Here is a 57,020-nt window from a genome sequence, read left to right on the forward strand (position 1 = left end):
CTGAGCAGAACAGCCAGCCGTGGCAGCTCGGGTACGCGGCGATGGTGATCTCGTGTCCGAGCGCCTGCGCGCTGAGCGATATCTACGCCTATAACGAAGCGAGCGAGCCGACGAGCTATGGATCGGTGCAGTCGGGGGGAGTGGTGCCGGCGCACTTCGATGGGAGCTTCGATCAGTTGTACCTGTTCGCCGGCAACTCCACCTATGCCAATGGCAACCGCCCGTGGCTAGGTGTGAGGGCGAACGACCCGTCTGGCGCGTATGTGCAGGTTCCCTACAGCGACATGCATTTCGATTACATCTACTACGAGTTGCCGCCGCCAACGAAGCTGACTTCGCCGGCAGATGGCAGCGTGATCGCTACGACCACGCCGCTGCTGAAAACCAACGTGACCGACAGGCAGATCTGTGCGTCCATCGGCAGCGGAACCACCTGCGATGAGCCATACAACGTCAACTACGACTTCACGATCAGCACCGCGCCGCACGGGCAGGCGGGCGCGACAGTGGTGGACTCCGGATGGCTCGAGGGGCCATATACCGAGGCCCAGAATGGCGACTTCACCCTGGGAACGCCGCAGTGGCGTGTCCCTCCGGGGTCGCTGGTCGACGGGGCCACCTACTACGCGTGGGTGGCGATCACGAACAATCTGATCCTCTATCCCAGTGACGCCGTCGATGGTCGCATCCTGATCACGCCGCCTTACATCGGGGAGGTCTCATTCAAGGTCAAGCTCAGACTGGGCGCCGGTGGGCCCTCGCCGACCGACACGGTCGGCTCGCTGCCGGGTAGTAGCCCTGCGCCCAGTTCGGGCATGCCTTCTCCGGGTAGCTCAGCGTCGAGTGAGACGGTGAACATGGCGACCGGCGATCTGGCAGCGTCGGTGGGAACGCCCCAGATGGAGGCGGTCGGCGGCCAGGCGGGTATCAAGCTCCACTATGACTCGATCCAGTCCTCGACGTCCGGCACCGCAGCTGCTGGCGGGTCCAACTATGGGTTAAGGGGCGAGTACTACCACGACGATGGCAGCCACGACTTCCCTGCGAGCAGCCCGGCCGGTACGCGGATCGACCCGATGATCAACTTCCTCGGCGGATATGGGACGACCCCGATCGGCGGGATCGCGCCCGATTGGGGTACTGCGGGTGCGGGCTACATGGTTCGGTGGGTCGGCCGGCTGAGCCTGCCTACGACCTCGGCGGCGGTCCCGTCGGGGACCACCGTCAACATCGGCGGCACGACCACCGGCGGGATGCGGATCAAGTTTGGTGGCGCGACGGTGTACGACGACTGGGACGGCACTTCTGCGCCCAGCGGAAGCCGTGGGTTCGGGACCGGTGCATTCTCCCCGGGGACCGCGGCTGCTGCGGAGGTGGACTTGTGGGATCCCAACGATGCTTCAGTGACCAGGAGCAAGTTGTGGGTCAACGAGAAGTTCCCCGACGGGACGCACGCCGAGTTCCTGATCCCGTCAGCATGGCTCACAACGTCTGCGCTCGGTCTCCCGCCCGGTTGGAGCCTGTCGAGTGACGCCTCAATCTGGACCAGCGCGTCCGACCTGGGCGCGCAGGTCGTGCTACATGCGGTGACCGGGGCAACGGCTACGTTCACCCGCACCGACGACGGCGGCGGCTACCTCGCTCCTCCAGGTGACGACGACTCCCTGACCTCTGGTGATGGCACGCTCCAATTGTCGACGGCCACGGGTTACGTCTACGTGTTCAATAGCGATGGCGCGCTCCAATCGGTGACCTCGGCCGACGATGACCGCCACCCGGCAGCCCTCAAGTATGGATACGGTCCGGCGACGTCGGCCGACGGCAGCCCGGTCGTGCTTCAGACCATCACCGACCCGGTCTCGAGCCGGCAGATCGACCTCCGCTACGGCGGCGATGGCGCATGCCCCTCTGCCAACGCTGCACCCGATGGGATGCTCTGCGAAGTCGACTTCTGGGATGGCACGTCGACCGAGATTCTCTACAACGCGAACCAGCAGCTCTCCGAAGTGCTCAACCCGGGAGGCGCCGCTACCCTGTTCGCCTACACGAGCGCCAACCAACTCGACGCGATCCGCGACAGCCTGGCCAACGACTACATCACAGCGGGGCAACCGGGAAGCTCCGCGTGCACACCGTCCACCAGCGCCACCACCTGTCCATTCGACACGGTGATCGATTATGACAGCTCCGGTCGGGTCAAGTCGGTCGCTCAGCCAGCACCCGAGCCCATCAATGGCCCTCCGACCCCGACTCGCACTTACACCTATCAGCCCTCGACGTCGACACCGGGCGCGGGCACCACCTTCCTGACAATCGCAGGGTTCGACCCCAGCGGGAACAGCAGCATCCCCGCCGGTTATGCCTCCAGCGAAACCTATGACAGCCAGTCCCGAGTGACTAGGAAGACCTCCTCTGACGGGCTGTCATCGAGGACGGTCTGGGACGACCAGGACCGTCCGATCATTCAAGTCGATGCGAGCGGCGAGCAAACCAGCACGGTCTACGACGTCAACTCCAACGCCACCGACACCTACGGGCCGGCGCCGTCGGCCTGCTTCGCCGCCGGGTCGGCGAACCCATGGCCGACCGATACGTCCTATGCGAGCCCACCCGCCCCGATCGAGGGCTATCTTCCGGTCTCGGACCCACAGAACGCCGCCGGGTGCCAGACCACGGTGCCACACCGGCACACGACCTTCGATGGCGGCATCACAGGGTTGGGCGTCGTCTATTGGGCAAATGGCAGCTTCGCGGGCTCGCCGGCGAAGCATGGCACCGGAAACGGGATCGGGAACGACTCCGGCGCGTCCTGCATCGATGCCAACTCCGGCACGAGCAACGACTCGCTATGTGCGAGTTGGCCAGCCGGCACAAGTCCGGGCAGTACCGACGCACAAGGCAATTGGAGTATGAAGCTCACCGGAGATCTCTCGATACCTTCATCGGGAACCTATGAGTTCGACGGCGCCGACAACCAGGCGATGAGCCTTCTCATCGACGGCGCCCCGGCGGGGACCAACGTTGTCTACAGCCCCACCGGCGCCGTGCAGAGCGTCAAGGCCACATTCAGCCAGCAGGTGAGCCTGGACGCAGGCGAACACACGATCGAACTCGACATCCTCGGGGACAGCGGCCAGCAGACCGCATACACGCTCAGCGACTTCAAGACCGGCGGATCTGAGGCTGCCGCGCCGATCGCCCTGAGCAACACCGATCCGAACTATGCGCTGGCTACCAGTGTCACCGACCCCGACGGCAAGGTCAGCACCACCGGGTACACGGCCAGCAACGGCATCGACGCCATGTATGACCTGCCGACAGTGAAAACGGCCGGGGTGGGGGGCCCGAACCCGCTACCGACCACGACGAGCTACGAGACTCCGGGCGCGGACACCTACCTGCGACGCATCTCCACCACGCTCCCTGACGGCGGCAAGACCACCTACGGCTACTGGGGTGCCTCACAGGCCCTGGCCAACGCGATCTGCAATGTTCCTGCGGGCACGAACGAGGGCGGTCTGCTCCAGTCGATGACCGACCCCGCTCCGACCCCGCAGGACGCCGCTCGCGAGCAGTACTTCGTCTATGACGCCGCCGGCCGCAAGGCGGCACGGTGGGTCGGCCCGGCAGGCACTGCGCTATCGAATATCCCCAGCTCACAGTGGCAGTGCACCACCCGTGACAGCCGTGGCCGGCTGCTCACCCAGACCTGGCCGGCTTTCGGAAGTGCTCCTGCGCGCACCGTGACCTACAGCTACGGCGTGAATGGAGATCCGCTCGCCTCGCGGGTATCTGACACCGCGGCAAACGGCGCGTCGATTTCAACTGTCGTCGATCTACGCGGCCGGCTCAGCCAGTACGCCGACTCCTTCTCCCAGGTCACGGTTGTCGCCTACGACCAGGCCGGTCAGGTGGTCACCGTCAATGGACCAAACGGCACCATCACCAAGGCATACGATCCCGACACCGGCAATCTTTCCAAGGTCAGCGTCGCGGGCGAGTTGCTCGCCACCGCCCATTACTCAGGGAGCACCGGCCAGTTGACCGCGGTGAACTACACCAACGGCACCAAGGCGACCATCGGCTATGACGCCAACGGCCGCAAGGACAGCTTGGTCTACACCAAGGCCAGTGACGGCTCGCTGGTGACCGGCGATCAGGTGACCGACTCCCCAGCAGGACGGATCACCAGTGAGCTGGAGAACATCGGCGGCTCACTGGCCAATCCCAACCCTGCAGGAGCGGACGCCACCGATTACACCTATGACGCGGCCGGCCGGCTCACCAAGGCGTACCTGCCAGGTTCGGTGGCCGACTACGGATACGGGGTCAGCCCGGGCTCGGATGGTTGTCAGCAGCCCGACGCCGGCGCGAACACGAACCGGACGACGGTGACGGTCACACCCCACGGTGGGACGCCGATCGCCACGGACAGCTGCTATAACGACGCCGATCAACTGACTGCCGCATATGCGCGCCACGACATCGCGCTCGTCGGGACGAGTCAAGCCGGCCAAAACCCCGGCCTGCTCGCGCAGAACACGCCGATCTCACTGGACTACCCATCCGGGACCGACGACGGCGATCTGGCGCTGCTCGCGGTCACCGTCCCCAAGGGCACAACCATCACGACCCCGACCGGCTACTCAGTCGTCGGCTCCTACACCACCAGCAAACTGCTCGGCACGAACGCCACGGTGGAACTGCTCCGCCACACCTTCACGACACCCGAGTCGAGCGTCAGCGTCGCCTTCAGCCAAAAGGCGCCCGAGACGGCCATCCTTGCCGTGTATCGGGGCACGGACCCATCGGATCCGATCGACGCGCTTTCCAACGGCATCACCAACTCCGGCACGAGCGTTACCGCACCAAGTGTGACCACGACGCTGCCCAACGACCGTCTCGTCGTCTTCGACGGAGCGGCCGGGAGCAGCGCCAGCACCTGGACCGCCCCGCCCGGCACAGACCTGCGATCGTCGGCTGCCAGCGGCGGCTCGGTCACCTCGATCTCCGCAGATGCCACCCAGGCCGACGCCGGGCCCACTCCTGCCGAAACCTCGACCGCCTCGGCAACCGGTGCTCTGGTGAGCGTCCTGGTGGCACTGAAGCCGGAAGTCGACACCTCGACGTCTGCCTACGACGCTCACGGCAATCAGACCAAGGACGGAGACACGACCTACACCTATGACGCGTCCGACCGGCTCGCCTCGACAACGATCGACGCAACCACCACCACGTACACATACGACGCTGTGGGCCGACTCGTGGTCCGCAGTAGCGGTGGCACGGCGACCACCTACGGCTACGGGGCCTTCAATTCCGCGCCCATCGACACCCGCAGCGGCGCCGTCATCGAACAACTGGTGTCGCTCCCCGGCGGCGTCACCGACACTATCCAGACTGCTGGTGCCTACCGGCCGGTGACCGCCTCCCGGATCTTGGACACGGCCACGGGCACGGGCGTCGCCCAGGGCAAGGTCGCGGCGCACGGGACCGTTGAGCTTCAGGTCGCGGGAGTTGCCGGCGTGGCGACAGCCAACCTCAGCGCGGTAGCGATCAATCTTGCCGCAGTAGACCCTGCTACCAGCGGGCAGCTGGTCGCCTACGCCGACGGGACAGCGCAAACCGGCACACCCAACGTGTCGTTCGCGGCCGGCCAGACGGTGGGCAACCTAGCCATCGTGCCTGTCGGTGCGGATGGGAAGATCGCGGTGTACAACGACTCCAGTGGGTCCACCGATCTGCTGGGCGATGTCGAGGGCTTCTACGAGTCGGGGACTGCGCTCAACGCCGGGTCCTTCGTCCCGGTGGACGCGGCGCCTGTGCTGGACACGGCCAGTGGGACCGGTGTTCCCCAGGGAGCGGCAGCGCCGGGGAGCACTACTGATCTGACGATCTCGGGGGTGGGTGGAGTTCCCACGTCCAACGTCTCGGCGGTTGTGATGACCGTGACCGCGTCGAGTTCCACCAGCCCGGGCACTATTACCGTCTACCCCGACGGCTCGAGTCGCCCGGCAACCTCGAACCTGGACTACAGCAGCGGCCAGGCGATCGCCAACACGGTGATCGTGCCCGTAGACAGCACCGGACAGGTCGACTTCTACAACGACTCAACCGGATCCGCGCAGCTCGCTGCGTACATCGTCGGCTATTACCGGTCCGGGCCCTCCGGCAGCAACTCCGGGTCCTATCATCCGCTTGCTCCTACACAGATCCTCGACACCTCGAGCGGGACCGGTGCGCCCCAGGGAGCCGTTGCGGCTGACGGGAGTCTTGGGTTGCAGGTCGATGGGGTGGCCGGGGTGCCTTCTTCGTGTGTCTCGGCGGTTGCGTTGAACTTGACCGCGAGCTCGGGCACGTCTTCGGGGAGCCTGGTCGCCTATCCTGCTGGATCGGCTGAGCCAGACACCGCGAACTTGGACTATGCAAGCGGTCAACCCATTGCGGGCTTGGCGATCGTGGCGGTTTCGGCCGGCGGCAAGGTCGACATTGCCAACAGGTCGAGCGGCACGGTCCAGATCGCTGCGGATGTGGTCGGATACACCGAGTGCGATGCCGGGGCCGACCACGATGATCTGTGGTCGTATGCCGACCTGCACGGCAACACCACCGCCACCGCTGACGACGCTGGCGACCGGGTCGGCCAGGTCATCAACTACGACCCCTGGGGCACACCCATGGCCAACCCGGTCAGCGCCGGGAACGCCGCAGTCACCGCGAACTTCACCAGCTTCGGCGCCGACGCCAAGATCACCGACCCCGACAGCGGGATCACCATCATGGGCGCCCGCGCCTACAACCCCGCCGAGGCCCGCTTCACCAGCGTCGACCCGATGCAGGGCGGATGCGCAAACGGCTACGTCTACTCCTTCGGCGACCCATACACCCAACCCGACCTCACCGGAAACAACTGTGGCAACATTTTGAAGGCTAGCGGACTGCTCGCGGGCACCGCAGCTACGGGGATTGGCGCGGCGATTCTAATGGCTCCAGAAGAATCAGTGGCTCTTGAAACGGCGGGTTTGTTCCTAGGGATTTATGCCGCTGGCGCTGATCTCGTTGGATGCGTCCATGACCGGGACGCAGCGGCATGCGTGGGCGCTGGAATTGGGATTGCTGCTGCCGGTTCGGGAATTGGCTCCATTATTGCGGCGGCACACAGCAGTACGATTAAGTCCCTCTACGACGCCCTAGGTGCGAACCTGGGCCTTGGTGGCTTTGTTTCAGATTTTGTGACGAGTGCAGAGTCAGTAGGTTGCGGGATCAAGAACTTGTTCACGTGAGTTCAATGTCAGACATAGCAGCCCGCGAACTCTCCGCATCCGCCGGTTAGGTTAGCAATGTCTCCCTCCGAAAGGCGAGGCTAATGATCGCAGATGGTGAGCCAAATAAAGTTGCGCCCGAACTGTACGCGAAACTGAGACACTCCGAGCAACTTCAGGTGGATCAGGCATTCCGGCGTCGTCTCGCCATCGAGGGCCGCGGGTTGCGTCGATACCCCGACAACGAGTCGCCAACGTCGGTGGCACGCAGGGCATTTCAACTCGGTGTGTACCTGGCCCATTTGGTGTGGGCAGCGTCGTTCGCACTGATTGGTGCAATCGGGCTCGGATTGATTTATGGTGGCCTCGCCGATCGCATCTTTCCCTGGGCGCTTTTCGGCCTTGGAGGAGCGGGATTTGTTGTCTCGGTAGTTGCAGGCGTCGCTAGGTGGGTTGAGGTTCGAGGCTACTTCACGGGTCTTGAGTCGAACGAATTTCGCCACCCATAGGGAGTAAGTCAGAAATTCGGTGGAGTGAATCTCCGATTGGCTGTGTCAATCCGAAGTGGCCCACAACGCAGCGGCGTGCGGAGTCGCGCATACTATTGGCGGTGCAATTGGTTCGATATTCCACTGATCGGTTGGTGAACCGCATGATTGGCGACGGCAATCCTGCAACTTATGCGCCAGCGCTATATGGCCGTTTGGCGCGCTGGCCAGAGCGTACGGCGGTGAACAGGATGTTTCGTGCCCGGCTCAGAATGAAGGGGCGCGGCGATAGCCGATATCCGGACGACGAGCCTCCTGAATCGGTCGCGAAAAGAACCTTACGGATCGGCACGACGTATGCCTGGATGATGACGGGTGGAACCCCGGGGCTGGTTTGTGTTGGCGCGCTGTCGGAGATTACTGGCGGTGACGCAGGAAGGGTGGCTTGGATCATATTCGCGTGTGGAGGAACGTTAGTCATTGGCTGCGGGGCAATGGTTGCACTCAGCCTTTGGCAAATCCGACGATATTTTCCGGGCGACAGCGCGAGGGCCTCGGCTTAGATGCTGCACGCGGTGTACAACGACTCCAGTGGGTCCACCGATCTGCTGGGCGATGTCGAGGGCTTCTACGAGTCGGGGACTGCGCTCAACGCCGGGTCCTTCGTCCCGGTGGACGCGGCGCCTGTGCTGGACACGGCCAGTGGGACCGGTGTTCCCCAGGGAGCGGCAGCGCCGGGGAGCACTACTGATCTGACGATCTCGGGGGTGGGTGGAGTTCCCACGTCCAACGTCTCGGCGGTTGTGATGACCGTGACCGCGTCGAGTTCCACCAGCCCGGGCACTATTACCGTCTACCCCGACGGCTCGAGTCGCCCGGCAACCTCGAACCTGGACTACAGCAGCGGCCAGGCGATCGCCAACACGGTGATCGTGCCCGTAGACAGCACCGGACAGGTCGACTTCTACAACGACTCAACCGGATCCGCGCAGCTCGCTGCGTACATCGTCGGCTATTACCGGTCCGGGCCCTCCGGCAGCAACTCCGGGTCCTATCATCCGCTTGCTCCTACACAGATCCTCGACACCTCGAGCGGGACCGGTGCGCCCCAGGGAGCCGTTGCGGCTGACGGGAGTCTTGGGTTGCAGGTCGATGGGGTGGCCGGGGTGCCTTCTTCGTGTGTCTCGGCGGTTGCGTTGAACTTGACCGCGAGCTCGGGCACGTCTTCGGGGAGCCTGGTCGCCTATCCTGCTGGATCGGCTGAGCCAGACACCGCGAACTTGGACTATGCAAGCGGTCAACCCATTGCGGGCTTGGCGATCGTGGCGGTTTCGGCCGGCGGCAAGGTCGACATTGCCAACAGGTCGAGCGGCACGGTCCAGATCGCTGCGGATGTGGTCGGATACACCGAGTGCGATGCCGGGGCCGACCACGATGATCTGTGGTCGTATGCCGACCTGCACGGCAACACCACCGCCACCGCTGACGACGCTGGCGACCGGGTCGGCCAGGTCATCAACTACGACCCCTGGGGCACACCCATGGCCAACCCGGTCAGCGCCGGGAACGCCGCAGTCACCGCGAACTTCACCAGCTTCGGCGCCGACGCCAAGATCACCGACCCCGACAGCGGGATCACCATCATGGGCGCCCGCGCCTACAACCCCGCCGAGGCCCGCTTCACCAGCGTCGACCCGATGCAGGGCGGATGCGCAAACGGCTACGTTTATGTATTCGGGGATCCGCTGAGCCAGCGAGATCTATCGGGAACCGAAAGTGCATGCCATTGGCAGGACTTTCTGGGCCTCTGGGCAGGTGCGGCGGCGACCATCGCTGGTGGCGCCGAGCTTGCAGGAGTCGGAGTCGCTGAGGGCGGACTTGCTGGGGGTGCCACGGTCGGGTTAGGGGTCATTGCGACTGGGACCGACGCGAATGCATGCTTCCGAGGGGCGGATAAGAGCGCGTGCGTTGGATTTGGGCTCGGTGTCCTGTCCACCGTCCTTGGCGTGGGAGGTTTGCGGAGCGGCGCGGGGACAATCGCGAAGGGAATGTTTGATTCGCATGCTTTCGCGAGCGCCTCAGGGGGCTTGTTTGCTGATGTATTCTCAAGCGCTGACGGTGTCGCCGATTGTGGTTCCCAGGTTGAGTCGTGGATTTGGCACAAGTTGTTCTAATCCGATTGGGTCACTTAGATAGGTAGCGGCGATGTTGAGCGACGGCAATCCCGAGGTATTGACGCCTGACTTGTTTTCCAAAATGCGACGCGGAGAGCAGAAACAAGTCATGAATTATTTTCAGCGTCGACTGGGGGAAGAGGGCAAGGGGTTCTCGAATCGACCTGACGACGAAGCGCCAGCAGTTGTTGCGCGCCGTGCCTATATGCAGGGCACGTTCGTTGTATACCTTACCTTCGCAACGCCGTTTGTACTGGGCGGAGCATTCACGGCGTCCTTTGTGGGTGGTGGACTTCGCACGCCGTGGACCGTCGGCGGGCTTGCTTTTTGCGTGGTGGTTGTTCTGACGCTTCTGGGAGTATGGGCGCGGAAGGCGGTTCGCATCAATCGGTATTTCGTTGAATTCACGACGAAGTCGGCGTCGCCGAGCAACGCCTGGACCAGGGTTTTCGATCCCTGCCGGTGACCGTGATCCCGAGGCTGCGGAGGTGCGTGTTTCGAGCCAGCCTACTGGCCCCCCGGTTCGCGGCTGGCCCAGCCTGGAGCGGGGACGGCTCATTGGGGCGGTGACGTCGATACTCGTCATGTGGATCCTCTGGGTGGTCATCGGTTTCGACGTAGCGATTCCGATAGGGGTATCGGTTGTCATGACACTGGTCGCCCTCTTGCTGGTCCGCCGCTGGGCGCGGCGGAGAGGGCATCGGGCGTGAACGTGGTTCGGGAAGAATCGAGCGCATTGGCGTCGGATCGGTGGCGTGCCCCGGCAACGCTTGAGGACGGGGACCCCGGAACCTGCGTGCTAGGGCTGTACGAACGACTGACCCTGGCAACGAGGTGACAGTGAAGTTCGGGTACCCGCCGCGGTGCTCCATCACCAGACGTACCGCCCTGACCTTCACCTCCGAATCGATCTTCCTCGGCATGCTGGTCGTCCTCATGGGCCCAAACAGGAGCGGCATCAAACCTGGGGCGCTTCAATGAGCTGGTCGAGCTGACCGGCTGGCACCGGGACTACGCCCGGGCAGCGCTGCGTGATGGACTCGGGGCCAAGCTGATGCGGCGGCGGGCGCCACGGGCCCCGACCTACGGGCCGCGGGTGATGGTGGCGCTGATCAAGTGCTGGGCGGTGCTGCGCGCCCCGGCGGGCAAGCGGCTGGCGCCGATGCTCCCGGTCTTGGTGCCGATGCTGAGCGGCGACGGTGAGCTCGACCTGACCGATGCCGAGGCCGAGTTGTTGTCCAAGATGAGTGCAGCGACCATCGATCGGCGGCTCGGTGAGCGGGCCCGGCTGATGCCTCGGGGCCGGTCGCACACCAAGCCGGGCAGCCTGTTGAAGTCCCAGATCCCGATCCCGCACTGGTCACGCTCCGCGTGACGATCGTCGAACGGCTGGATTGTGGTCCTCGCCAGTCTTGGTCCGATGTCGGGGAGTGACAGCGATGGAGCGATGGAGCCTCGATCGGACCCCTTCGACTTCAAAGGAGTTCGAGACGCCTACGACACCGTTTCTCAGGACTACGCCGAGCACCTGCCAGACACGCGCGCTGAGGCCAGGCTGGACGTCGCCATGGTCGACGAATTCGCGCACGCTTTGGCCGCCAGTTCCGCGGCGATCAGTGGCCGTACTTCGGCCAGGTGCATCTTGGTCCGCTGGTAGTTGCCGGTGAAGCCATGCTGGTCGACCAGTCGCTCGTGGATCACCGCGCCCTTCAAGGCGATGTCGGCACGAAGCCATACATCGATCACGCCGATGAACGGGGTGATGACCTTCGGCTGGGTGCCGGCACGCGGCGGTGCGGTCGGTGGGACCGAGCCCGAGTCCTCGCTCAGGTACTTCCGAACGGTGCGCCAATCACAACCGCACTCACGGGCGATCTCGGCATAGGTAGCGCCCGCGGCATGCAGGGCACGGAAACGACGAACGTTCATCCAGGACTCCGAATCAAGGATCATGAACAGGGTCACCCTTCGGTTACGTCTACTTGGCGGTGGACGAACCGAAGGGTGACCCAGCTCAGGGCGAGGAGGGACTCAACTCGCCGAGACCGACCTACACGTCAGGTCGTACGGAGAACGACACGTGAGGTCGTACGCGGACAAGGACCGCATCTTTTTTTGAGAGGCCGCTCGGGTCCTCCGCCCGGGCGGATATCTCCTGATTGGTTCCAGTCCGGCGACGGCATCCGCGATCTCGCCCCGGCCTACCCCGCTCCGGTCACGAGATCGAGCTCGTCCGCTACCTCTACAACGCCGACTAGAGCGTGTCTGCTAATGATTTGGCTGTCGGTCCGCGAGTGTGGGAGACATGCTGCGAACCGATGTCATCAGCGATGAGCTGTGGGCCGTTCTCGAGCCCCTGATGCCGTCCTCGCGCCGGCCTGGTCGACCTTGGAATGACCACCGGTTGACGATGGAGGGCATCGTGTGGCGTTTCCGGACCGGCTCGCCGTGGCGAGATCTTCCCGAGCGCTTCGGTGCTTGGCAGTCGGTCGCGGAACGGCATCTGCGCTGGTCCAAGGACGGCACCTATGCCCGGATGCTGCATGCGGTCCAGGCCGAGACCGGCGGGGTCGAGGAGGATCTGGCCGCGTTGTTGAGCGTGGACTCCACCAGCGTCCGAGCCCATCAGCACGCCGCAGGAGCGCGAACCGGCCAGGCAGTCCTGGCCAGCACAGGGGGCTGAATCGAGTTACAGGTTTTCGCCCGATGAGCCCGAGGATCATGCGATCGGACGCTCGCGCGGCGGCCTGACCACCAAGATCCACGCCCTCACCGACACCACCTGCTCGCCGGTCACCTTGTTGCTGACCCCCGGCCAGGCGGGGGACAACCCGCAACTGTGGCCGCTGCTGGAACAACACCGGGCGGCCTCGAAGTCCGGGTTCCGACTGCTGGCGGACAAGGCGTACTCCCACAACTCCACGCGCGCCAGGTTGCGGACGATGAAGATCGCGCACACCATCCCCGAGAAGAGCGACCAGATCGCGTACCGCAAGGCCAAGGGCGCCTCGGGTGGTCGACCGCCGGCCTTCGACCCTGTGCTCTACAGCGAACGCAACACCGTCGAGCGAGGCTTCAACCGACTCAAGCAGTGGCGCGGCATCGCGACCAGGTATGACAAGTACGCGCTGACCTACCTCGGTGGCGTCACCCTCGCAGCCTTGGTGATCCACCACCGCGTCCGCCATTAGCAGACACGCTCTAGTACTACAGCCGCACTTATTTTGGCCGTGATCGGTGTGTCGCCTGTGTGAGACTGGTGTTCGCCGGCATGTTGCTGGTGTGACTGGTGAGGTTTGTGTGTCTGAGGTCGAGGAGTGGGCGGCGGGGCTTGCGGAGGTGCATGCCCGGATCGCGCCGCGGTTCGCGCGCTCGGAGCCGCGTGAGCGGGTGTTGGCCTATGTGCGGGGGTTGTTGGCGCCGTTGGAGAAGAAGAACTCCTGGACGCTGGCCGAGTCTGCAGGTGAGGCGATCCCCGACGGGATGCAGCGATTGTTGGCCTATGCCGATTGGGACGCCGACGCGGTGCGCGACGATGTGCGTGACTACGTGGTCGAGCACCTCGCCCCTGCGCCTGGCGACCCTGCTGGGGTGCTGGTGGTTGATGAGACTGGCTTCTTGAAGAAGGGCACGAAGTCCGCGGGGGTGGCGCGGATGTACTCCGGCACTGCGGGACGAATCGAGAACTGCCAGATCGGCGTCTTCCTCGGCTATGCCACTGGTCCTGGCCAGGGATCCGCACGGACGTTCTTGGACCGTGAGCTCTACCTGCCCAAGGCCTGGGCCGAGGATGCTGCCCGACGCGCTGAGGCGCATATCGGGGACGAGGTGGAGTTCGCGACCAAGCCGGAGCTGGCGATGCGGATGATCGGGCGCGCGATCGACGCCGGGGTGCCGGCTGGGTGGGTCACCGGCGATGAGGTCTATGGCCAGCACTACCGATTGCGCGCGATGCTTGAAGAACGTCAGATGCCTTACGTGATGGCGGTTCCGGTGAACCAGCGCGTCATCGCCGCCGTCGACGACGGTGACGGACCGAAAGTGCGTGAACTGCGCGCCGATGCGCTGGCCGCGATGCTTCCCGCCCAGGCGTGGAAGAAGATCTCCGCCGGGCGCGGCGCCAAGGGTCCGCGCCTGTATCACTGGGCCCGGGCGCCGATCCGCCCCCTGGAGGACAGCCCCAGCTACTGGTTGCTGGCCCGCCGCAGCCTGACCGACCCCGATGATGTCGCCTACTACCTGTGCTTCGGGCCCGAACGCACCCCATTGCGTGAACTGGTCCGGGTGGCCGGTGCCCGCTGGGCGATCGAGGAGACGTTCCAAACAGCCAAGGGCCAAGTCGGCCTCGACCAGTACCAGGTACGCCGCTACGACTCCTGGTATCGGCACATCACCTTGGCGATGCTCGCGCACGCCTTCTTGACCATCACCACCGCCCAGACCAACACCGCCGCCGGCGGCGGAAAAAGGGGGACCTCCGGCCGGTCGAGGAACTGATCCCCCTCACCGTGCCCGAAGTCAGACGGCTCCTCGCTGCCCTGATCTGGCAGCGCCAGCCAGACACCACCGTCGTCCTGGACTGGTCACGCTGGCGACGCCGCCACCAAGCCCGCGCCCGACGATGCCACTACGCCAGGCGCAGCGCTGTTCCCTAAGTGCGGCTGTAGTACTAGAAGGCTTGGTCCGGCGGAGCCGGAATTTCGGGTCAAGTCTCAGGCTGCGAGTCCAGATTCCTTCGTGAGTTGGTCGAGGGCGTGCTGGTAGGTGCGGCTCGCGGCCTGTAGGGGGTGGGGTTCGGGTCCGGCGAGTTGGGCCATGCCGGTGCGCAGCAGTCGGTCATGGGCGCGGGTGAGGAACAGGGCGTGCTCGATTCCGGTGTCGGTGACTTGGTAGTGGTTGCTGTGCGCACGACGGACGATGAGTCCGTGGACGCGGAGTCTGCGCAGGTCGTAGGTCATTTGCCCTGCCGACATGACGGTGCCGAGCAGTTGCCCAACGAGGTCGCGCAGGTCGCGGTTGGTGAACCCGTCGGGTAGCAGCCGGAATACCAGGAGGGCGTGCAGCAACGCCATCGCGCGGGTATCGGCGAACTTCAGCCCGGCGACCCGGGCCCCGGTCTCGGTGGTGACCGGGTCGTTGAGCGTGGTGAAGACCTGTTGTCCTCGGGCCGGGTCGTGGCTGAGTCGTTGGACGTCGAGCAGACGCCTGTTGGCGGTGAAGCCGATCTCGCACAGGGCGGGCAGATTGGTCAGTCGTTTCCGGATGTCGAAGTCGTAGGTGTTGTTGATCGTGGTCTCGGTGCGCAGCGCTCTCCCTTCCTTGTGGTACTGCTTGATGGTGGTCGCCTTGTAGTCCACGTGCAGGCTGGGAGTCACGCCTTGGGTGATCACTCGAGTCCGGAACCGTCCTGGCGTCTGGTGCTTCTTCCCGGCGTGGATGCGGCGGTTGAAGACCAACCCGACCTGGTCGGGGCGGCCCAGGTCGAGGTTGTCGCGGATGACTTGTTCGAAGAAGATCCGCCCGCTCACGGGCCGGTCCAGCATCTGGGTCAGCGAGAACTCCGCCTGCAGGATCGAGATGTCGTAGCGGTAGCCGGCCGCCCGGTCCGCCTTCGAGTAGGGGTGTGGCACCTTGGCCAGCCACTTGCGCAGCAGCGCATCGATCTGGTCGGGGCCCAGACTGGCGCAGATTGCCTGAACGGTGGCGACATCGGCGGGGTCATCGAAGGAGGCAAACGCGTTGTCCAACGCGGTGAACCCGATCCCCGCCTTCGCGGCCTGTCGCTTGGCCCACTCGTTGCCGTTGATGCACAACCGGGCGTTGTAGGGAAAGTAGGAACAGAACTTGAGGAAGAACGGCCCGAAGTCGGCATCGACGGCGTAGACGTAGAAGTGGTTGACCATCCCGGTGGTCTTCACGATCCACGGATACGCCCGCCCCTCGACGTTGCGGCGCTTCTCGGTGCGAAACAGCGACGTCTTCTCCTGCGCACGGCCGATGAACAACACTCCCTCGGTGTGCCCGGCTGCTTCGAACCGCGCCAGACGCTCGTGCATGATGTCGTCCTTGCGTTGGCCCTTGACGAAGTCGACCCACGGCACGCCCTGGTCCACCGCGAAGCGGCGCATCTGTTTGCTGAACGCATCGGTGATCTTGCTCAGCGGCGCGGTCGAGGCGACCGGAAGCCCGAGCTGGCGCTGCACATAGCCCACCAGTCCGGCCGCGTACTGCAACTGCGGAACGTAGACGTTGAGATACATCCGATCGATGCACTCGACCTCAAAGACGGTGTGCTCGGAAACGACATCGGACACGGTGCGCGGTAGCGTCATGAGAAGGCTCCGGTCAGGCGGGACGGCTCACCTTGAGCCAACCACCGCCAAGCAGGCGGTCACAACACGGGCCCCCGGGCACCGTCAACCCGCCGACCGGAGCCGCCAGCACCACCCCGGGACACCACGCACGGCTCGTCGGGCTGGGGCGATGCCCCGTTAGTACTACAGCCGCACTTATTTTGGCCGTGATCGGTGTGTCGCCTGTGTGAGACTGGTGTTCGCCGGCATGTTGCTGGTGTGACTGGTGAGGTTTGTGTGTCTGAGGTCGAGGAGTGGGCGGCGGGGCTTGCGGAGGTGCATGCCCGGATCGCGCCGCGGTTCGCGCGCTCGGAGCCGCGTGAGCGGGTGTTGGCCTATGTGCGGGGGTTGTTGGCGCCGTTGGAGAAGAAGAACTCCTGGACGCTGGCCGAGTCTGCAGGTGAGGCGATCCCCGACGGGATGCAGCGATTGTTGGCCTATGCCGATTGGGACGCCGACGCGGTGCGCGACGATGTGCGTGACTACGTGGTCGAGCACCTCGCCCCTGCGCCTGGCGACCCTGCTGGGGTGCTGGTGGTTGATGAGACTGGCTTCTTGAAGAAGGGCACGAAGTCCGCGGGGGTGGCGCGGATGTACTCCGGCACTGCGGGACGAATCGAGAACTGCCAGATCGGCGTCTTCCTCGGCTATGCCACTGGTCCTGGCCAGGGATCCGCACGGACGTTCTTGGACCGTGAGCTCTACCTGCCCAAGGCCTGGGCCGAGGATGCTGCCCGACGCGCTGAGGCGCATATCGGGGACGAGGTGGAGTTCGCGACCAAGCCGGAGCTGGCGATGCGGATGATCGGGCGCGCGATCGACGCCGGGGTGCCGGCTGGGTGGGTCACCGGCGATGAGGTCTATGGCCAGCACTACCGATTGCGCGCGATGCTTGAAGAACGTCAGATGCCTTACGTGATGGCGGTTCCGGTGAACCAGCGCGTCATCGCCGCCGTCGACGACGGTGACGGACCGAAAGTGCGTGAACTGCGCGCCGATGCGCTGGCCGCGATGCTTCCCGCCCAGGCGTGGAAGAAGATCTCCGCCGGGCGCGGCGCCAAGGGTCCGCGCCTGTATCACTGGGCCCGGGCGCCGATCCGCCCCCTGGAGGACAGCCCCAGCTACTGGTTGCTGGCCCGCCGCAGCCTGACCGACCCCGATGATGTCGCCTACTACCTGTGCTTCGGGCCCGAACGCACCCCATTGCGTGAACTGGTCCGGGTGGCCGGTGCCCGCTGGGCGATCGAGGAGACGTTCCAAACAGCCAAGGGCCAAGTCGGCCTCGACCAGTACCAGGTACGCCGCTACGACTCCTGGTATCGGCACATCACCTTGGCGATGCTCGCGCACGCCTTCTTGACCATCACCACCGCCCAGACCAACACCGCCGCCGGCGGCGGAAAAAGGGGGACCTCCGGCCGGTCGAGGAACTGATCCCCCTCACCGTGCCCGAAGTCAGACGGCTCCTCGCTGCCCTGATCTGGCAGCGCCAGCCAGACACCACCGTCGTCCTGGACTGGTCACGCTGGCGACGCCGCCACCAAGCCCGCGCCCGACGATGCCACTACGCCAGGCGCAGCGCTGTTCCCTAAGTGCGGCTGTAGTACTAGATGGTCGCGCGAATTGAGGCCGCAGGCCTGAAAGAAGCCGTCCGGCTGGTGAGGCGAGCCAACGGCGGCGAGCGAGACGCACAAGCCATCGTGCTGGCCCAGGCGCCTTGAACGCCGGCAGGTCTCAGCTGGGCCGTCCGGTCCCGCTCGTGCTGATCCAGGCCCGTCACCCATCACCCGACCGCTGAAGGGGACCGCCCGGCGGCCCGATCTGGGTCGGTGGATCACGCCCCTACGATCGGCGCGTGATCACGGTTCCGGACTACGACCCGGCCTGGCCCGAGCGCTTCAAGACTCTGCGCGATGAGTACCTGGAAGCAATGGTCGGTGCGGGCGTCCCTGTCGTTGCCATCGAGCACGTTGGAAGCACCTCGGTTCCCGGCCTCGCGGCCAAGCCCATCATTGATTGCCACATCGTCGTACAGCGAGATGACGTCGATGCCGCTTCTGATGTGCTGATCAGTTTGGGCTTCACGCCTCTGGGCGAGTTGAGTATCCCCGAGCGGTGGGCGTTCAAGGAGCCGGAGTGACTCGCAGGCGCCAACACCTATGTGGTCGTGGACGGGTCCCTGTCGCTCCGTAATCACTTGGCCCTGACGAACACGCTCCGAGCCGATGACGAGCTTCGTGATGAGTACGGCGCGGTCAAGAAGCGCGCCGGAGCGGTCGCTGCAAACATCGATGTCTATGGGAGGCAAAATCGCCGGTGGTCCAGAAGATCCTCAGGGCGGCTGGGCTCGCTCAGGACGAGCGCAGCTCGATTTCTGGCAACCAGGTGCCATCGCACGACGAACTTCCCCGGTAGGCGATCGGGCTGTGGACGACTACGCAGGTCGCGTCGTGGTCGTCGCCAAATCGCTAGGAACGCTGGCCGCCCCTGTCGCCGCCGCAAGAGGCTACGACGCCGCGTGGCTCACGCCGCTCCTCACCGAGCCTGATGCCGCCGAGCCGCTCTTGTCCACCCGGCTGCACAGTTCGTCGTCATCGGCTCCAGCGACCCCTACTTCAGTCAGGAAGTGTTAGACGCGCTACCAGGTATGCACCTGGTCGTGGCGGGTGACCACATATTGAGAGTCCCGGAAGACGCAGTAGCCATAGTCTCCAGTCACGACCGCTTCGTCCGGTCGTTCGACCAGTGGCTGATCGCGAGGCGACCGTAGGAACTGGCAGAGTGCGGGGAACGGGTCGATTCCGGCCGCCTTGGCGCCTGTTTCGTAGTTGATGGTCACGCGGAGTGCGCCGGTGCGGGATCCGGAGCGCAACTATGTATCGGTCTGGGGCCACCTCGGCGTGTCCCTCGACTCGCAAATGCCGAAGTTGGAGCTGGGAACCGTCTCCAGCGGCTCCGCGACATCATCCCGCCCGATGCGGACGACGGCGAGAGGTCTTGCGGTGAACTCGTGCATTGCTGTAGATCTGTCCTGTGTCGTCACTCGGTCGGCACACGATGAAGAGGGTGATCGCGATGAGCAAGTTTTTGCGATTGGCGGAGGGCTTGGTTGGCAAGCTCATCGGAGAGGCTGAGGCTGGGGCGTGTGTGCCGCAGAACGGCATGTGCTGCTACGAACCCAACCGGATACATAACTGCTACGGCAACTGCGTGACATTCTCGGGTTGCTGATGCCACTGGCCGGCGCTCATCTGTGCTGAGCGCCGGCCGCTATTCATGCATTTGACCCGGGGAGAATATGGCCACCCTTGCTGCTGCCACCGCGTTGGCGTTGGTCTTCGCCGTCTCTGCCGTGCTCAAGGCGCGTACCACCGATGAGTTCGCCCTCTTTGTCGCGTCGCTGCGAGACTACGGCCTGAGGAGCTTTCGGGTGCGCCGAGTCATTGCCGCCGGTGCCATCACCGCGGAGGCAGCGGCGGCATTGATCCTCGCCGTCCCAGTCTCGACGTTGGTACGTCGTGTGATGGTCGTCGTCAGCCTCCTATTGGTCCTGACTCTGGTGAACATAATTCGCGCGGCTTTGGGCGGCGAGAAGAGAGCTTGTCACTGCTTCGGTTCTAAGGATACGGCCCCGCTGTGGCTGCACATCACCGGAAACTGCGTTCTACTGACTCTTGGTGCCATTGGCGTGCTGGGTATTGGTGCAGGGACAGCTACGCCAGGTGATGCACTCTTCGGGGCCGGTCTGGGACTGATCCTTGGTGCTGCCGTCGTCGGTAGCGGCTTCCTTTACGCAAGTCTCGCGCCGGCTCAGCTGGCAGTTGCCGAGGCCTCGCCGCGAGCGAAATTGTGAGCGTCATGGTTGCGTGGTCAGCGCTGTTGACGATCGCGGTTAGCCTCGAAATAGTCCTCACCATCTTCATTCTGCGCGTCCTACGCCGTCGTGGACCTAGCTCAGGGCCGACCCGTGTTGCGCGGCCCGTTCCAGGGACGCGCCTCTCGGTGGCAGATGAATGGGATTGGTCCTTAAGTATGAGGACGCAACTCTCGCAAGGCAGCGCGTTGGTGGCATTCGTTGTGCCTGGTTGCTTGGGATGTCAAGTCCTGCGCGGCGAGTTCGACCGCCTGCATTTCTCGTCGGCGCCGCTGGTCGTTATTGCCGATCAAGAGCGTGGTGGCCTCGCCTCCCGCGAATATCTGGCTGTAACCTGGGCGAATGCGCTCATGACGGCCATTGCGCCGGCACCTTTGGAGACCCTTGAAGAGTTTGGGCGCGCCGGACGAGCTTCCTGCGATTGCACTCGTCCGGGACGGCATGGTCATCGCTTCCGCGCACCGCCTAGAACATTTGATTCAATCCCTGAGACCGAGTGACTGGGATGCAGGATCCTTTGTCGGCGAGGGGTGATTCGGGATGCGGACCCTCGTCGCTGCAGTTCAGATAGTTGCTCGCAGCGGTCCTCGCGAGTTCGGGCTCGTTCTGATTGCCGGAGCAATCGCGGGCACCGTATCCGTGCCATCCGCATGGTTAACCAAGCACTTGGTAGATCGTCTCAGTTCCGGGTCCGCCGATCAGTTCGAGGCCGCGGGTCTGGCGGTGCTTGCAGCGCTGCTTACCATGGCAGCCACTCAAGTCACCTATCTCTCGGCCATCGCAGGAGCAGTCCTCGAGGCGAAGGGCAAGATCGCCACCGAAACGTCCTTGGCGGCTGCAACGGTTCGCCACTTGGGGACCGAGTTCCTAGACGACGCCGAGCAACACGACAGACTGAATCTAGCCCGTCGCGGCGCGGAGGTGGTTCCGACGGTTGTCCCCAGTGCGATCGTAGAGGTAGTCAGTGCAGCCTTTGCGTTGGTCTGTTATGGAGTCCTGCTTTGGGAAACCTGGCCGCTGATGGTGGTCGCAATGGTGGCGGTCGCGGGCCCTACTGCGTACGTCCAGGTCTCCGTCAATCGCAGAGCGAGCGGCATTGTTGAGCGAAATTCTGGTGCACATCGCTGGCATGAGTATTTCTTCGGGCTCTTCGTGACGGGCGCCACGGCGCGGGACATGAGAATTCATGGGGTCGAGGGCTTCCTGCAACACAAATTGGCGGAGGCTCTGGGCGAAGCCCAGGAAGCCGAGATCCGTGCAGTGAAGAGGTCCACCATCGCTCAACTGGGATTGGTCACGATCCACGGTCTCCTAGGGGCCCTCGGAGCAGGGCTCGTAGCCTCTGCCGTATCCCGTGGGGCGGTAAGCATAGGGGATTTCGTGCTGTTTAGCGCGGCTGTGCTGGCGATCGAGACGCGCGCAGCGTCTTTGCTGAATCTGCATGGACGGATGAGTGTGACCCTCCGCTTGTTTGGCCATTTCACGGACTTCGTGTCATCCTCTCGCTCGGGGGTCGACGCCTTGAAATACTGCGTGGAAACGCCGCCACTGCGCGGAGAGATCCGGTTCGACGATGTTTGGTTCCGCTACTCCGATGACGTTGAGTGGGTATTGCGAGGGGTCAGCCTGAGCCTTCCGGTTGGCAAATCCGTCGGTCTGGTGGGCCTGAACGGGGAAGGCAAGACGACCATGGTGCGCCTGTTGACGAGGCTGAACACCCCGAACCGCGGTCGCATCTTGTGGGACGGTGTCGACATCGCCACCTTCGACCCCGCGTCATATCGCTGCCGGGTCACTGGGGTTCTTCAGGATCGACCGCGATACGAGATGACCTTGCATGACAATGTGGCTATGGGCCGTGGCCATGGAGCCGATCAGCGGACGTGCGTCGAGCGAGCATTGAAGGAAACCTCCGCCGACGCGATCGCTCGTCGCTTACCCCAGCAGACGGACACACTTTTGAGTACGCAGCGTCGCGGAGACGACGGAACCAACGGGACGACGCTTTCTGGCGGGCAGTGGGACAGAGTGGCTTTGGCGCGCGCCGCATTCCAGACCCTCGACAGGCCACCACTGGACCTGGTTGTTCTAGACGAGCCCAACGCCGGACTCGATCCGCGCAGCGAGGCGCAACTCCTCGGCGATCTCGAACATTTTGGTGCTCGGGCCACCCGTCTCTTGATTTCACATCGACTTGCGATGCTGCGTACTGCGGACTATATCGCGGTACTGGAATCTGGACGCATCAGCGAATTCGGTCCTCACGACGAGCTGATGAGCGCTCATGGGGCTTATTACGATCTCTTCGCGACTCAATCCGCGGCATATCTCTCACGAGGCCGACATCGTGCTGCAGATTAGACTCCTGCTCCCGCTGGCGACCTGCGCCGCGGCCGCTATCGTGGCGCGGCGGTCGTTCGCAACGGCGAGGGTTGTGGGGCACAGTATGGAACCGGCTCTATGCGACGGGGACCGCGTCTGGTTGGTGCGCCCAGGAGCCAATCATCGCTTCCACGTCGGCGATGTCATTGTGTTTGGGCATCCCCGCGGGCACGGGAGCCCACCGCTACTGATTAAGCGGATTGCGGAAGCGCCGTTGGACGAGCCGCCGCTGCCGCTTGGCAGTTTGTGGGTCCTCGGAGATGGCGAGTCTGCACTCGACTCTCGGCATCTCGGTCCTATTTCTGGCGATGCGGTGCTCGGTGTTGCCCTCATGAGGGGGCGCTGATGTTGGCGATGGCGTGGCACCGATTGTGGCGTCAGGGGGTTCGGACGGTTGTGCTGGGGTTCGCGATCGTGCTGGCGGCCACGGGATTCACGGTCCTCACGGCCTCCTCGAACGCTGCTCGACTCGAGACCATCGGAGTGGTCAGGAAGAGTGCCGGAGCCACCTACGACATCCTGGTGCGTCCCAAGGGTTCGCGGTCTGAGTTGGAGAAGTCCGGGGGGTTCGTGCAACCCGGATTCTTGACAGGAATCTATGGCGGGATCACCTTGCAGCAGTGGCATCAGATTCAGAAGATCGACTATGTCCAGATAGCTGCCCCGATCGCCATGCTCGGATACGCCTACCCGTCGTTGGAGATCCCGGTTGACACAACCGGGGCGTGGTCGAGGACAGGGACTTCTGTTGCGCGGGTCGATGTGACTTGGAAAGGCGACAACGGGCTCACGAGGACTCAGCAGAGTCCGGATTTCGCGGCCATTACCGACCAGGTGCTGAAGTTCAACAATGGAGCCTCAGCTAATCAAGGAATATGGCTGTACCGGGGCAGGGCCGGGTCAGAGCATGACGTGTGCCCGCAGCCAATCGGTGATGACGAGCGTCCCGAGCGCCGTGTCTCACAACTGTTGTGCTTCTCGCGCAACGGGGGCGGGATGGGCACCCGGGACGTCGGGGAGGATTACCGTCGCGCTGGTTTGCGTGGGGTGTTGGTGAGGTTCCCGCTCTCCTATGTGGTCGCGGCGGTCGATCCCGCCAGCGAGGACGCGTTGGTCGGACTCGACAAGGCGGTCACGTCCGGGCGATCCTTGAGTGGCGCGACGCTCAAGTATCCAGGCTCGATCGACGGTAAGGGTGTGCCGGTCCTCGTCTCCGACCGGGTCGGTGTCCGTGAGACGGCCACGATCACCGTGTCGTCCTTGGCGGGATCTGCTGGCCGCGCAGTGCTCGAAGGCAAGGGAGCCGCGGCACTCAAGCGAGTCTCATCGAGGCGTTCGTCTCGGTTCGTTGTCACCGCTAAGGACGCCCAGCAGCAGTTGCTCCGGGCGTTTCGGACGACCAAGCCCGTCTATGCCCAACAGCGACCTACCAAGTTCCTGCCCGGTGAGATCACTACGCTCGGGCAGGTAGGCCCGCCAGCCATCGCACGGGGGGCCAACGGGCTGCGGGTCAAGTTGCATCCTTCGCCTGCGACGGGTCGCTCCTATGACGTGGTGAGTCAAGCGCCAGCCAGCGACGAGCCGATGGCCAGGGACGTGACGAGTTCGGAGAAGGAGGCCGATGAGGGCGAACTTCCAACACCGACAACACTGCGCCTGCGGGGCGTGTTCGATCCTTCGAAGCTGACGAGCATCAGCGATCTGACCGACCAGGCCCTGGCGGGCTACGCAACAGCGCCGACCGAGGGAGCCAACGCCACAAGCAGGAGGTCGCTCGGGAACAGCCCGCTAAAGGCCTCGACCAATCTGGGCGGCTTCGTCCAGCCTCCACCAACCATGATCACTACCCTGGGTGCGATCCCTCAGTTGACCCAAGGATGGAGCCACTCGACAGAGGCGGCGCCGATATCAGCGATCCGAGTGCGCGTAACCGGGGCAAGCGTGTATGACGAGACCTCCCGGGAACGTATCCGCCTGACTGCACAGCGAATCCAGCAACAGACAGGGCTAGCCGTCGACATCACCACCGGATCGTCGGCTGGGAAGAAGGCGATTGCCCTGCCCGCCGGCAAGCACGGGCGGCCTGAACTAGCCTTATCCCAGTGGTGGGTAAAGAAGGGGGTGGCAACCCAGATCCTGTCTGCGGTCGATAAGAAATCCGTTGCCCTCTTCTGCCTCGTCCTCTTAGTTGCAGCTCTGTCCGTGGCCAACGCGGCGGTTGCGGCCGTTCGTACCAGACGCACCGAACTCGGTGTTCTGGCCAGCCTCGGGTGGCAGCGCGCCGATCTGTTTCGATCCGTTCTCTACGAACTCGGCTTGGTGGCCCTGGTTTCCGGACTGCTCAGCGTCGGGTTGGCTCTTGGACTCGGTTGGGCGCTCGGTTCCCATGTGGGACTTCTGCGCGCCATCTTGGCGTTGCCCGCAGCGTTCGCCGTCGCCGTGGTTGCGGGTGCCGTTCCAGCGATGCTCGCCGCACGCGCCGACCCGATGGACGCCATTCGCCCAGTCGTCAACGAGCCCGCAAAACCGCGTCATCCGCGAGGTTCGGTTGGCTTGGCCGCGCTCAACCTGGCCTTATCGAGAACGCGCACCGCCTTGGCCGCGCTCGGACTATTGATCGCCGTAGCAACTACTGCGATGTTGCTTGCGATCGTCCTCGGCTTCCAAGGGGCGGTCGTAGGAACGATCCTGGGCGACACAGTCTCGGTACAAACCCGCGGCGCCGACTACGCGGCGACGATAGCCACGCTGCTCTTGGCCTGTCTGGGTGTCACGAACGTGATGTACCTCAACATTCGCGACCGTGGTGCCGAGTTGGCGACCCTGCGAGCCGTCGGCTGGCGTGAGCACGACCTCGACTGGTTGATCACCGTTGAAGGCACTTTGCTTGCGCTTGTGGGCACTGTCCCCGGCGCCCTGCTTGGGTTAGCGGGAGCGTGGCTCTTAGTCGGTGGCTTCGCCCCCGCCATGGTCCTCGGTGCGCTTATCGCCTGGGCGGTGGCTACGGTGCTGGCGGGGATGTCAGCCTACGCTGCCACCGTCTTCGTCAGACGCCTTCCTACATCCGACCTGCTTACGGAGTGACGGCCATGACCATTCAAGGATCGATACCAGAGGTCGCTGACCCAGTGATCCACGTCAGCGAACTGCGGAAGACCTTTCACACTCTTGATGCCGAAGTCATCGCCGCTGATGGGATCGACCTCGCCGTTGGTCGAGGTACCGTAACGGCCCTCACCGGGCCGTCAGGTTCGGGCAAGTCCACCCTCCTTCATCTCATCGGGGCCTTGGACAGCCCGGACTCTGGCACCATCAGGGTCGGGGATGTCACGATCACCGAGATTTCCGCCCGAAGGCTTGCCGACTACCGCGCCAGCATTGGGTTTGTCTTCCAGAGCTTCCATCTGTTGGCGACCCTCTCGGTGCTCGACAACGTCACCGTCCCCCTCCTGCCGCGCCGCGGCGGCCGCAGGGACGCGGCTAGGACGAGAGACAAAGCTCGCGAGCTGCTGGCTGCCGTCGGACTTGCCGGACGAGAGAACTCCCCAGCGACCAAGCTCTCAGGAGGGCAGCAACAGCGCGTCGCGATCGCCCGCGCGCTTATCAATGAGCCGAGCGTCGTGCTAGCAGACGAACCCACCGGTAATCTCGACACCCACACGGGCGAAGAGATCATCCGGCTCTTGTTCGACCTCCGTGACACCTACCGCACAACCCTCGTGATCGCCACCCACGACTTTGACCTTGCCAAGCGATGCGACAACGTCGTCCACCTCCGTGACGGTCGACTCACCACTGAAGCGCCGCAGGTTTGATGGCTCTTCACAGATGAGCATCTCGGCGCCGCCTTCGGGGCGCACCGTGGTGCGCGAAGATTCGGCGCGGTGGCCCGTTGCGGATCGCGGGGTCGGGGCTGGACCTGGTGCCCACGCCCGCGGTTTAGGAACGCACTCTATGCCGCATGGAGGGCGGGTGGTGTCGGCGCAGTCGCGGGCTGCTGTCCTGCGAGCCCACACGCGACTCAGGCGACCTTGTTCGCGTATCGCTGTCGTGCCGCCTCGCCTGAGGTGCCCAGGAAGCTCCCAATCGCGGACCAGGAGATGCCCGCTTCGCGGGCGGCGCGCACCGCGTCGATGACGTGCCGTTCGGCCGCGGAGCGCTGGGTGACCGCCTCGCGGAGGAGGGCGACGGCATTCGCGTCGAGCTCATGCGCGGGGTCGGGTTCATAGTTCTCGAACTTGGCGGCGAGCTGGTCGGCGTGGGCAAGGATTTCGTCTACAGATCGGGGCATGGTCATCACCGGAGGAACTTCTCGCGGGCCAGCATCGCGTGCACGATGACGTGCACCTGCTCGCCCTGGACGTAACCGACTTCGAGGAAGATCGCGGCCTGATTGGGGCCGAGGATCATGGTGAACCCGTCACCGAGGTCCCAGACTCGGACCGGGTTGCGGTAGGCGTGGATGATCTCGTCCTCACCGAGCCCATGCTTGAGCGCGGAAGGAGCGATGATCGGGTCATCCACGCACTCCAAGATAACTTGTCACACCTGGGAGGGCAACGCGCGGCAGCGAAAGGCCGAATTGCCTCGCCCGCGCCCTCCTATTGACGCTGCGTCAGTCCGCAGATAGTCCGCAAGAAGTTCAAAAACGACCAACCCTCGCCAGCGACGTCAAGCCGCGTTTCCGCAGGTCAGAGGCACAATTCCAGCATTGGCCGATCCTCGCCAACCACGCGGGGCCGATTCCCGGCCATCACGCCCAAAGTGCAGGCACTTCAACCTGCTTCCCGAGACCCTGGCGTGAACTACGCATCCGGCAGCAGGATCGGTGTCACGTCGGCACCTTCGCCTGTACCCGACCTGCTTGGGCTCTGGTGGAAGTTCGCCCTCCTGAAGGTCGGAGTGGAGACCGCTGGGCAACACTGGGGCAACACCAGGGCCGAAAACAGTCCTCGACGACCAACGGCGATCCAGACCGCAAACCCCGTCTGACCTGCGCATTCATCAATTTTCATCATCGTCCGGTAGGGCCTCGGGCGCACTCTCAAGGCGGTAGCGCCGGTTCGAATCCGGTCGGGGGTACGCACGTGAATGGCTCTCTGACGTCAGCAAAGCTGGTCAGGGAGCCATCGTTGTCTGCCCTTCCCGGCGGTCCGGCTGCGGGGATGATCGGTGCGCATGGATACCGTGACTTGGGTGACGGTGTGGACCGCCCTGGGGACGCTTGCGGCGGGGCTGGTGGTGCTGTGGCTGGTCCTGGTCCTGGCGCTGTGGCGGGTTGCGCGCCGTGACGCCAGGACCGTCGAGCTGGGAGAGATGGTCCGGCTGGTCCCGGATCTCGTGCGACTCGTCTCGCGGTTGGCACGTGACTCGAGCCTGCCGCGTGGGGTGCGGATCCGGCTCGCGGCGCTGCTTGTCTACCTGGCCTCGCCGCTCGACCTGGTCCCCGACTTCGTACCGATCCTGGGCTATGCCGATGACGTCGTGGTGCTCGCACTCGTGCTGAGGTCGGTGGTCAGGCGCGCGGGCCCCGAGGCCATCGAGCGGCTGTGGCCCGGCACCGAGGCCGGCCTAGCCGCTGTGATGACACTCGCCGGAGCGAGCCGGCCGCGCGAGTCCTGAGGGCGCCGTACGGACCTTTCGGCGTGGTGGGGCTGGCGCCGACACGGGGGCGTATGTAAGGTGTGCCTTACCTAATTACTGCGGAGGTGTGAGAGGTGCTGGCGAACTTCCTGATCGGCCTGCGTGAGGGTCTCGAGGCGGCCCTGGTCGTGTCGATCCTGATCGCCTATCTGGTCCGCACCGGGCGTCGAGATCGGGTGCGCGATGTGTGGTGGGGCGCCGCGGCCGCGGTCGCGCTCAGTGTCGGCTTCGGGGCGCTGCTCACGTTCACCAGCTCAGAGATGTCGTTCCGGGCCCAGGAGGCGTTCGGCGGACTGATGTCGATCCTCGCGGTGGGCCTGGTCACCTGGATGATCTTCTGGATGCGCCGTACCGCGCGATTCCTCAAGCGCGAGCTCGAGGGCAAGGTGGCCGCGGCGCTGGCGATCGGCCCGCTCGCACTGGTCGTGATCGCGTTCGTGTCGGTCGCCCGAGAGGGGATCGAGACCTCCCTGTTCATCTGGTCGACCACGCAGGCGACCAGTGGAACTCAGCCCTTCCTCGGTGCGCTGCTGGGCCTGCTCACTGCAGTGGCGCTGGGCTATTTGCTCTATCGCAGTGCAGTTCAGATCAACCTGGCCACGTTCTTCAGATACACCGGCATCGGGCTGGTCGTGGTCGCCGCCGGAGTGCTGGCCTACGGGTTGCACGACCTGCAGGAGGCAGGCTGGCTGCCCGGCCTGACCAGCACCGTGTTCGACGTCAGCGCCCAGGTGCCGCTGTCGTCCTGGTACGGCGCGCTGCTCAAGGGTGCCTTCAACTGGAACCCTGCGCCGACCCACCTCGAGCTCACCGCGTGGGCGGCCTACCTGGTGGTCGTGATGACTGCGTTCCTGTGGCCGGCACGCAGCACGGCACCCCGGCGGGTGGCCTCCTCGGCCCGGGTCTGACCCACCGACGTCAGACCCTCCTGCTCTACCGACCTCTTCTCGTGTGAACCCGACCCCTCTGAAAGGCATGCCCCATGACTTCTGTGCGAACCCGCTCTCTCCTCGGTGGCTTCCTCGCCGCTCCCGCCCTGCTCGGCACCCTGACCGCATGCGGCAGCGGTGACGCGACCGAGGCCATCTCCCACGACGTCGAGGCCGGCGACCGCACCTGCACGGTCGACGACACCGCGTTGGCCGCCGGCCGGCACGCCTTCCGGATCCAGAACGTCGGCTCCGACGTCACCGAGGTCTACGTCTACGGCAAGAACGGCGAGAAGTTCTCCAAGATCATCGGCGAGAGGGAGAACATCGGGCCCGGCACGACCCAGACCCTCGAGCTGGACCTCGCGGCCGGCGACTACCAGCTGGCCTGCAAGCCCGGGATGGTCGGCGACGGCATCCGCACGGCGCTGAGTGTCACCGGAGCCGGCGGACACACCGAGGCGGCCGAGGGCTACGACCGCGAGCTGGAGTTCGTGGTCACCAGGAACGGCACCGTGCGCTCGCCTGCGGACCTCGGTGGCTCCCGTGGTGAGCGGATCGAGTTCAAGCTCGAGAACCGCTCGGCAGCCGAGCACTACCTCGAGCTGCTCGGTCCCGACGGCACCGAGCTCGGCGAGGGTGAAGCCCACGCGGGCGACGACGCCGAGTTCATCGCCCCGCTCACCGACGCCGGTGCCTACCAGGTGAAGGTCTTCCGCGACGGCCATGAGGACGCCGCCACCACGCTGCCGTTCAAGGTCGGGAAGTAGCGGGTCGCCGTCACCTCGGTCATGCGACGAGCTGATTGCGGGACGCCCGCGGAGCCCGGGCAGTGCCTGCGAGGAGGGCGGCGAGCGCAGTGGTGAAGGGCACCGTCAGGACCAGCCCGATCGAGCTGGTCAGGGTGCGCAGCACCTCTTCGGCGATGTCCTCGGAGTTGAGCACCGACGAGGCCGGCATGGCGTAGAGCTGCACCAGCAGCAGGGTCGCCATCGCGGTGCCGACGTAGGCGAACACGAGGGTGTAGATGGTCGAGGCCAGGTGGTCCCGCCCGATCCGCATACCCGCGGAGAACAGGCTGCGCAGGGAGGCTTCCGGGGCCGCGGCGCGCAGCTCCCAGACCGCGGAGACCTGAGTGATGGTGACATCGTTGAGGACTCCGAGTGCGGCAACGATCGTCATGCACATGAACAGGCCCTGGAAGTTCAGGTGGACCTGACCGCTGAGCAGGCCCGAGGCGTCGTCGCCCACTCCCGAGAGTCGGCCGCCGCGTACGGCGTACCAGCCGATCACGGTGGTCAGACCGATGCCCAGGAGCGTGCCGGCGAGCGCGGTGCTGGTGCGCAGCGAGATCCCGTGCGTCAGGTAGAGCACCACGAACATGATCACCGTGCTGCCCGACAGCGCCACTCCGACCCCCGAGTGTCCCTGGAGCAGCGCAGGGAGCATGAACTCCAGCACCACCGCACCGCCCACACTCAGGCTGACCACCGCTAGCAGCCCGCGCAGGCGCGCGACGGCGACCACCACCAGCAGGAACAAGACCCCCAGCGCCCACATCGCGTTGTGTCGAACCACCCCGAAGAACGCGAAGGAGTCAGCCGCCCCGTTGGAGCCCGGCGTACGGATCAGCTCGACCCGGTCACCGGCGCGCAGGCCCGAGCTCGCGTCCGCCGCGGACAGCTGGACCGTGACGCTCTCGCCGCGCGCGACCCCTTCGCTCACCCGGACTCGGATCTGCGCGCATCCTCCCGTCGACGTCTGGTGGTTGCCCGGGCAGCTGTGCTGCACCTGGATCACCGTGGCCTCCGGATACGTGGTCCCCGGAGCGCTGTAGGCGAGGTGGGGCTGTTCCGCAGCACCGGAGTGGGGAAACAGCACGACCATCCCCACCAGCGCCGCGATCGCGCATCCGGCCAGGAAGGTGAGCAGCAGCCACCGTGACCTGGTGCCCAGCGGCAACGGGTCCGGGGTGTGGCCGTGTCCGTGGCCACGTCCGGCCTCCGTCGTGGGTGCCCCCGATGCGGTGCTTGCTGATCGCGGCTCGCGCGTGTGTCGACCTGGCATCGAGGCTCAGCGGAGGCGATCCGAGCGGGTGCCGCAGACTTCGGCCGAGTAGGCGGCTCGCTCAGGTCGGCGGATCATCGACACTCCTGTCCTTCGGCGGACACTCACGACGTCCGGATCCGGGCGCCGTGTGCGGCCGTTGTGGCCATGCCCGTGCACGTGCCTGAGCGTAGCGACACGCTGCGCCCTTCGTCGGTCAGGCCGCGGACGACGACTGCGCCTTGAATCTGCGCAGCCTGAGGCTGTTGGACACGACGAAGACCGAGGAGAAGGCCATGGCCGCACCGGCGAGCATCGGGTTGAGGAGCCCGGCGGCCGCCAGCGGGATCGCGGCGACGTTGTAGGCGAAGGCCCAGAACAGGTTGCCCTTGATCGTCGCCAGGGTGCGGCGGGAGAGCCGGATGGCATCGGCAGCCACGCGGAGGTCGCCACGGACCAGGGTGAGGTCACCGGCCTCGATGGCCACGTCGGTGCCGGTGCCCATGGCCAGGCCGAGGTCTGCCTGGGCCAGCGCGGCCGCGTCGTTGACGCCGTCGCCGACCATCGCGACCACGCGACCCTCGGCCTGCAGGCGCTTGACGACCGCCACCTTCTCGGCCGGAAGGACCTCGGCGATGACGTCGTCATCGGCGATGCCCACCTCGGCGGCCACAGCGCGGGCGACGCTCTCGTTGTCCCCGGTGAGCAGCACGGGCCGCAGCCCGAGCTGCCGGAGCTCGCGGATGGCGGCCGCGGAGGTCTCCTTGACCGCGTCGGCCACCACGACGATGCCGCGGGCCTTGCCGTCCCAGCCAACGGCGATCGCCGTGCCGCCGGTCGCTTGGGCGTCTCGCATCGAGCCTCGGAGGTCGTCGTCCAGGTGTTGGGACCACTCAGCGAGAAGGCGTGGCCGGCCGACCAGGACCGCGTGGCTGGACTGTCCGTCGAGTACGACGCCCTGGACGCCGAGCCCCTCCACGTTGGCGAACTCCTCGACACCGGGCAGGGATCCGAATCGGGCACGAGCAGCGTCGGCGACAGCGCGGGCGATCGGGTGCTCGGAGGCGTCCTCGAGCGCGCCGGCGTACCGCAGCACCTCGGCCTCCTGCTCACCCGCAGCGGGGATCACGTCGCGCAGGGTCATCCGGCCGGTGGTGACCGTGCCGGTCTTGTCGAGTACGACGGTGTCCACCGACCGTGTCGACTCCAGCACCTCCGGGCCCTTGATCAAGATGCCCAGCTGAGCACCACGGCCGGTGCCCACCATGAGTGCGGTCGGTGTGGCGAGGCCGAGCGCGCACGGGCAGGCGATGATCAGCACGGCGACTGCCGCGGTGAACGCGGCGGCAAGGCCGTTGCCGGTGCCCAGCCAGAAGCCGAGCGTCGCGACGGACAGCATGATGACGATCGGCACGAAGATGCCCGAGATCCGGTCGGCCAGGCGCTGCACCTGGGCCTTGCCGTTCTGTGCGTCCTCCACGAGCCGTGCCATCTGCGCGAGCTGGGTGTCCGCGCCGACGCGGGTCGCGCGCACGACCAGCCGGCCGCCGGCGTTCACGGTCCCGCCGACGACCGCGTCGCCCTCGCGCACCTCGACCGGGACCGACTCGCCGGTCAGCATCGAGGCGTCGACCGCGGAGGTGCCGCCCTCGACGACACCGTCGGTCGCGACCTTCTCGCCCGGACGGACGACGAAGAGGTCGCCCTCCGACAGGTTGGCCACCGGGACACTCGTTTCGGTCACACCGTCGGGCCCCAGGACCGAGACCTCCTTCGCTCCCAGGTTGAGGAGCGCCCGCAGTGCTGCGCCCGCCCGCCGCTTCGACCGTTGCTCGAAGTAGCGACCAGCCAGGATGAATGTGGTCACGCCTGCTGCGGCTTCGAGGTAGATGTTGCCCGCACCATCGCTGCGCTCGACGGTGAGCTCGAAGGGGTGCCGCATCCCGGTCACGCCGGCCGTGCCCCAGAACAGGGCGTACACCGACCAGCCCAGTGCCGCGAGCGTGCCGACCGAGATCAGGGTGTCCATCGTGGAGGCGCCATGGCGGAGGTTCGTCCAGGCGGCCTTGTGGAAGGGCCAGGCCCCCCAGGCCACGACGGGTGCGGCCAGGGTGAGCGAGAGCCACTGCCAGTTGTCGAACTGAAGCGCCGGCATCATCGCCATCGCCACCACCGGGACGCTCAGCACGGCCGAAATGACCAACCGCTGCCGTAGTGAGTCGACGGGGTCCGGTCCGCCGGGAGCGGATCCCGAGCCGGACTCCGACTGCGGAGGCTGCGCGAGCAGCGCGCCGTACCCGGCGGACTCGACGGCGGAGACCAGGTCGGCGGGCGTGACGCGTTCGTCGAAGGTCACCTTCGCCTTCTCCGTGGCGTAGTTGACCGTAGCGGTCACGCCGTCGAGCCTGTTGAGCTTGCGCTCCACACGGTTGGCGCACGATGCGCAGGTCATCCCGGTGATGGCGAGCTCGATGCCGCCGGGAGCACCGGCTGCGCTCGACGTGGCCGTGCGTGACGCACTCGGTGCGCCTTGCTGAGCCTGCCTGGTCATCAGACCTCCTCGGAAACGGTTCGGCCGGCTCGGTGGGCGGAGTCGCCGGTGCTCATGCCAGCGCGTAGCCCGCCTCGCGGACCGCCGCTTCGACGGCCTCGGGCGGGACGGGCTGGTCGGATCGGAAGGTCAACCTGCCGGTGGACAGGTCGACGACCACGTCACGGACGCCATCGATCGCCTGCACCTCCTCGGTGACCGAGGCGACGCAGTGGCCGCAGGTCATGCCGCTCACCGTGTACGACGCGGTGCCGGCCTCGGAGATCGCGCCGCTCGTCGTGTCGATGTCGGCCTTGGCGGTGTCATCGCTGCACATGTTCGGTGTTCCTCTCGGGTGTCTTCGTGTGTGCGGGTCTGGCTCAGCTGCGGACGAGTCGTGCGATGGCGTCGGAGGCCTCCTTGAGCTTCACCTCGGCCTCGCCACCGCCCTGGGCGACGGCGTTGACCACGCAGTGCGCCATGTGCTCGTCGAGCAGCGCGAGCGCCACCGACTCGAGCGCCTTCGTCATCGCCGAGATCTGCGTGAGGATGTCGATGCAGTACTTCTCCTCCTCGACCATCCGCTGCAGGCCGCGAGCCTGGCCCTCGATCCGTCGGAGCCGCTTGAGGTAGTCGTCCTTCGTCCCGTTCGCGACATAGCTGTACTGCGGAGCCGACGGCTCGCTCGTGATGGGATCGCTCTGCGTCATGGATCCGTCCTCTGTCCGGTTTCGTACTGCGGCAGCCACATACCCCCATGGGGTATTCCTAGGATGCCTGCAGCATACCCCCATGGGGTATCGCGATTCAAACGTGTGGCCGGTTCCGGTCGGAGTCAGCTGCTCTGCTGGGCCACGAGGTGGAAGACGCGGCTCAGCTGTCGGTAGGGGTCGCGTCGACTCGCCTCCAGCTCGACCTCGGCGATCCGGGTCAGCTCGTCCTCGCCGTCATCGAGCGCCATCCAGTCGGTGAACAGCCAGACGCCGTACCAGCCCAGCGTGCGGACGCCGTGCCGGGCGAACGCGCGGCCGAGGTCCTCGACGGTATCCGCGCGGGTGGGCAGTCCGAGCACACCGCGCTCCTCTCGGGAGCCGAAGGCGACCCTCGCGTCGTCCCAGCGGTGCTCCAGGGCGGGACGCACGGCCATGGCCGCTGCGTTGAGCCCCAGCACCGAGACGATGCCGCCGGTCGCGGTGCACGCGGACAGCGCGCTGATCATCGGGGCCGGGTCGGGCAGGTACATGAGCACTCCGTGGCACAGGACCGCGGCGAACGTACGCTGTTCGAGCAGGTCGGGAGCGTCCTCGCCTCGGCCCCGGACCAGCCGGACCCGGTCCCGGACCTCCGGCGGCTCACCGGCCAGGCGCTGCTCCGCCGCGGCGAGCATGGCGTCCGACGAGTCGAGGAGGACGACGTGGTAGCCGAGGCGGGCCAGCGGGAACGACTGGTGTCCGGCGCCGCCACCGACGTCGAGGATCGTGGCCGGCGGAGGCGGCAGGTGCTCCCTGAGGTGATGATGCAGGACGTAGGTGCGCACTCTGCCCTTCACGCTGGCGTAGGCGCCCTCGATGAACCGGTCGGTCAGCTCCGCCCAGGGATCCTCGGTCATGACGCCATCCTGCCTGCGCCTGCGCTCACCCGCTCGGTGTCCAGTGCGGTCGGGCCATGGTGATGGCCGATTTCCGCTAGAACTACCCGGGGCGCTCCCGCAGACTGGACCCATGAGCACGGCGATGTACCTCGACATCGAGGCCTGCTACCGAGCGGTGAAGAGCAAGGATCGGCGCTTCGACGGGATGTTCTACACGGCTGTGCGTACCACCGGCATCTACTGCCGGCCGAGCTGCCCGGCGATCACCCCGAAGCTCGCGAACGTCACCTTCCACCCGACGGCAGCCGCTGCCCAGCAGGCCGGCTACCGTGCCTGCAAGCGCTGCCTGCCGGACGCCACTCCTGGGTCCCCGGACTGGGACGTCACCGCCGACATCGCGGGACGGGCGATGCGCCTGATCGCGGATGGGACGATCGAGCGTGAGGGCGTCGACGGGTTGGCGACCAAGCTGGGCTACTCGACCCGGCAGCTGAACAGGGTGGTCACCCGCACGTTCGGCGCCGGTCCGCTGGCGCTCGCGCGGGCGCGACGGGCCCAGACGGCACGCGTCCTGGTCGAGACAACCGATCTGGCGCTCGCCGAGATCGCCTTCGCCTCGGGCTTCTCGAGCATCCGTCAGTTCAACGACACGGTCCGTGAGGTCTACGCGAGCACGCCCAGCGAGCTCCGCGGCCGGCGGGGGAGTACGACGGCCTCGGGCGCGATCGCCACCAGGATCGGCGTGCGAGAGCCCTTCGATGCGGCGAGCCTGCTGGGCTTCCTGGCCCTCCGCGCCGTTCCGGGCGTCGAGGTGGTCGAGGCCGGCTGCTACGAGCGCTCGCTCCGGCTGCCGCACGGACCGGGTGTGGTGCGCATCGACCTGACCGGCCGTCCCGCGGGGTCGGTGCCGTGCCGGTTCACGCTCGCCGACACACGCGACCTCGCGCCAGCGCTGGAGCGGACCAGGCGGCTGCTCGACGCCGACTGTGACCCCGTCGCGGTCGACGACCAGCTCGGTGCGGACCCACGGCTGGCGCCCCTGGTGCGTCGTCGCCTGGGCCTTCGGGTGCCGGGCCATGTCGACGGGGCCGAGCTCGCCGCCCGCGCCGTACTCGGACAGCAGGTCAGCGTGGCCGGAGCCCGCACTCTGGCGGCTCGGCTGGTGGCCGCCCATGGGGAGCCGCTCGATCTCGCCGGAGACCACGCCGTCACCCACCTCTTCCCGACCGCTGACCGGCTCGCGGCAGTCGATCCGGAGGAGATCGCGATGCCACGAGCGCGCGGCATCGCCCTGAGAGCCGTGTCCGCTGCACTCGCCGACGGCACGGTGCGCCTGGACCGCAGTGCCGATCGCAGGGAGGTGCGCGCCGGCCTGCTCGCCCTGCCGGGCATCGGACCGTGGACCGCGGACTACGTCGTGATGCGCGCCCTCGCCGATCCCGACGCGTTCCTGCCCACTGACGTGGGCGTCCGGCACGCCGCAGAACGACGCGGGATCACCGACGTCGTCGCCGCCGCGGAGGAGTGGCGACCCTGGCGGTCCTACGCACTCATGCACCTGTGGTCGGCACTCGCCGACCGCGCTGACGAAGGAGACATAAGGTGACCACGACACTGGAGACGAAGGCGCACACGATGTGGACCACGATGGACTCGCCGGTCGGCGAGCTGCGCATCATCGCGCGTGACGACGCCCTGGCGGCCATCGAGTTCAGCCCCTTCCGGGGTCTCTCGGACGGTCGTCCCATCGGGGAACGGGCCGACCACGATCCACTGCTGGCGCGGGCGGTAGCCCAGCTCTCGGCGTACTTCGCGCGCGAGCTGAAGGAGTTCGACCTGCCGCTGGCGCCGGCCGGGTCGACGTTCCAGAAGTCGGTGTGGGCCCAGCTGCTGGAGATCGGCTACGGGCAGACCGCGTCGTACGGCGAGATCGCGCGCCGCCTCGGCCACACCAACGCCGCTTCGCGCGCCGTGGGGCTCGCCAACGGGCGCAACCCGATCCCGATCGTCATCCCGTGCCACCGGGTCATCGGAGCCAACGGCAGCCTGACCGGGTATGCCGGCGGCCTCGAGCGCAAGCAGATCCTGCTCGGCCTCGAGCAGGATGCCCTGTTCTGAGGCTTCCCAGTGAGGGCGGCCCGGGTGAGGGCCGCTCGGTGAGGGCGCTGCTGGTTCGCCGTACTTCACCCCAGAAGGTCCTCCTTCACACACCGACTCTCCTGGGTGAAGGTGACGCTTGGGTTCCTCACCTGGGAAAGTCACTCGGCGGCGGCGCGGCGCAGCGACTCGGAGAGGCGCTCGGCGGCGGCGAGAACGGCGGGAGCGTGCATCCTTCCGGGCTGACGGGTCAGTCGCTCGAGCGGTCCCGAGACCGACACGGCAGCGAGGATCTTTCCGCTGGGGGAGCGGACCGGCGCCGAGACCGAGGCCACGCCCTGCTCGCGCTCACCGACGGACTGGGCCCAGCCGCGGCGGCGGATCCCGGCCAGCGCGGTCGCCGAGAACGCGGCGTTCTGCAGGCCGCGATGCATCCGCTCGGGGTCCTCCCAGGCGAGCAGCACCTGTGCGGCCGACCCGGCGCGCATGGTCAGCTGGGAGCCGACCGGGATGGTGTCACGTAGGCCGGAGGGACGCTCCGCGGCCGCGACACAGACGCGGAACTCGCCTTGACGACGCCACAGCTGGGCGGACTCGCCGGTGATGTCGCGCAACCGGGCCAGCACCGGACCGGCCGCAGCGAGCAGCCGATCCTCGCCGGCGGCGGCGGAGAGCTCGGCCAGCCGCGGTCCGAGCACGAACCGACCCTGCATGTCTCGGGCGACCAGGCGGTGGTGTTCGAGGGCGACCGCGAGACGGTGCGCGGTCGGCCGAGCCAGGCCGGTGCCGGCGACCAGGCCGGCCAGGGTGGCCGGGCCGGACTCGAGGGCGGCAAGCACGAGGGCGGCCTTGTCGAGTACGCCGACCCCGCTAGAGTTGTCCATATGGCAATATTGCCGTCTCAGATCATGGGATGCAAGTGCTAGCCTCGCCGACGTGACCAAGGCCGCAGGCCGGCAGGTCGACCACAGGGGTCACGCAGACCCGATGAGACTCGAAGTGCCTGGAGGGGCGATGGGTAAGACGCTGGCGGAGAAGGTGTGGGACGAGCACGTCGTCCGATCGGCCGACGGGGAGCCGGACCTGCTCTACGTCGACCTCCACCTCATCCACGAGGTGACCTCGCCGCAGGCCTTCGACGGGCTGCGGCTCGCGGGCCGCACGGTACGGCGACCCGACCTGACCCTGGCCACCGAGGACCACAACGTCCCCACCATCGACTGGGACAAGCCGATCGCCGACCCGATCAGCCGCACCCAGGTCGAGACGCTGCGTCGCAACGCCGCCGAGTTCGGCGTCCGGCTGCACCCGCTCGGTGATATCGAGCAGGGCATCGTGCACGTCGTCGGTCCGCAGCTCGGCCTGACCCAGCCCGGCATGACGATCGTGTGCGGCGACAGCCATACCTCCACCCACGGTGCCTTCGGCGCGATCGCGTTCGGGATCGGCACCTCGGAGGTCGAGCACGTGCTCGCCACGCAGACATTGATGCAGGCGAAGCCGCGGACGATGGCGGTCACCGTCAACGGCTCGCTGCCCAAGGGCGTCACCGCCAAGGACCTGGTGCTCACCCTGATCGCGCACACCGGCACCGGCGGCGGCCAGGGCTACATCGTCGAGTACCGCGGATCGGCCATCGAGGAGCTCTCGATGGAGGCGCGGATGACGATCTGCAACATGAGCATCGAGTGGGGGGCGAAAGCCGGGCTGATCGCTCCCGACCAGACCACCTTCGACTACATCGAGGGCCGCACCCGCGCGCCCGAGGGCGCCGACTGGGACGCGGCGGTGCAGCACTGGAAGAGCCTGCGTACCGACGACGACGCCGAGTTCGACAAGGAGATCGTGCTCGACGCCAGCACCATGACTCCCTTCGTCACCTGGGGGACCAACCCCGGGCAAGGCGTCCCGCTCGGTGCGAGCGTCCCCGGCCCGCAGGACTTCGACGACGAGCAGGACCGGGTCGCAGCCGAGAAGGCTCTGGTCTACATGGGCCTCGCGCCCGGGACACCCATGCGGGACATCAAGATCGACACCGTGTTCGTGGGCTCGTGCACCAACGGCCGGATCGAGGACCTGCGCGCCGCGGCCGAGGTGATCAAGGGCCGCTCGGTCGCCGACGGGACCCGGCTGCTCGTGGTGCCCGGCTCGGTGCGGGTGCGGCTCCAGGCCGAGGACGAGGGTCTCGACGTCGTCTTCAAGGAGGCGGGCGCGGAGTGGCGTGGCGCCGGGTGCTCGATGTGCCTGGGCATGAACCCCGACCAGCTCGCCCCGCAGGAGCGCAGTGCCTCGACCTCCAACCGCAACTTCGAGGGGCGGCAGGGCAAGGGTGGTCGCACCCACCTGGTCTCGCCATTGGTGGCCGCCGCGACCGCCGTACGCGGAACGCTGTCCTCGCCCGCAGACCTCGACTGACCCCTCAGGAGCTCGCCATGGAGAAGTTCACCACCCACACCGGCGTCGCGATGCCGCTGAAGCGCAGCAACGTCGACACCGACCAGATCATCCCGGCCGTCTACCTCAAGCGGGTCACCCGAACGGGCTTCGAGGACGGGCTGTTCGCCGCGTGGCGCAACGACCCCGAGTTCGTGCTGAACAGACCGGCGTACGCCGAGGCCTCGGTGCTCGTCGCGGGACCGGACTTCGGCACCGGCTCGTCGCGCGAGCACGCGGTCTGGGCGCTGCAGAACTATGGATTCAAGGCCGTCATCTCGTCGCGGTTCGGCGACATCTTCCGCGGCAACTCCGGCAAGGCCGGGCTGCTGGCCGCCCAGGTGGACGAGAAGGTCGTGCAGCGTCTGTGGGACCATCTCGAGGAGCATCCCGGTGCTGTCGTCACCGTCGATCTCGAGTCGCGCACCATCAAGGCGGGCGAGGGCCCCGAGGCGATCAACGAGTCCTTCGGCATCGACGACTACACCCGGTGGCGTCTCCTCGAGGGTCTCGACGACATCGGCATCACGCTGGGCCACGCCGAGGACATCACGTCCTACGAGTCGACACGCCCAGCCTGGAAGCCCGTCACCGTCTGAGATCGGGCTGCCCTTTCGTCTGCTCTGGTTCTGGTCGGGTACGGCGTTCTCTCGGCCTCATCGTGCCGGCTGCGCGGACCTGTGCATCGCACCCTGCGCGTGCGGCGACTCTCGAGACGGTCGCCCTGCGGTGGGCTTCCTGTGCGCGGTGCGGTCACGGATCCGGAAAAGATGCCCTGGCCGAGGTCGGACTGGCTGGTCGATGGTTTCGTGACCTCGAGCGGCGTGTTTCCCCTTGTTTTGTTGGGGAAAGTCCGTAGCCCTATTGCATCCGTCAGCCGAGGAGCGCGGTCGCCGCGTCGGGACGGCGATAATTCCCCTCTGCGACACGCTAAGCCAAGCATTGTGGCGCCTCTCACTTTTCCTTAGCGTGCAAGGGAAAAGTCGGGCATGGCGCTCGATGCGAGACGTTCACGAAAGGGAAGCTTGTGAACAAGAGTCAGTTGATCGACGCTCTTGCGGCCCGATACGAGGGCAACCGCAAGGCGGCGGCGCACGCGCTGGAGTCGGTGCTCGACACCATCACCCGCGAGGTCGCCAAGGGCGAGAAGGTGGCCATCACCGGTTTCGGCTCCTTCGAGAAGCGGGTCCGTGAGGCACGCATGGTCCGCAACCCGCGCACCGGGGAGCGGATCCGGGCCAAGAAGAAGGCGGTGCCGAAGTTCAGCCCCGGCGCTGACCTCAAGGCAGTCGTGTCGGGGGCCAAGAAGCTCCCCAAGCTGAGCCTGGAGAAGGCCAAGGCGCAGCCGGCGGCAGCCAAGAAGACTGCGGCTGCGGCCAAGAAGACGGCCACCAGCGCAGCGGCTTCGGCGAAGAAGGCGGCGACGAAGAAGGCGCCGGCCAAGAAGGCGCCGGCCAAGAAGGCACCGGCCAAGAAGGCACCCGCTAAGAAGGCACCGGCCAAGAAGGCACCGGCCAAGAAGGCGCCCGCCAAGAAGGCACCGGCTAAGAAGGCACCCGCCAAGAAGGCACCCGCCAAGAAGGCACCCGCCAAGAAGGCACCCGCCAAGAAGGCAGCCAAGAAGGCCTGACCTCGCGTTCTCGATCGGTGGCGACGACCAGTGGGTCGTCGCCACCGATCCGTCTGGGGAGCCTTCGGGTGCGGCGGACGTCAGCGTCCGCGACGCAGCGCCGCCGCGGTGTGCGCCCCCACTCCGAGGCGCACTGCCCGCGCGAGGTCGTCGGCGGTGTCGACATCGAGCCGCAGGCCCGGCAGGTCGAGGGCCACGGGGGTCGCCCCGCCGGCCAGGTGCCGGGCCGCGGAACCCTCGCCGAACTGCGGATCGAGGGCTACCTCCGAACTCGCGACCAGCAGCGTCGTACCCGTGCCCTGGCTGTCCGCGACGTACCGCCGGGCGGCGCCACCGCTCTCGAGCGCCGCGGTGAGCTCGGAGGCGCGCAGGCACGGCAGGTCCGCGAGCAGGACCGCGACCCCCAGCGCCGCATCGTGCGTGCGTACGTGCGCCTCCGCAGCCCGCAGCGCCGCGTTGAGGTCACCCGCTCCGCGATCGGGCAGCAGCACGGTCCCCGGCGGATGGAAGCCGGGCTGGTCGGTGACCACCCAGGTACTGGCGACGAGCGGGCATGCGACCGCAGCCGCGACGGCGTCGAGCGCGAAGGCCGCCGGCAGTTCGTCTGCGCGGGTGGGCGAGCGGCGCAACCGGGTCTTGGCGCGGTCCCACGCCTTCACGGGCACCAGCAGCGCGTAGGTCGGGGACTCGGACATGACGTCGTCGATCCTGCCAGCAGCCGGTGCACAGGCTGACGTGGGCTCGGCGGTCCGGGGCGGGAGCCATCGGGGGCAGTAGTCTCTGCTGGACGGTACGACGGGCTGGACGCGCACGTTCAGGGGCAGGAGGGCGACGTGGGGAAGGGCCGCAGGCTCCGCCAGAGGCGTGGTTGGGCCTATGCGACGGCGATCACCCTGATCCGTCCGCCACTGCTGGCGTTGACCTCGCGGGACTGGCGGGACGGCGACAAGATCCCGGCAACGGGCGGCTGTGTGATCGCGGTGAACCACGTCTCGCACCTCGATCCGATCACCTTGGCGCACTTCCTGCTCCACCAGGGGAGACTGGCGCGGTATCTCGCCAAGGAGGCGTTGTTCCACACGCCCTTCATCGGCGCTGTTGTCCGCAATGCCAAGCAGATCCCGGTGAGGCGGATGAGCGCTACCGCGGTGACGGCGTTCGACGCGGCCGTCCAGGCGGTGCACGACGGCGAGTGTGTCGTGGTCTATGTCGAGGGCACGATCACCCGGGACCCCGACGGCTGGCCGATGCGCGGCAAGACCGGTGCGGCGCGGATCGGCCTGGCCACCGGCTGTCCGGTGATCCCGGTCGGTCAGTGGGGTGCGCAGGACATCCTTCCCGCCTACACCGCGCGCCCGCACCTCTTCCCGCGTCGGACGACGGCGTACAAGGTCGGCGACCCGGTGGATCTGGAGGATCTGCGGGGCAAGCCGCCGACCAACGAGGTGTTGCACGAAGCCACCGACCGGATCATGGCGGCGATCACCGCCCAGGTCGCCGAGCTCCGCGGAGAGGAGCCGCCCGCCGAGCGCTTCGATCCTAAGAAGCACGGCGTCCCCGAGGTCGGTAACTTCCGCAAGGATGAGCGCAGGAGGACGTCGTGAGCGGAAGCAGGGTCGCCGTGTTCGGGGCCGGGTCGTGGGGTACGGCGTTCAGCATCGTGCTCGCCGACGCCGGGAACGACGTGACGATCTGGGGTCGGCGGCCCGAGCTCTGCGAGGCGATCAACGCCAAGCACGAGAACGTCGAGTACTTCCCCGGGATCGAGCTGCCCGCCCACATCTCGGCCACCCACGACCCGGCCGAGGCCGTCCGGGGCGCCGAGTTCGTCGTCCTCTCCGTGCCGTCGCAGACCCTGCGCGCCAATCTCACCGAATGGGCGCCGCTGATGCCCGATGACGCGGTCTTCGTCTCCCTGATGAAGGGTGTGGAGCTCGGCACCGTCCGTCGGATGTCGGAGGTGATCGGCGAGGTCACCGGTGCCGGCCCGGAGCGCATCGGGGTGGTCAGCGGACCCAACCTGGCCAAGGAGATCGCGCTGCGCGAGCCGGCCGCGAGCGTGGTGGCCTGTGCCGACGACGAGGTCGCCCGACGCCTGCAGACGCTATGCCACAGCCGGGCCTTCCGGCCCTACCGCAGCACGGACGTGCTCGGCTGCGAGGTCGGTGGCGCCTACAAGAACGTCGTCGGGCTGTGCGTCGGCATGGCCGTCGGACTGGGATTCGGCGACAACACGACCGCCTCGGTGATCACCCGGGGGTTGGCGGAGACGGCCCGGCTGGCAATGAAGCTGGGTGCCGATCCGATGACGCTGATGGGCCTGGCCGGCCTGGGTGATCTGGTGGCGACCTGCTCGTCCCCCTTGTCCCGCAACCGCACCTTCGGCGAGAAGCTCGGGCGGGGGATGAGCACCGACGAGATCATCGCCTCCACGCGTCAGGTCGCCGAGGGCGTGAAGTCCTGCTCGTCGATCCTCGACCTCGCCACCCGCAGCGGTGTGGACGCCCCGATTGCGGAGCACGTCGACGCCGTCGTCCGTGGCGAGATCGGCGCCCGCGACATGATGGACGCCTTCATCGCCCGAGACACCAAGGCCGAGCGCGACTAGGGCTCAGGCCTCCAGCGCCCGGGCGAGGTCCGCCCAGAGGTCCTCGACGTCCTCGATGCCCACCGACAGCCGCAGCAGGCCCTCGGGGATCGTCTCGGGCTCCGACTTCCATCGGCGCCGTCTCTCCAGGGTGGACTCCACGCCGCCGAGCGAGGTCGCGTAGACCCACAGCTCCACCCCGTGCTGGAAGTGGTCGGCGGTGTCGGCGTCGGCGAGCTCGAGCCCGACGATGGCGCCGAAGCCGGGGTAGCGCACCGCCCTCACCGCTGGGTGGGCCCGGAGCCGGTCGGCGAGCTCGGCTGCGTTGGCCTGGGCGCGCTCGACGCGCAGCGCCAGCGTGCGCATCCCGCGCAGCGTCAGCCATGCCTCGAAGGGGCCGGGCACGGCTCCGAGGAGGTCTCGGCGGCCCTTGAGGACGTCGTACAGCGCGTCGTCACCGGTGACCAGCGCACCCATCTGCACGTCGGAGTGACCGGCGAGGTACTTGGTCGCGGAGTGCACCACGATGTCGGCCCCCATGGCCAGCGGCTGTTGCAGCAGCGGAGTGGCGAAGGTGTTGTCCACGACAACGTGAGCGCCTGCCTCGTGCGCGCCCGTCGCGATCGCGCTGATGTCGGCGACCTCGAGAGCCGGGTTGGTCGGCGACTCCAGCCAGACCAGTGCGGCATCCTCGCAGGCGGCGACGAAGGCGGCAGTGTCGGTGACGTCGACAAGCCGGGCTCGGACACGGCCACGGGACTCGAGATCCGCGAGCTGGCCGATCGTGCCGTTGTAGCTGTGCCGGGGCGCGACCACGACGCCCTCGGCGCCGACCAGGTCGAGCACCGTGGCCACTGCGGCCAGGCCGCTGGCGAAGGTCAGGCACCGACCTCCCTCGAGCGCGCCGATGGCGTCTTCGAGCGCGGTCCACGTCGGGTTGCCGTACCGGCCGTACTCCACCTGCCCACCGGCGACGTACGTCGCGGCCATCGTGATCGGCGCGTTGAGCGGCTGGTCGGGCTGGTGCGGCGGTCGGCCGGCATGGACGGCAGTAGTGGCGGGTCGCATGCGCCCAGCGTAGGAGGACCGCCGGTAGGGTCTCCCGGGAGATGAGCAGCCAGGCACCCAGACCCCGCGTCGCCGTGATCTTCGGTGGGCGCTCCAGCGAGCACGCCATCTCCTGCATCTCGGCAGGCAGCGTGATCGGTGCTCTCGACCCCGAGAAGTACGACGTCGTCCCGATCGGCATCGCCACCGACGGACGGTGGGTGCTGGAGAGCGCCGACGCCGGCCACCTCGCCCTCGGGCCGGGCGGCGAGATGCCGCAGGTGACCGGTGATGCCGTGGTCCGGCTCGACCCAGCGGCCGGGCTCGTGGTGAGCCAGCCGGGCCAGGTGCCGGCGATGCTGGGGGAGGTCGACGTGGTCTTCCCGGTGATGCACGGACCCTGGGGGCAGGACGGCACCCTGCAGGGCCTCCTCGAGCTGGCCGGCGTCCGGTACGTCGGCGCCGGCGTGCTGTCCTCGGCCGTCGGGACCGACAAGCACTTCATGAAACAGCTGTTCGTAGCCAACGGCCTGCCGGTGGTGCCGTGGGTGGTGATCCGTCCCGGCGAGTGGGAGCGCGACGCCCCGACGGTCCGTGAGGCCGTCGCGAGCCTGGGCTACCCGGTGTTCGTCAAGCCGGCCCGGGCCGGCTCCAGCTTCGGGATCACCCGCGTCGAGGACGAGAGCGCGTTGGACCTCGCGGTCGAGGAGGCCCAGCGCTTCGACCCGAAGGTGCTCATCGAGGCCGCCGCCACCGGCGCTCGGGAGGTCGAGATCGGCGTGCTGCAGGCACTCGACGGCGGGGAGCCGGAGACCAGCGAGATCGCCGAGATCACGGTGGCCGAGGCCCATGCCTTCTACGACTTCGAGGCCAAGTACCTCGAGCAGAGCTATCGGATCCCCGCAGAGCTCCCTGCTGACGTCGCCGCCACCGTGCGCGAGCTCGCGGCGCGGGCGTTCATGGCACTCGACGTCGAGGGCCTGGCCCGCATCGACTTCTTCGTGATGCCCGACGGGGGGGTCGTGCTCAACGAGGTCGAGACGATGCCGGGCTTCACCGCCACCTCGATGTTCCCGCTGCTCTGGCAGGCCAGCGGCCTGTCGTACCCGGACCTCGTCGACCGGCTGGTGCAGCTCGCCCTCGACCGGGGCACCGGCCTGCGCTGACCCTTCGTCAGTGGCAGTGCCCGGTGACACGGGTGTGCGCCCGCACCGCACCGGTCAGGTCGACCATGGCGTCGCTGGGTCCCTGCGGCCGGTAGTGCGCGGGGATGCGCACCTCGATCCGCGGAGTCCGCTTCACCAGGGTGAGCACGACGCCGGCGCCGAGGTCGTCGATCTGGGCAGCGGGGACGAACCAGTCGACACCGTTCGTGGTCAGGCAGGTTGCCGACGCGGTGAACCCCGACGGGTGGCCCACGCCGCAGCGCAGCACGATCGCCGGGTCCCCCCAGGCCGCGGCGAAGGCGCTGCCCGTCGTACGCCGTCGGGGCTGGTCGGCGACGTGGCCCGGCAGCGCCTTGATCAGCGCCGGGCAGCGGTCGTGGCCTGCGCTGGTCACGGCGAACCGGGAGACCGAGACGTCGCCGCCGCACCCTGCGAGGAGCAGGCCGAGCACCACCAGCAGCGAGACGCCCGCCACCCGACCGGGTGACGGGCGTCGTGTCCTGCGTGGGCTCAGATGTGGACGACCGGGCACGTGAGCGTCCTGGTGATCCCCTCGAGGGTCTGCACCTTGGCGACGACCAGCTTGCCCAGTTCGTCGACGTTGCGCGCTTCGGCACGCACGATGACGTCGTAGGGACCGGTGACGTCCTCGGCCACGATCACGCCCTTGATGCCGGTGATCTGGCCCGCCACCTCGGCGGCCTTGCCGACATCTGTCTGGATCAGGATGTACGCCTGCACGACCATGTCGTCTCCTCTTTCCGCCGGATCCTCGAACCTGCCAGCAACGGTGCCGGCCACTCGCAACCTACCCGAACCCCGGCACGTGGCGGAACCGCGCCCGGTCTGCCGCTGTCCGCGCTCGGGCGATCTGGTGGGATGGCGCCATGGCCGCACCCGCAGACCTCCCCGCCGGAGCCACCCTCGCCGACGTCGGCGAGTTCGGACTGATCCGCGCCCTGACCAGCCGGTTCGAGCAGGGACCGCTGGTGTACGTCGGTCCCGGCGACGATGCCGCACTGCTCCGTGCACCCAAGGGACACGTCGTGGTCTCCACCGACCTGCTCGTCGAGGGCCGGCACTTCCGACGGGAGTGGTCGGGGGCGCACGACATCGGTCGTCGGGCCGCTGCCCAGAACCTCTCCGACATCAATGCGATGGGAGGCACGCCGACCGCGCTCACCGTGGGGCTGGCCGCGCCACCATCACTGGCCGCCGAATGGCTCCTCGACCTCGCGGAGGGGATCGCCGAGGAGGCCGCACTGGTGGGCGCCAGCGTGATCGGCGGTGACCTCACCGCGGCCGACGAGGTGGTCGTGGCGATCACCGTGCTCGGCTCCTGCGAGGTGGCGCCGGTGCTCCGGTCGGGCGCCCGACCTGGCGACGTGCTGGCGCTGGCCGGCCGGCAGGGCTGGAGCGCGGCCGGCCTGGCCGTGCTCAAGCGCGGGTTCCGCAGCCCCCGGGTGCTGGTGGAGGCGCATCAGCGGCCGCAGCCGCCGTACGCCGCGGGGCCGGCGGCGGCGCGGGCAGGTGCCACGTCGATGATCGACGTGTCCGACGGACTGGTCGCCGACGTCGGGCACCTGGCCGAGGACTCCGGCGTCGCGATCGACGTACACCGTGGCGCCTTCGACCTCGCGGAGCCGATGATCGCGGTGGGCGCGGCGCTCGGTGTCGACTCGATGCAGTTCGTGCTCGGCGGCGGCGAGGACCACGCCATCGCGGCCACCTTCCCCGCCGGGACCGACCTGCCCGAGGACTTCGTCCTGATCGGCGAGGTCCATGAGGGGGCCGGCGTCACGGTGGACGGCGCGACGTACGACGGGCCTGCCGGGCACACGCACTTCTGAGGGCCGCCCCGGAAAGCGTCGAGGCGACGCAGCCGTGCAGGAGGTCTCCTGCAGGTCTGCGCCGCCTCGACGGTCGTCAGGATGGGGTCAGCGGGTGACCTTGCCGGCCTTCAGGCAGCCGGTGCAGACATTGAGGCGCTTGGGGGAGCCGTTCACGGTGGCGCGGACGCGCTGGATGTTCGGGTTGAACCGGCGCTTGGTGATCTTGCGGGACCACGGCCGGTTGTTGCCGAATCCGGGCTTCTTGGCGCAGATGTCGCAGACGGCGGCCACTTGTGACTCCTTGGTTGGAACTGTTCGGAAGCTGGGGGCCCGGAGCACGGTCCGGGCAACCGCACAAGGATAACCGAGGGGTCGGCCTGCACGCGAATCGACGGCGCCACGCACTACGGTTGCCGGCATGGAGCAGCATGCCACCTTCGATCGGGCTGCCGTGCTGCGCTTCGCGGATCTGGTCACCGCCGGGCTGTCGGAGGCCCGCGAGGAGATCGACGCGCTCAACGTCTATCCCGTCCCCGACGGGGACACCGGCACCAACCTCTACCTCACCGTCGAGGCGGCCCGGGACGCCGTTCGGGAGTGCGTGCCGGCCGAGCACAAGGGCGACCTGCTCGCGGCGACGCTGTCGGCCTACGCCCGCGGCGCCCTGCTCGGCGCTCGGGGCAACTCCGGGGTGATCCTGAGCCAGTTGGTCGGCGCGCTCTTCCGGCGGATGTCGGCGGCCGGTCCCGACGACCGATCCGCGGCGGTCTTCGCCGACGGTATGCGCGCCGCCGCCGATGCGGCCTACGCCGCGGTCGGCAAGCCCGTCGAGGGCACCATGCTGACCGTGGCGCGAGCTGCTGCGGACGCGGCCGGTCGGGCATCAACCGACCCCGCGGCGCGGCTGGCCGACGTGGTCGTCGCTGCGGCGGCAGCAGCCCACGAGGCGCTTGCGCGCACGCCCGACCAGATGCCCCTGCTCAAGCAGGCGGGGGTGGTCGACGCCGGCGGCCGCGGACTGTGTGTGGTGCTGGACGCGGCGGAGACCGCGCTCACCGGGCGCCGGGCGATGACGCCCTCGCTGGCGATCGGCACCCACGTGATCCCGACCCCCGGTCCGCCGGTGCCCACCGGCGACCTGACCGAGGACGGCCCGGCGTATGAGGTGATGTACCTCCTCGACGCTCCCGACGAAGCGATCCCCGCCCTGCGGGAACGACTCGGCGGGCTGGGCGACTCGCTCGTGGTGGTCGGCGGCGAGGGGCTGTGGAACGTCCATGTGCACACCGACGACGTGGGCGCGGCGGTGGAGGCCGGGATCGGGTCCGGCACCCCCCGCCGGATCCGAGTGACCCACTTCGCCGAACAGGTCAGCCGCGCCCGCGAGCGCCGTGCCGCCGAGCGACGCACGGGTCGCGGGGTGGTCGCCGTGGTGGCCGGGGACGGCCTGGCCGAGGTGTTCGCCGAGGCCGGGGCCGCGGTCCTGCGCGGTGGTCCCGGACGGCGTCCGAGCACCGGCGAGATCCTCGCCGCCATCGAGCACAGCGGCGCCGCGGAGGTGATCGTGCTGCCCAACGACCCCGACTCGGTGGGAGTCGCCGAGGCGGCAGCCCACGCCGCCGAGGAGTCCGGGCAGGTGCACGTCGTGGTGATCCCGACCCGGGCGCAGGTCCAGGGCCTGGCTGCGCTCGCCGTACACGAGCCCGGCCGGCCGCTGGACGCCGACGTGGTCCAGATGACGTCGGCGGCGCGCGGCACCCGGCACGGCGCGATCACGATCGCGGCGCGTCAGGCGATGACGATGGCCGGTGCGTGCGAGCCCGGTGACGTACTGGGTGTGCTCCAGGGCGACTTCGCGGTGATCGGTGACGACCGCTTCGCCGTCGCCGTCGACGTCCTCGGCCGACTCCTGGTCGGCGGCGGCGAGCTGGTCACGGTGGTCGGGGGAGAGGACTGCGGCGACCTGGTCGAGCGCTGCGAGGAGTGGGTGCATCGGGAGCACCCGGGCGTGGACGTGCTCACCTATGCGGGCGGCCAGGAGCGCTATCCCCTGTTGCTGGCGGTGGAGTGAGCATGCAGGTCGAATGGGACTCGCCGCTGACCGCGGTGGCCGGCAAGGACCACGCCCGGCACGCCGAGAAGATCCTCAAGGCGACCTCGATGCGCACGGTCGGCGACCTGCTCGGGCACTTCCCACGACAGTACGTCGACAAGGGTCGGCTCAGTGACCTCGGCGAACTCAACGAGGGCGACGTGCTGAGCCTGGTGGGCGAGATCGTCAGCTCGAAGCTGAACACCTACCAGGACCGGCGTACCCACCGCACGGCGTACCGCCTCGAGGTCCGGGTGCGCGCCGAAGACGGTGCGTTGTCGCTGACCTATTTCGACAAGCGGGCCGGCGTGGCCCACTGGCGGGCCGAGGAGCTCGCCGTCGGTCGGGTCGGGATGTTCTCCGGCCGGCTCAAGTGGTGGCGCAACGACTGGCAGCTGACCAACCCCGACTCGCGGATGTGGGACGAGAAGGCTGGGCACACCGCAACCGCGATGCCCGACCTCATCCCGATCTACCCGCAGGTCGGGCCGATCTCGACGTGGAACCTCGAGGAGACCATCGCGTTCGCCCTCGACGTGGTCGACCGGGTCCCCGAGGTGCTTCCCGAGGGGGTACGACGCGACGGCGACCTGATCAGCGCAGCCCAGGCCTACCGCTGGATCCACCGGCCCGACAACCACGGACAGCTGGCCGCCGCACGCAAGCGGCTGAAGTACGACGAGGCCTTCGTCGCCCAGGTGATCCTGGCCCGTCACCGCGTCGAGCTGGAGAAGGTCCGAGCCACCCCGCGGACCGGCCGACCGGGCGGGCTGCTCGACCGATTCGACGAGCGGCTGCCGTTCGCGCTGACCGCCGGCCAGCGCCGGGTGGGGGAGGAGATCCTCATCGAGCTGGGGCAGGGCCATCCGATGCACCGACTCCTCCAGGGCGAGGTCGGCTCGGGCAAGACTGTGGTGGCCCTGCGCGCGATGCTCCACGTGGTCGACTCGGGTGGCCAGGCCGTGCTGCTGGCCCCGACCGAGGTCCTCGCCCAGCAGCACCACCGCTCGATCGCCGCGATGCTCGGCGACCTCGGTGCCGGCGGCACCCTGGGCGCGGCCGACGGGGCGACCGGGGTCGCGCTGCTCACCGGGTCGTTGGGCGCCGCGGCGCGACGCCAGGCGATGCTCGACGCCGCCAGCGGCGAGGCCGGCATCGTGATCGGCACGCACGCGCTGCTCGAGGAACGGGTGCAGTTCTTCGACCTCGGGCTGGTGGTGGTCGACGAACAGCACCGTTTCGGTGTCGAGCAGCGCGCCGCACTCTCGGAGAAGGCCGGGGCCCCGCCGCACGTGCTGGTGATGACCGCGACCCCGATCCCGCGCACGGTGGCCATGACGGTGTTCGGCGACCTGGACACCTCCACGCTCGCCGAGCTGCCTGCCGGTCGGGGCGAGGTGCAGACCTCCGTCGTATCCACGCTCGCGCAGCCGCAGTGGCTCGACCGTGCGTGGGAGCGGCTCCGCGAGGAGGTCGATGCCGGCCGCCAGGCCTACGTCGTCTGTGCGCGGATCGGAGACGAGCCGCCGCCCGAGGAGGGGCCGGTGCTGCATGCGGTCGAGGAGATGGCGCCGATGCTGGCCCAGGGCCCGCTGTCGGGCTTGCGCGTCGAGTCGCTGCACGGCCGGATGTCGCCGGATGACAAGGACAAGGTGATGCGGTCGTTCGCCGCGGGCGAGGTGGACGTCCTGGTCTCGACGACGGTGATCGAGGTGGGGGTGGACGTCCCCAACGCCTCGGTGATGGTGATCCTCGATGCGGACCGGTTCGGGGTCTCCCAGCTCCACCAGCTCCGGGGCCGGATCGGTCGCGGCGGTCACGCCGGGCTCTGTCTACTGGTCACGGACACCGATCCACAGGGGCCGAGCATGGAGCGCCTGGTCGCCGTGGCCGGCACCCGGGACGGGTTCGAGCTGTCCCGCATCGACCTCGAGCAGCGCCGCGAGGGCGATCTCCTCGGCACCCGGCAGAGCGGCGGCGGCGACAAGGGGCTCAAGCTGTTGTCGGTCCTGCGCGACGAGGCGGTGATCGCCGCGGCTCGCGACGCCGCGACCGACGTGGTCAGGGCCGACCCGGCCCTGGCACAGCACCCCGATCTGGTCGACGCGGTGGCCCGGCTCGAGGACTCCGGCCGTGCCGACTACCTGGAGATGGGCTGAGGGGTGTTGCAGGGATGACCCGCATCATCGGAGGGGCCGCCGGCGGCCGAAGGCTCCGCACCCCCTCGGGCGCGGCCACCCGACCCACCTCCGACCGGGTCCGTGAGGCGCTGTTCTCCGCCCTGGAGTCGTCGCTGGGCACGCTGGCCGGTCACTCGTTCCTCGACCTGTACGCCGGCTCGGGCGCGATCGCCCTCGAGGCCGCCTCTCGAGGTGCCGGCCCGGTGCTGGCGATCGAGTCGGACCGCCGTACCGCAGCCCTGGTGCGCGCCAACGCCGCCTCCGTCGGACTCGCCGTCGACGTCCTGGCCCAGCCCGTCGACCGGGTGCTGTCCCGTCCGGCGCAGGCGCCGTACGACGTGGTCTTCGCCGATCCGCCGTACCCTCTGTCGTCGGCGGAGCTGGCCGCGACGCTGTCCTCGCTGGTCGGTCACGGTTGGCTCGCGATGGACGGACATGTCGTGGTGGAGCGTTCTGCGCGTAGCGTTGAGCCGAGATGGCCGGGTGGAACGGTTCGGACGCGATCGAAGGAGTACGGCGAGACGGTGCTCTGGTACCTTCGCGCCGCGCCCGACGGTGCCGCGCAGGAACGTCGCAGCGAGAGCTGAGCAGTGCAGAATGACAGATAAGCCAACAAGGAGCCGGGACGTGCGCAGAGCGGTTTGCCCGGGGTCGTTCGACCCGGTCACCAACGGGCATCTCGACATCGTGGCGCGGGCGTCTCAGCTCTTCGACGAGGTCGTCGTCGCCGTGGGGGTGAACAAGTCCAAGTCCAAGGCGCGGCTGTTCACCGCCGAGGAGCGGATGGGCATGCTCGACGAGGTCTGCTCAGCGTTCGGCAACGTCACCGTCGCGGGCTTCGACGGGCTGTTGACCACCTTCTGCCAGGAGCGAGGGATCCAGGCCATCGTCAAGGGTCTGCGTGCCGTCAGCGACTTCGACTACGAGCTGCAGATGGCGCAGATGAACTCCTCGCTGACCGCGGTGGAGACTGTGTTCATCCCGACCAGCCCCGAGTACTCCTTCCTGGCCTCGTCGCTGGTCAAGGAGGTCGCCACCTTCGGTGGAGACGTGTCGAGCCTCGTCCCGTCCTCGGTGCTGGGCAGGCTGACCGAGCGATTGGAAGAACGACGATCCGAGGAGGACCGATGAGGGAGGACATCGACGCGCGGATGGCCGCGCTGCGTGAGTCCCTGGCGAACGCGCGGTCCATGCCGATGTCCGCGTCCGCCATGGTCAACCGTGCCGAGGTGTTGGCGCAGCTCGACGACCTCGACGCGGCGATCCAGGACACCCTGAGCCGGGCGTCGGCGGTGGTCGGCGACCGCGACGCGGTGGTGGCCGAGGGGCAGAGCGAGGCGGAGGAGATCGTCCGCCAGGCCCAGGCACACCGCGAGAAGCTGGTCTCCGACACCGACGTCTACAAGGTCGCTCAGCAGCGCGCCGAGGAGATCGTCGCGGCCGCGCAGCGCGACGCCGACGGGCTGCGCGCCGAGACCGACGAGTACGTCGAGCAGCGGTTGGCGAACTTCGAGCTGACCCTCGAGCGCACGATCGAGGCCGTGAAGCGCGGCCGCGCCCGGCTGATGGGCGGTCACGTGCACGGGCTCGCTGACGACAGCGACGTCGCGGACATATCCCTTCCGGACCACCTGCGCCGTGACTAGCGTCGCGTGCTCGGCTCCGGCGTTTTGGCGGGGGAGCCGATCGCCGGGTAGGATTCCGCAGGTTCTGTAGGTGCCGCTGACGGATGTGACACTCGTGCGTGATCTCGACCCGAGAGCGCCGCTCGTGCTCGATACACGCGAGCTCGGCCGCCGCCCGGGGTCCCAACGCACGAAGTCGCTGACGGTGGAGGCCCCCGCAGATCTGGGCATCGAAATCCTGGGCGTCCCCGAGGGCGCGCCGGTCCGGCTGGACCTGCGCCTGGAGGCCGTGATGGAGGGGGTGCTCGTCACCGGGACGGCGCAGGCCGAGCTGGAGGGCGAGTGCGCTCGTTGTCTGGAGCCGATCGAGGACACTCTCGATGTGGACCTCCAGGAGCTCTACGTCTACGACGACGCGAACCACGCGGAGCCGGACGACGAGGAGTCCGATGTCAGCCGGCTCGTGGGAGACCTGATCGACCTGGAGCCGGCGCTGCGGGATGCGGTGGTGCTCGCACTGCCGTTCCAGCCGTTGTGCCGGGATGACTGCCCGGGCCTGTGCGTCGAATGTGGCGCCAAGCTCGCAGACGATCCGGGACACCGGCACGAAGACCCGGTCGACCCGAGGTGGGCCGCCCTGCGCCGGGTCGACGTGGCAGAGGCAGATGCAGACCAAGACTCGATGAAGGAGTAACCGTGGCTGTCCCGAAGCGGAAGATGTCGCGCAGCAACACGCGGCACCGTCGTTCGCAGTGGAAGGCCGTCGCGCCCTCCCTGGTGACGTGCAGCAACCCGGCCTGCGGCGGGAAGCATCTGCCGCACCGTGCGTGCCCGGAGTGCGGTCAGTACGGCGCCCGCGCCGACCGTCGCCAGGTCCTCTGACCCGCCCGACGTCCGGGTGAGCGCGACCTACCCAGAGCTGCGCCAGGCGCTCGGTGATCCTGTCCTGGATCCCGAGCTGCTGACGCTCGCCCTCACCCACCGCTCCTACGCCTACGAGCACGGCGGGCTGCCCACCAACGAACGTCTGGAGTTCCTGGGCGACTCCGTGCTCGGTGTCGTGGTCACCGAGACGCTCTACCGCACCCACCCCGACCTGTCGGAGGGACGGTTGGCCAAGCTGCGCGCTGCCGTGGTGAATGCACGTGCGCTCGCGGAGGTCGCGCACACCATCGGGCTCGGGGCATACATCTTCCTCGGCAAGGGGGAGGAGGCCACCGGCGGGCGCGAGAAGGCCTCCATCCTCTCCGACACCGTCGAGGCGGTGATCGGCGCGATCTACCTCTCCGGTGCCCCCGGTGAGGGCCAGGCCAATGCGGCTCCGGTGATCCACCTGCTCTTCGACCCGCTGTTGCAGGCCGCGGCAGCGCTCGGTGCGGGGCTGGACTGGAAGACCAGCCTGCAGGAGTTCGCCGCCCTCAACGATCTCGGCGTCCCCGAATACCTCATCGAGGACGACGGTCCCGACCACGCCAAGACCTTCACCGCCCAGGTCCGGGTCGGCGACCAGCGCTACGGCCACGGCATCGGCCGCTCCAAGAAGGAGGCCGAGCAGCAGGCCGCGGAGTCGGCGTACCGTGCGCTCACCCTTGCGCACGAGGAGCCGAGCACCGCCGATGCCGAGGGCTGAGCCGGACCCGCGTCGCGAGCGGTCGGATGCCTGAGCTGCCCGAGGTCGAGGTGGTACGCCGCGGCCTCGAGGCACACGTCCTGGCGCAGCCGATCGACCGCATCGAGGTGTTGCACCTGCGGCCGGTACGCCGCCACCTCGCCGGCGCGGCCGACTTCGTCGACCGGCTCGTCGGCCACTCGTTCGTGGATGCTCGCCGGCGCGGGAAGTACCTCTGGCTCCCGCTGGACGCCGACGGCGCCGGTCCGGGCGATGCGCTGCTCGCCCACCTCGGGATGAGCGGGCAGATGCTGGTCCAGCCCGTGGGCGCGCCTGACGAGCGGCACCTGCGGGTGCGCTTCGGGCTCGGCTCCACCGAGCTGCGGTTCGTCGACCAACGGATGTTCGGCGGTCTCTCACTCTCGGTCGGCGGGGCCGAGCTGCCGCCGGAGATCGCGCACATCGCGCGCGACCCTCTGGACCCGGGCTTCGACGACGACGCCTTCGTCCGCAGGGTCCGCCGCAGCGAGTCCGGCATCAAACGGCAGTTGTTGAACCAGTCGTTGGTCTCCGGAGTCGGCAACATCTACGCCGACGAGGCGCTCTGGCTGGCCCGCGTGCACGGCGAGCGGCCGGGCAGTCGGCTCGACGGCAGCCGGGTCCGGGCCGTGCTGGACGGCGCCCGGACCGTGATGCTGGCGGCGTTGGGCGAGGGCGGCACGTCCTTCGACGCGCTGTACGTCAACGTCAACGGCGAGAGCGGCTACTTCGACCGTTCGCTGCAGGTCTACGGCCAGGAGGGGCGTCCGTGCTCCCGCTGCGGTACCCAGATCCGCAGGGTGCCGTTCATGAACCGGTCCTCGTACTTCTGCCCGACCTGCCAGCCGCCCCCGCGACGTGCGCGGCTCGGCGGGTCCGCCGGCTCCATCCGGTGACGCCGGGCCGAGGACGCCCGTGACCAGGAGGACCCCCCTTGATCCGGCGTCCCGCTCCGTGAGACTCTTGGAGACGGCCCGGATCGGGTCATCCCACCTTCGGCAGAGGAGATTCATGGCCAAGGCTATTCTCGGCTACTCGGTCGGGAGCGATCCCCGCAACACGATGCGTCTGGCCTCGGAGAACCGCCACCTCCGCGAACGCGTCGCCGATCTTGAGGCAGTTCTGGTGCGGCTGCAGGCCGAGAACGAAGCGCTTTCCGCGCTCGCCTCGGATGCCCCGGCCGACGTCCTCGAGCCTGCCTGAGCGTTCCCGGGCGCTCCGATCGTCCCGCTGCCCGAGCCCGGACACGGCTGACCTCGGGTATTTTCTCGCGTGAATCCGTCTGGATGACTACCGTTCCCCGGTGCCCAGTCCGCTCGAGGTCCTCGCTCCCGCGCGGCTCGGTGGCAGCTTCCGGTGGCTTCTCGCCTCGGCCTGGGTCTCGAACCTCGGCGACGGGATAGCGCTGGCC

At 67.6% G+C, this 57,020-nt stretch carries 50 protein-coding genes and 2 pseudogenes (2 of these 52 only partly in view); 37 read left to right on the forward strand and 15 right to left on the reverse strand.

The window, feature by feature from the left end; genetic code table 11:
- From Q9R13_RS19270 to Q9R13_RS19290, 5 genes are all read left to right on the forward strand, one after another.
- Positions 1–7,283: the 3' portion of an RHS repeat-associated core domain-containing protein gene (locus tag Q9R13_RS19270; protein ID WP_310962792.1), read on the forward strand. It extends 679 nt beyond the left edge of the window; 7,283 of the gene's 7,962 nt are visible here — the last part of the coding sequence; the start codon falls outside the window, past its left edge; it ends in the stop codon at positions 7,281–7,283.
- Positions 7,284–7,366: 83 nt separating this feature from the next.
- On the forward strand, positions 7,367–7,771 hold the full coding sequence (locus tag Q9R13_RS19275) for a hypothetical protein (protein ID WP_310962793.1): 405 nt from the start codon (positions 7,367–7,369) through the stop codon (positions 7,769–7,771).
- 554 nt (positions 7,772–8,325) lie between these two features.
- Positions 8,326–9,924 carry an RHS repeat-associated core domain-containing protein gene (locus tag Q9R13_RS19280; protein WP_310962794.1) on the forward strand — a complete coding sequence of 533 codons (1,599 nt, stop codon included), beginning with the start codon at positions 8,326–8,328 and terminating at the stop codon, positions 9,922–9,924.
- Between the two features lie 31 nt (positions 9,925–9,955).
- A complete protein-coding gene (locus Q9R13_RS19285; protein ID WP_310962795.1) occupies positions 9,956–10,390 on the forward strand; it encodes a hypothetical protein in 435 nt (144 codons plus the stop codon).
- A 588-nt stretch (positions 10,391–10,978) separates the two neighbouring features.
- Complete coding sequence (locus Q9R13_RS19290) at positions 10,979–11,299, forward strand: hypothetical protein (RefSeq protein WP_310962796.1); 321 nt, start codon at positions 10,979–10,981, stop codon at positions 11,297–11,299.
- Between the two features lie 140 nt (positions 11,300–11,439).
- Here the strand turns inward: Q9R13_RS19290 and Q9R13_RS19295 are convergent, their stop codons facing one another.
- Entirely contained in the window at positions 11,440–11,853 is a 414-nt protein-coding gene (locus Q9R13_RS19295) for a helix-turn-helix domain-containing protein (protein ID WP_310962797.1), read from the reverse strand.
- Positions 11,854–12,229: 376 nt separating this feature from the next.
- Between Q9R13_RS19295 and Q9R13_RS19300 the strand changes: the two are divergent.
- Positions 12,230–13,115: pseudogene (locus tag Q9R13_RS19300) on the forward strand (IS5 family transposase).
- Between the two features lie 109 nt (positions 13,116–13,224).
- Positions 13,225–14,421 carry an IS701 family transposase gene (locus Q9R13_RS19305; protein WP_397217824.1) on the forward strand — a complete coding sequence of 399 codons (1,197 nt, stop codon included), beginning with the start codon at positions 13,225–13,227 and terminating at the stop codon, positions 14,419–14,421.
- 215 nt (positions 14,422–14,636) lie between these two features.
- Here Q9R13_RS19305 and Q9R13_RS19310 read toward each other — a convergent pair whose 3' ends face one another.
- Complete coding sequence (locus Q9R13_RS19310; RefSeq protein ID WP_310962799.1) at positions 14,637–16,256, reverse strand: hypothetical protein; 1,620 nt, start codon at positions 16,254–16,256, stop codon at positions 14,637–14,639.
- A gap of 258 nt (positions 16,257–16,514) precedes the next feature.
- Here Q9R13_RS19310 and Q9R13_RS19315 point away from each other — a divergent pair, with 258 nt between their 5' ends.
- From Q9R13_RS19315 to Q9R13_RS19340, 7 genes and pseudogenes are all read left to right on the forward strand, one after another.
- Entirely contained in the window at positions 16,515–17,711 is a 1,197-nt protein-coding gene (locus Q9R13_RS19315; RefSeq protein WP_397217824.1) for an IS701 family transposase, read from the forward strand.
- 421 nt (positions 17,712–18,132) lie between these two features.
- Positions 18,133–18,825: pseudogene (locus Q9R13_RS19320) on the forward strand (GrpB family protein).
- 750 nt (positions 18,826–19,575) lie between these two features.
- The gene (locus tag Q9R13_RS19325) at positions 19,576–20,130 is read left to right on the forward strand and encodes a MauE/DoxX family redox-associated membrane protein (RefSeq protein WP_310962800.1); all 555 of its coding nucleotides are present in this window, start codon (positions 19,576–19,578) and stop codon (positions 20,128–20,130) included.
- A gap of 561 nt (positions 20,131–20,691) precedes the next feature.
- Entirely contained in the window at positions 20,692–22,512 is a 1,821-nt protein-coding gene (locus Q9R13_RS19330) for an ABC transporter ATP-binding protein (protein WP_310962801.1), read from the forward strand.
- Positions 22,436–22,879, forward strand: coding sequence for a S26 family signal peptidase (locus Q9R13_RS20335; RefSeq protein WP_397218611.1), 444 nt, complete (start codon positions 22,436–22,438; stop codon positions 22,877–22,879). The genes Q9R13_RS19330 and Q9R13_RS20335 overlap by 77 nt, the downstream gene beginning before the upstream one ends.
- A complete protein-coding gene (locus Q9R13_RS19335; protein ID WP_310962802.1) occupies positions 22,879–25,617 on the forward strand; it encodes an ABC transporter permease in 2,739 nt (912 codons plus the stop codon). Before Q9R13_RS20335 ends, Q9R13_RS19335 begins: the two co-directional genes overlap by 1 nt.
- Before the next feature lie 5 nt (positions 25,618–25,622).
- Positions 25,623–26,348: an ABC transporter ATP-binding protein gene (locus Q9R13_RS19340; protein WP_310965127.1), complete on the forward strand. Its 726-nt coding sequence runs from the start codon at positions 25,623–25,625 to the stop codon at positions 26,346–26,348.
- Positions 26,349–26,554: 206 nt separating this feature from the next.
- Here Q9R13_RS19340 and Q9R13_RS19345 read toward each other — a convergent pair whose 3' ends face one another.
- Entirely contained in the window at positions 26,555–26,830 is a 276-nt protein-coding gene (locus tag Q9R13_RS19345; protein ID WP_310962803.1) for a hypothetical protein, read from the reverse strand.
- The gene (locus tag Q9R13_RS19350; RefSeq protein WP_310962804.1) at positions 26,830–27,057 is read right to left on the reverse strand and encodes a hypothetical protein; all 228 of its coding nucleotides are present in this window, start codon (positions 27,055–27,057) and stop codon (positions 26,830–26,832) included. Before Q9R13_RS19350 ends, Q9R13_RS19345 begins: the two co-directional genes overlap by 1 nt.
- Positions 27,058–27,711: 654 nt before the next feature.
- Between Q9R13_RS19350 and Q9R13_RS19355 the strand changes: the two genes are divergently transcribed.
- From Q9R13_RS19355 to Q9R13_RS19365, 3 genes are all read left to right on the forward strand, one after another.
- Positions 27,712–28,155, forward strand: coding sequence for a YkvA family protein (locus Q9R13_RS19355; protein WP_310962805.1), 444 nt, complete (start codon positions 27,712–27,714; stop codon positions 28,153–28,155).
- Positions 28,156–28,250: 95 nt separating this feature from the next.
- Positions 28,251–29,084 (forward strand): iron uptake transporter permease EfeU, encoded by an 834-nt coding sequence (gene efeU / locus Q9R13_RS19360; protein ID WP_310962806.1) that lies wholly within the window; start codon positions 28,251–28,253, stop codon positions 29,082–29,084.
- Between the two features lie 74 nt (positions 29,085–29,158).
- Positions 29,159–29,875: a cupredoxin domain-containing protein gene (locus tag Q9R13_RS19365; protein WP_310962807.1), complete on the forward strand. Its 717-nt coding sequence runs from the start codon at positions 29,159–29,161 to the stop codon at positions 29,873–29,875.
- 19 nt (positions 29,876–29,894) lie between these two features.
- Here the strand turns inward: Q9R13_RS19365 and Q9R13_RS19370 are convergent, their stop codons facing one another.
- The 5 genes from Q9R13_RS19370 to Q9R13_RS19390 all read right to left on the reverse strand — a co-directional run bounded on the left by Q9R13_RS19370 (position 29,895) and on the right by Q9R13_RS19390 (position 35,290).
- Positions 29,895–31,067, reverse strand: coding sequence for a YibE/F family protein (locus tag Q9R13_RS19370; RefSeq protein ID WP_310962808.1), 1,173 nt, complete (start codon positions 31,065–31,067; stop codon positions 29,895–29,897).
- 301 nt (positions 31,068–31,368) lie between these two features.
- The gene (locus Q9R13_RS19375; protein WP_397219474.1) at positions 31,369–33,603 is read right to left on the reverse strand and encodes a heavy metal translocating P-type ATPase; all 2,235 of its coding nucleotides are present in this window, start codon (positions 33,601–33,603) and stop codon (positions 31,369–31,371) included.
- A gap of 151 nt (positions 33,604–33,754) precedes the next feature.
- Positions 33,755–34,018 carry a heavy-metal-associated domain-containing protein gene (locus Q9R13_RS19380; RefSeq protein ID WP_310962810.1) on the reverse strand — a complete coding sequence of 88 codons (264 nt, stop codon included), beginning with the start codon at positions 34,016–34,018 and terminating at the stop codon, positions 33,755–33,757.
- A 43-nt stretch (positions 34,019–34,061) separates the two neighbouring features.
- Positions 34,062–34,391 (reverse strand): metal-sensitive transcriptional regulator, encoded by a 330-nt coding sequence (locus Q9R13_RS19385; RefSeq protein WP_310962811.1) that lies wholly within the window; start codon positions 34,389–34,391, stop codon positions 34,062–34,064.
- Positions 34,392–34,516: 125 nt separating this feature from the next.
- Positions 34,517–35,290, reverse strand: coding sequence for a methyltransferase (locus Q9R13_RS19390; protein WP_310962812.1), 774 nt, complete (start codon positions 35,288–35,290; stop codon positions 34,517–34,519).
- Between the two features lie 112 nt (positions 35,291–35,402).
- Between Q9R13_RS19390 and Q9R13_RS19395 the strand changes: the two genes are divergently transcribed.
- Together Q9R13_RS19395 and Q9R13_RS19400 are read left to right on the forward strand one after the other, a co-directional pair.
- Positions 35,403–36,878: an AlkA N-terminal domain-containing protein gene (locus Q9R13_RS19395; protein ID WP_310962813.1), complete on the forward strand. Its 1,476-nt coding sequence runs from the start codon at positions 35,403–35,405 to the stop codon at positions 36,876–36,878.
- The gene (locus Q9R13_RS19400) at positions 36,875–37,390 is read left to right on the forward strand and encodes a methylated-DNA--[protein]-cysteine S-methyltransferase (RefSeq protein WP_310962814.1); all 516 of its coding nucleotides are present in this window, start codon (positions 36,875–36,877) and stop codon (positions 37,388–37,390) included. Before Q9R13_RS19395 ends, Q9R13_RS19400 begins: the two co-directional genes overlap by 4 nt.
- 140 nt (positions 37,391–37,530) lie before the next feature.
- Here Q9R13_RS19400 and Q9R13_RS19405 read toward each other — a convergent pair whose 3' ends face one another.
- Positions 37,531–38,253, reverse strand: coding sequence for an IclR family transcriptional regulator (locus Q9R13_RS19405; protein ID WP_310962815.1), 723 nt, complete (start codon positions 38,251–38,253; stop codon positions 37,531–37,533).
- A 130-nt stretch (positions 38,254–38,383) separates the two neighbouring features.
- On the opposite strand from Q9R13_RS19405, the gene leuC reads away from it, so the two are divergent.
- The 3 genes from leuC (at position 38,384) to Q9R13_RS19420 (ending at position 41,432) form a co-directional block, all read left to right on the forward strand.
- A complete protein-coding gene (leuC, locus tag Q9R13_RS19410; protein ID WP_310962816.1) occupies positions 38,384–39,784 on the forward strand; it encodes a 3-isopropylmalate dehydratase large subunit in 1,401 nt (466 codons plus the stop codon).
- Positions 39,785–39,801: 17 nt separating this feature from the next.
- Positions 39,802–40,401 carry a 3-isopropylmalate dehydratase small subunit gene (gene leuD, locus Q9R13_RS19415; protein ID WP_310962818.1) on the forward strand — a complete coding sequence of 200 codons (600 nt, stop codon included), beginning with the start codon at positions 39,802–39,804 and terminating at the stop codon, positions 40,399–40,401.
- 428 nt (positions 40,402–40,829) lie between these two features.
- On the forward strand, positions 40,830–41,432 hold the full coding sequence (locus tag Q9R13_RS19420) for an HU family DNA-binding protein (RefSeq protein WP_310962819.1): 603 nt from the start codon (positions 40,830–40,832) through the stop codon (positions 41,430–41,432).
- A gap of 80 nt (positions 41,433–41,512) precedes the next feature.
- On the opposite strand, the gene cofC is transcribed toward Q9R13_RS19420, so the two are convergent.
- Positions 41,513–42,127, reverse strand: a complete 615-nt coding sequence (gene cofC, locus Q9R13_RS19425) for a 2-phospho-L-lactate guanylyltransferase (RefSeq protein ID WP_310962820.1) — start codon at positions 42,125–42,127, stop codon at positions 41,513–41,515.
- A gap of 138 nt (positions 42,128–42,265) precedes the next feature.
- On the opposite strand from cofC, the gene Q9R13_RS19430 reads away from it, so the two are divergent.
- On the forward strand, positions 42,266–43,036 hold the full coding sequence (locus Q9R13_RS19430) for a lysophospholipid acyltransferase family protein (protein ID WP_310962821.1): 771 nt from the start codon (positions 42,266–42,268) through the stop codon (positions 43,034–43,036).
- Positions 43,033–44,040, forward strand: coding sequence for an NAD(P)H-dependent glycerol-3-phosphate dehydrogenase (locus tag Q9R13_RS19435; RefSeq protein WP_310962822.1), 1,008 nt, complete (start codon positions 43,033–43,035; stop codon positions 44,038–44,040). The genes Q9R13_RS19430 and Q9R13_RS19435 overlap by 4 nt, the downstream gene beginning before the upstream one ends.
- A 3-nt stretch (positions 44,041–44,043) precedes the next feature.
- On the opposite strand, the gene Q9R13_RS19440 is transcribed toward Q9R13_RS19435, so the two are convergent.
- Positions 44,044–45,087 (reverse strand): trans-sulfuration enzyme family protein, encoded by a 1,044-nt coding sequence (locus tag Q9R13_RS19440; RefSeq protein WP_310962823.1) that lies wholly within the window; start codon positions 45,085–45,087, stop codon positions 44,044–44,046.
- 41 nt (positions 45,088–45,128) lie between these two features.
- Here Q9R13_RS19440 and Q9R13_RS19445 point away from each other — a divergent pair, with 41 nt between their 5' ends.
- Positions 45,129–46,232 carry a D-alanine--D-alanine ligase family protein gene (locus Q9R13_RS19445; RefSeq protein WP_310962824.1) on the forward strand — a complete coding sequence of 368 codons (1,104 nt, stop codon included), beginning with the start codon at positions 45,129–45,131 and terminating at the stop codon, positions 46,230–46,232.
- A gap of 7 nt (positions 46,233–46,239) precedes the next feature.
- Here Q9R13_RS19445 and Q9R13_RS19450 read toward each other — a convergent pair whose 3' ends face one another.
- Positions 46,240–46,707 carry a DUF3515 domain-containing protein gene (locus Q9R13_RS19450; protein ID WP_310962825.1) on the reverse strand — a complete coding sequence of 156 codons (468 nt, stop codon included), beginning with the start codon at positions 46,705–46,707 and terminating at the stop codon, positions 46,240–46,242.
- 35 nt (positions 46,708–46,742) lie between these two features.
- Complete coding sequence (locus Q9R13_RS19455) at positions 46,743–46,979, reverse strand: Lrp/AsnC ligand binding domain-containing protein (RefSeq protein ID WP_310962826.1); 237 nt, start codon at positions 46,977–46,979, stop codon at positions 46,743–46,745.
- 140 nt (positions 46,980–47,119) lie between these two features.
- Here Q9R13_RS19455 and Q9R13_RS19460 point away from each other — a divergent pair, with 140 nt between their 5' ends.
- Positions 47,120–48,082 carry a thiamine-phosphate kinase gene (locus Q9R13_RS19460; RefSeq protein ID WP_310962827.1) on the forward strand — a complete coding sequence of 321 codons (963 nt, stop codon included), beginning with the start codon at positions 47,120–47,122 and terminating at the stop codon, positions 48,080–48,082.
- A gap of 87 nt (positions 48,083–48,169) precedes the next feature.
- Here the strand turns inward: Q9R13_RS19460 and rpmB are convergent, their stop codons facing one another.
- Positions 48,170–48,355: a 50S ribosomal protein L28 gene (rpmB, locus tag Q9R13_RS19465; RefSeq protein ID WP_297748408.1), complete on the reverse strand. Its 186-nt coding sequence runs from the start codon at positions 48,353–48,355 to the stop codon at positions 48,170–48,172.
- 127 nt (positions 48,356–48,482) lie between these two features.
- Here rpmB and Q9R13_RS19470 point away from each other — a divergent pair, with 127 nt between their 5' ends.
- From Q9R13_RS19470 to Q9R13_RS19520, 11 genes are all read left to right on the forward strand, one after another.
- On the forward strand, positions 48,483–50,135 hold the full coding sequence (locus Q9R13_RS19470) for a DAK2 domain-containing protein (RefSeq protein ID WP_310962828.1): 1,653 nt from the start codon (positions 48,483–48,485) through the stop codon (positions 50,133–50,135).
- 2 nt (positions 50,136–50,137) lie between these two features.
- A complete protein-coding gene (locus Q9R13_RS19475; RefSeq protein ID WP_310962829.1) occupies positions 50,138–52,315 on the forward strand; it encodes an ATP-dependent DNA helicase RecG in 2,178 nt (725 codons plus the stop codon).
- A 14-nt stretch (positions 52,316–52,329) separates the two neighbouring features.
- Positions 52,330–52,923 carry a 16S rRNA (guanine(966)-N(2))-methyltransferase RsmD gene (rsmD, locus tag Q9R13_RS19480; RefSeq protein ID WP_310962831.1) on the forward strand — a complete coding sequence of 198 codons (594 nt, stop codon included), beginning with the start codon at positions 52,330–52,332 and terminating at the stop codon, positions 52,921–52,923.
- Positions 52,924–52,963: 40 nt separating this feature from the next.
- Entirely contained in the window at positions 52,964–53,467 is a 504-nt protein-coding gene (coaD, locus tag Q9R13_RS19485) for a pantetheine-phosphate adenylyltransferase (protein ID WP_310962832.1), read from the forward strand.
- Complete coding sequence (locus tag Q9R13_RS19490; protein WP_310962833.1) at positions 53,464–53,982, forward strand: hypothetical protein; 519 nt, start codon at positions 53,464–53,466, stop codon at positions 53,980–53,982. The genes coaD and Q9R13_RS19490 overlap by 4 nt, the downstream gene beginning before the upstream one ends.
- Positions 53,983–54,052: 70 nt before the next feature.
- Positions 54,053–54,655, forward strand: coding sequence for a YceD family protein (locus Q9R13_RS19495; protein WP_310962834.1), 603 nt, complete (start codon positions 54,053–54,055; stop codon positions 54,653–54,655).
- Between the two features lie 2 nt (positions 54,656–54,657).
- Positions 54,658–54,843 carry a 50S ribosomal protein L32 gene (rpmF, locus tag Q9R13_RS19500; RefSeq protein WP_310962835.1) on the forward strand — a complete coding sequence of 62 codons (186 nt, stop codon included), beginning with the start codon at positions 54,658–54,660 and terminating at the stop codon, positions 54,841–54,843.
- Between the two features lie 16 nt (positions 54,844–54,859).
- A complete protein-coding gene (rnc, locus tag Q9R13_RS19505; protein WP_310962836.1) occupies positions 54,860–55,591 on the forward strand; it encodes a ribonuclease III in 732 nt (243 codons plus the stop codon).
- Between the two features lie 26 nt (positions 55,592–55,617).
- Positions 55,618–56,505: a bifunctional DNA-formamidopyrimidine glycosylase/DNA-(apurinic or apyrimidinic site) lyase gene (gene mutM, locus Q9R13_RS19510; RefSeq protein ID WP_310962837.1), complete on the forward strand. Its 888-nt coding sequence runs from the start codon at positions 55,618–55,620 to the stop codon at positions 56,503–56,505.
- 115 nt (positions 56,506–56,620) lie between these two features.
- Positions 56,621–56,812, forward strand: a complete 192-nt coding sequence (locus Q9R13_RS19515; RefSeq protein WP_310962838.1) for a hypothetical protein — start codon at positions 56,621–56,623, stop codon at positions 56,810–56,812.
- A 100-nt stretch (positions 56,813–56,912) separates the two neighbouring features.
- Positions 56,913–57,020, forward strand: the start of a protein-coding gene (locus Q9R13_RS19520; RefSeq protein WP_310962839.1) for an MFS transporter. The gene runs 1,137 nt beyond the window's last position; the window shows 108 of its 1,245 coding nt (coding positions 1–108); it begins with the start codon at positions 56,913–56,915; its stop codon lies off the right edge, out of view.

Origin of the sequence: Nocardioides marmorisolisilvae (genome assembly GCF_031656915.1) — a bacterium.
Lineage (GTDB): Bacteria > Actinomycetota > Actinomycetes > Propionibacteriales > Nocardioidaceae > Marmoricola > Marmoricola terrisoli.

What these genes read in the sequence shown, in the direction of transcription:
- leuD (WP_310962818.1), top strand. Translation starts at nt 39,802, where the DNA reads ATGGAGAAGTTCACCACCCACACCGGCGTCGCGATGCCGCTGAAGCGC.
- Q9R13_RS19365 (WP_310962807.1), top strand. Translation starts at nt 29,159, where the DNA reads ATGACTTCTGTGCGAACCCGCTCTCTCCTCGGTGGCTTCCTCGCCGCT.
- Q9R13_RS19295 (WP_310962797.1), bottom strand. Translation starts at nt 11,853, where the DNA reads ATGAACGTTCGTCGTTTCCGTGCCCTGCATGCCGCGGGCGCTACCTAT.
- Q9R13_RS19340 (WP_310965127.1), top strand. Translation starts at nt 25,623, where the DNA reads ATGACCATTCAAGGATCGATACCAGAGGTCGCTGACCCAGTGATCCAC.
- Q9R13_RS19355 (WP_310962805.1), top strand. Translation starts at nt 27,712, where the DNA reads ATGGATACCGTGACTTGGGTGACGGTGTGGACCGCCCTGGGGACGCTT.
- rsmD (WP_310962831.1), top strand. Translation starts at nt 52,330, where the DNA reads ATGACCCGCATCATCGGAGGGGCCGCCGGCGGCCGAAGGCTCCGCACC.
- Q9R13_RS19330 (WP_310962801.1), top strand. Translation starts at nt 20,692, where the DNA reads ATGCGGACCCTCGTCGCTGCAGTTCAGATAGTTGCTCGCAGCGGTCCT.
- Q9R13_RS19290 (WP_310962796.1), top strand. Translation starts at nt 10,979, where the DNA reads ATGCGGCGGCGGGCGCCACGGGCCCCGACCTACGGGCCGCGGGTGATG.
- Q9R13_RS19405 (WP_310962815.1), bottom strand. Translation starts at nt 38,253, where the DNA reads ATGGACAACTCTAGCGGGGTCGGCGTACTCGACAAGGCCGCCCTCGTG.
- Q9R13_RS19440 (WP_310962823.1), bottom strand. Translation starts at nt 45,087, where the DNA reads ATGCGACCCGCCACTACTGCCGTCCATGCCGGCCGACCGCCGCACCAG.
- Q9R13_RS19475 (WP_310962829.1), top strand. Translation starts at nt 50,138, where the DNA reads ATGCAGGTCGAATGGGACTCGCCGCTGACCGCGGTGGCCGGCAAGGAC.
- Q9R13_RS19335 (WP_310962802.1), top strand. Translation starts at nt 22,879, where the DNA reads ATGTTGGCGATGGCGTGGCACCGATTGTGGCGTCAGGGGGTTCGGACG.
- Q9R13_RS19455 (WP_310962826.1), bottom strand. Translation starts at nt 46,979, where the DNA reads ATGGTCGTGCAGGCGTACATCCTGATCCAGACAGATGTCGGCAAGGCC.
- Q9R13_RS19385 (WP_310962811.1), bottom strand. Translation starts at nt 34,391, where the DNA reads ATGACGCAGAGCGATCCCATCACGAGCGAGCCGTCGGCTCCGCAGTAC.
- Q9R13_RS19445 (WP_310962824.1), top strand. Translation starts at nt 45,129, where the DNA reads ATGAGCAGCCAGGCACCCAGACCCCGCGTCGCCGTGATCTTCGGTGGG.
- Q9R13_RS19395 (WP_310962813.1), top strand. Translation starts at nt 35,403, where the DNA reads ATGAGCACGGCGATGTACCTCGACATCGAGGCCTGCTACCGAGCGGTG.
- Q9R13_RS19275 (WP_310962793.1), top strand. Translation starts at nt 7,367, where the DNA reads ATGATCGCAGATGGTGAGCCAAATAAAGTTGCGCCCGAACTGTACGCG.
- cofC (WP_310962820.1), bottom strand. Translation starts at nt 42,127, where the DNA reads ATGTCCGAGTCCCCGACCTACGCGCTGCTGGTGCCCGTGAAGGCGTGG.
- Q9R13_RS19285 (WP_310962795.1), top strand. Translation starts at nt 9,956, where the DNA reads ATGTTGAGCGACGGCAATCCCGAGGTATTGACGCCTGACTTGTTTTCC.
- Q9R13_RS19380 (WP_310962810.1), bottom strand. Translation starts at nt 34,018, where the DNA reads ATGTGCAGCGATGACACCGCCAAGGCCGACATCGACACGACGAGCGGC.
- Q9R13_RS19325 (WP_310962800.1), top strand. Translation starts at nt 19,576, where the DNA reads ATGGCCACCCTTGCTGCTGCCACCGCGTTGGCGTTGGTCTTCGCCGTC.
- Q9R13_RS19375 (WP_397219474.1), bottom strand. Translation starts at nt 33,603, where the DNA reads ATGACCTGCGCATCGTGCGCCAACCGTGTGGAGCGCAAGCTCAACAGG.
- Q9R13_RS20335 (WP_397218611.1), top strand. Translation starts at nt 22,436, where the DNA reads ATGGGGCTTATTACGATCTCTTCGCGACTCAATCCGCGGCATATCTCT.
- Q9R13_RS19310 (WP_310962799.1), bottom strand. Translation starts at nt 16,256, where the DNA reads ATGACGCTACCGCGCACCGTGTCCGATGTCGTTTCCGAGCACACCGTC.
- leuC (WP_310962816.1), top strand. Translation starts at nt 38,384, where the DNA reads ATGGGTAAGACGCTGGCGGAGAAGGTGTGGGACGAGCACGTCGTCCGA.
- Q9R13_RS19490 (WP_310962833.1), top strand. Translation starts at nt 53,464, where the DNA reads ATGAGGGAGGACATCGACGCGCGGATGGCCGCGCTGCGTGAGTCCCTG.
- Q9R13_RS19515 (WP_310962838.1), top strand. Translation starts at nt 56,621, where the DNA reads ATGGCCAAGGCTATTCTCGGCTACTCGGTCGGGAGCGATCCCCGCAAC.
- Q9R13_RS19390 (WP_310962812.1), bottom strand. Translation starts at nt 35,290, where the DNA reads ATGACCGAGGATCCCTGGGCGGAGCTGACCGACCGGTTCATCGAGGGC.
- Q9R13_RS19470 (WP_310962828.1), top strand. Translation starts at nt 48,483, where the DNA reads ATGGAGCAGCATGCCACCTTCGATCGGGCTGCCGTGCTGCGCTTCGCG.
- Q9R13_RS19345 (WP_310962803.1), bottom strand. Translation starts at nt 26,830, where the DNA reads ATGACCATGCCCCGATCTGTAGACGAAATCCTTGCCCACGCCGACCAG.
- Q9R13_RS19460 (WP_310962827.1), top strand. Translation starts at nt 47,120, where the DNA reads ATGGCCGCACCCGCAGACCTCCCCGCCGGAGCCACCCTCGCCGACGTC.
- mutM (WP_310962837.1), top strand. Translation starts at nt 55,618, where the DNA reads ATGCCTGAGCTGCCCGAGGTCGAGGTGGTACGCCGCGGCCTCGAGGCA.